The following is a 54,162-nucleotide window of genomic DNA, read 5'->3' on the forward strand; positions in this document are numbered from 1 at the left end:
GAGCGTTGCATGAGCCTTCACGAGATCGAGCACCATATCAGGATTTCTCCGGTTCAGTGCCGAAGAAAACCTGATCCTCTTTGCAAATGGAACAACAACCCAGGCAGGTGATATCTGTCTCCATATCTCCTGGCAAACGCGGGCCTCATCCCTGATATCTATCCTCTCCGGCCTGAGTCCTTCAGCCTCAGAAAGAGTTCTCTCAAGAACCGCTGCATCCTGCTCTTCGGAATCATCAATCCAGCAGGTCAGCATCCTGTTCCAGACTTGATCGTCTCCGGTCCCATCAACCTTGGCAATCCACCAGACACACCTTTCAGGGATAATGCAGGTCTCACCTACCCGGTCCTTGCTCACAGTTCGGTATGTAAAAGGACGACGAAACGAGGTTGTCACACCTTTAAGAATCTCCTGCATCTGGTCAGATAACGCAACATCATCAAGAGCAATCACACTTCCCGGCTGCATGCCTTTGATGTAAAAGAGGGCCTTCTCACTCATCCGGCCTTCAAGCCTGAACTCCGGGGGTACCTGGTTCATCATCGTCTCAAAGGCATGGGACTTCCCTTTGCCGGATTCACCGGTCACCGAGACATGCAGACCCCGGGCATTGACAACCTTCCGGGAAGCAAGTGACATCACCAGGCATTCGGCAACCACCGGATCTCCGATATGATCCAGGGCAAAGGTCTCAAGCATGTACGCAAGGGGATCGCCACTTCGAAGGATTGCTGATGCGGTTTTTGAGATCTCATCAGATACTTCGTGGAAATCATCCTGTGGCATAGAACCAGCTGAAGAATCTGACTTATTGTTGTTCTTCTTTTCTCCATTCAGGCAGCGGGATGACGCATGACCTTCAAACATTGACCTAAGTTCAGGCCACCGCTGTGTTCCTCCTTTGCACGACGAATGATGACATCCGGCAAAGATGGCACCGTTTGAGAACTGGATTGCATATGCCCCGTCTGTATGTTCTGATGAGAACGGGCATTGATCAAAAACAAAGAGCGTTCCTCCGGCGTAGGGCTTCTGGCGGTACCCGAGAGAATACTGGTCAAGCCATGATGCAAGGTCAAGAGGATTTTTTTTACTCCGTGACTTGACTGACTGGATGACATCAGCCTCTTTTGGAAACATCCCGGCAAAAGAGGTCAACAATCCAAAAGGCAGGATCTCCTGCTCATCAGGAACAGAGATTACCGCTGCTTTCCGGTGTGGCCGTGCAGCAATATTATCCCCTTTCCTGCTTGTTGTTCCATACAGTTTCCAGATCCTGGCAGCGTTGTATACCGAGGTGTCAACGGTTGAAAATTCATCTGAAAAGAGGATATCCAGAGTCTCAAGGATACCTCTGATCAGATCCCGTGACTGTTCATCGTTTGGAAGATCAACCAGGTATAACAGGTGTGCACCATTGCCTGAGTCTGCCATGACCGGCTCAGGCCATCCGAGATCAGTAAGATATGCTGAAATTCGTGCTGCTTTCTCTATCGCTGAGTCATGCTCTGAATCTGACGAGGATACTCCGGAGGGTCGAACCGGGTCGATATCTATCGGAAGCCATCTCCGGGAGAGAATATCACTGTCTCCTGCAGACTTCTCGTCTCTGCCGAGCCGGGTTTCGATCCTGTTGGCCCGGCGTGCCAGGAGGTCAGGGTTCACCGGGTTAAGGGTAACATATGCCCCTGCATACTCACCCCGGTTGTCAAACGAGACTGCATCAGCACTGAGCCGGTCAAAGTTGTTGTAATACCCGGATGCTGTTCCCCGCTTTCCAATCAGTCTTACCTCGACTGTCTGACCGGGCTCAAAGAGAACAGAACAGGCTGAACGTGTCGGGTGATTCATAAAAACCCTCCTCTGATAAGCAAGGCTCCACCAGGGAGAATCTGATATCTCTGCCACTCTTTTGAGGCAAAGACCCAAATCTGCATAGTCCCGGGCAGGGTCCTCTCTTTGACTAGAGATGCAAGCAGGCTGACATCGCGTGCAAACCGGGATATTCCACCGCTGCGGGTTCTTCTGACTGCAATAAAGAGGGTCTTTTCTTTGTTCCAGGCTACAAGATCAAACAGACGTGATGAGCCTGCAACCCTGATAACCACGTAACCATTTTTATCAAGTTCTGCTGCTGCATCAAAGAGAATAGTCCGGGCAGTGAGACTAGTTCCTGCCATCGTGGCCACCCCCTGATCTGAATGAGAGATGTATAGAGCCCACTGAAGGAGCGTGGATACCGGACCCGGAGATCCATCTGCCGGGAATGGAACTGCAATCCAGGAGTAAGACCCAGAATGACAGAAAGGTACAAAGGCTCTTAAGATTATACAGATAGTTTATCCCCGCCGATCTTCCCGGTCCGCCAAGATAGAGAAGGGTTGTGCGGGGTTCTCTTTTCATTTGATTCATAGTATCACATCAAATCGTTTTGTGCCATTCATCCTCCCCAGCTTGGTGCCTTGTGGCTGGTATTTCCCATCAGAAAACAGGTTTGTCCATCCAGATGGTACCGCCTGCTTCAATGCTGAAATTCTATAATGGAATTGGTGATTCGCCAGACCTGTCCAGGTTTTCTGGAGTGGTCAGGATGAATATGCCACATGGTGATTCAGTACCATGGTATCTAAAGATTAGGTAAATGGGGCGAAAGTGATCAGGGGGATCTGGATTATCTCTGTATCGTGCCCAAATCACGAAACAGTGAGTAAATGTGCGAGCATTTACTTTCGCACAATCCCCCTGATCTCATCATTTTTAGGTTTTTTTAGAGTCTGACCAGATCATGGATGGTCATGTTCCCTGATACAAACCCTTCTGATCCTGTTGTATCATTTCCTTGAATTTCAGATCCGAGGATCATCAGCCCGGTCCCGTTCACCAGGGTCTCGCCAGAGAGCCCTGACCCTGATACCCTGCTCATGGTATATACTCCATGCTCAAGGATACCGGATGTAAAGAGATCAGCACGACTATCTCCGGTGACTGAATCCCTGGTCAGAAAGACACAGACCGGTGTAAGAGGAGAAACAGAATTCCCGGTTGTATAATCAGAGAAGAGGGCCTGGCCGGCCCCCGTTACTGAAATCCCGACTCCGGATTCTTCTCCGGTTATAATCCGTGAAAGTTCTGAGACCCCGACTGTTATGACCCGGGAGGCAAACGATCCGTTTGCATCTTCACCAGATCCAGAGAGCAGGATGGTTCCGTCTGTGCTGATCGTTGTTCCCAGGTACTCTGCTCCGGTGAGAGAGGCCAGGATCACAAAAAGTGATCCAAGAACCAGTGCACAACGCCGCATGATTCCCCCCGGGTTTATGCCAGGAGAGCAACGGTATCTGCCCAGGTTTCTATCCCGGAAACGATGCTGTCTGCTTCGTATCCGGATACCACAACACTGTCACGTCTGAACGTGACCGTGAAGGTCTCGCCGTTTGTGTTGTGACATTTGAGAGCACAACTGAAGGAGTCTTCAGAGCTGTCATGGGATGGTGTTCCCCCCATTGCAGTGTTTATTGCCGATGCAGCCACGATGGTGGTTACATTGGTGCTGAAAGCCGCAGAAGTCGGAGCCCTGACCGATATCTGCCCGACAGTCTTTGCCTCTGCATTCTCATACACGATCTTTCCAGAGTAGTGTTCAGATCCTCTGACAACCCCTGCGACAGTCTCATTGTTTGAGGTGTAGGATGTGCATCCCCAGGGGTTGTTCTCGATGACATCCTGGACAAGTGCCAGGAAGTTTGCTACGGTGTCGATAGGTGAACTGAGTTTTCGCTCAGCTGACTTGGTGACACTCTTGGTTGTAAAGTCTGCCATTGTTCGATTCCCTAGCCGCATTTCACGGCTATGTATAATGTTGACTCGGGTAGAAAAGTAATTTTAAAGGGGGGTGAAACGATAGGAGAATTATTGTCGGATAAAGAATTCGGATGAATTGAAGAATTTTTTTTGTGCACCTAATCTCTTATACTGGCAGCCTGGAACCATACCGGAGCCTGTTGTTCAGGGTTCTTCGCTGGTGATTTCGGTTTTATTGTTGTATTGATAGGGAACAATACTGATATTAAATAATGGGGTAAACATCGAAAGTAACGAATAATCCCAAAAAAGTCCAACTATTGAGTCCAGAATCAATAGGATTGTATGTAAGTTCTGATTATCACATATCGATGGAATGTTCATCAGATAGGATATCAATAATTACCGATTTTAATGCTGGTATCTCTGATACAACAACATTCCATACAGCTTCCAGATCTACACCCATATATCTATGAATTAATATGTCTCTAAATCCTGCAATATTGCGCCATGGAATCTCAGGATGCTCTGCCTTTACCTGGTTGGACACTTGTTTAACTGCTTCGCCTATGGTCTCGAAATTTCGTATAACCGCATCCTGTATCATTTGAGATGCCATAAATTCATCCCGGCCACCCTGAGTATACGATTCAATTTTTCCGATGAAGTCAAGCATTTGGAGAAGATACACCCTGTTATCTTTCACAAGGGGATAGCCTCCTGAATAATCTGGTCTCTGATATAGGTATTCAGACCATTTTCCGTCACTACATCAACATTACGTTCGAGTAGATCCTGGAGATCCTGAATGAGGGCAATATGATCAATCAGGCTTCTGCCAGGTTCAAATTCTACAAGAAGATCGAGATCACTTTCAGGTGTATCCTCACCTCTGATGACAGATCCAAAAATTCGTATTTTTCGTGCCCCATGTATTGCTGCGACCTTTTGGATTGCTTCCTTTCTCCGGATTACATCATCATACATGCTCATATAAATCTCGTACCTGAAATGTTCTAGTTATTCTCTGGCACTGTTATTTGAAGAGGATATTATGATGATACTTCCCTGTGGAGGGTTCAAACCGGATTAAACGATATCACAAGAAGTATCATAAATTGGATCTTCTTACCATTACTTTGAGTGCCCAATATGAGAGTCTTTCCTATGTGAGAAAGATATACTCATGAGTGGGGAAGAGATCCCATTCACGCCCTCATCCCGGATACGTACCCGAACCGTTTCTGCAGGTTTCTAATCTCACCGGATGCCTCTGTTCTATCCCTCCATGAGTTCGTTGCAGCGGTCCTATTCCAGGTATCATCTGACAGGTTGGTATCCCGGGCTTCCATGATACTTCTAGCAAACTCGGTTCTGACCGTCCCCTGTGCAGGTACATTCTTGTCAGCCGTAACCGCTATCCGGTAGTTCAGGGCTGCCGGGGTGCTGAATCCCCCTGCTGATCTGATCTCTCCCTTGGTAGAGATCTTTGCCTGGTTGATGTTGATGAGATCACTTTTTGCCTGGACTATATTGCAGAATGCAGGCAGTTGTATCTCGTTCTGATCTGAAAAGACACATCGTATGGATGGCGACCCACTGGACCAATTGCCCATATTGTTCATCATCAGGCTCTCTGCTCCGAGGAGGTGGGAACCGTCATGGCTTTTGTAGGTTAGGATCTTCTCGCTGTCAATGTTGTATGCCGATCTACCCAGGGAGTTTGAGTCAAACTCGAAGTTTTTCACTTCTATAACATTTCCACCGTTTCCCATGAGTGAGTCGCTGTACCGGACAAGTGAGATCAGATCCGAGCTGTTGAGGATGTTGTTCTCGATTGGAGTTCCGCTTGCTACAGTCCAGTCCATCTTCGTTGACTGGTCTGTGATCCCGGTTGCACTGAGTGTTGTTCCGATAGAGAATATCTGCGATTCAGGCATGCCTGAAGGGAGCCGGTCTGCAGATACTCCTCCGATAAGCAGGAGCACGAGGAAAAGACAGATCCACTTCATGGCGATCTCACCGTGACCGTTCCATCAGCTCCGATGGTTACCGTGAACTGCACTGGATCTCCAGCAGGTATGCGGATATCCTGCCCGGTGGTCGGATCTCTGGTGATCTGCATCGGTTTGAAGATGTAGACGTAGGTTCCGGCCAGTGATGGAACATTGAGAAGATAGGTGAGTTGGTAGGTTCCGTCCTTGAATACGAGCGGCTGTTCTCCTATCGACTGAGCCAGGGCGTTTGCCGGGACCAGTACGATCCGGGCCTGGGATGAGAGCTGGATCGTTCCTTTGTTCTCAAGAAGAAGGAACAGGGTTCCTGGGCTCCCTGATGCTGTACTGCCTGAAAATGTTGCTGATGTGATGACAAGGTAGATACCGGGGTGGTCAGGGGTTGAATCGCTCTGATCCATGAAATATGAGTCTGACTCATCGTTTGTGGTGGTCGGGGTCGCCGTGGGTATTACCGTAGGTGAAAGCGTCGGGGCCGTAGTCGGTAGTGTCCCGATCAGGGGATTCTCGTCATATACCCCTGATGTCACTTCGTATGGAGTCAGCGAGTACCCGGTCTCGTTCGGGGTTTGCTGGTCTGACCAGCCGTCACCGGTTGGGTTGCTCCAGTAGTTACCGGCATGGTATGAGCCGCCGACGATGTTTGATCCAAGCCTAGGTTCGGAGTTGTTCCAGTGGTACTGGCCCGCTGAAGAGGCCGTTGCACAGACGTTCAGGTCATTGCCGAAGTAGTTGTTGAAGATGTACCCGTCTCCGCCGTTGTCAGAGATGTTGAGCCCTGCTTCGGTGTTCTGGTTTATCCGGTTCCCGGTCAGGTTCAGGCCAGTCGCTGAGTTTGAGATCCCGATGCCGTACCTGTTCCCGGAGACACGGTTGCCGGTGATGGTGGCGTCGTTTCCGGTAGTGTTGATGCCAAACCCGCCGGTGAGTGTCAGGGTTTTTATGGCTAGATTGTAATCTGTTGCGGTTGCAGATCCGGTTATCGTATTATTGGAGGCGGTGTTGTTGGAGACAGTATCATAGAGGCCAGATGAGAAGATACCGGTACCACCTGTAGAACTGGACGAGGAGGAGTGGAAGGCGAAGGAATAGGTGGAGGCGGAGTCAGAATACGAAGATGAAAAAGCACAATTATTGTTATTATGGTTATTCTCAATCGTAACGTTGTTCCCTTGTGAATAGATGCCATAACCACCAATAGACGTGGACTTTGATGTGATATTACTTGAAACTCCACTGGAATATGAAGATGTACTTACATAATTATTATTTACCTGATTGCCTGAAATGGTTACATTACTGCCAAGGGAGTAAATTCCATAACCTCCAGACGCCATGGCAGTGGATGTGATATTTTCATAAGATGTGGATCGTAAGGAGGAGGATGCATACGCTGAGTTATTATTCGCCGTGTTATTCGCGATAAACGAATTTTTTCCAATCGAAAAGAGTCCGTATCCTCCAGTTACATTCACATGGGAGGCGACAACCGATGAACTGCCGGACGTGCTATTGATCCCGGTCACCGCGTTGAAGCTCGCGTTGTTCCCCTGGATCGTCGAATAATCACCGGTCGAATAGATCCCGTATCCACCGGTGACCTCCCCATCCCCGGTGGCATTATTGAAACACGCGATGTTATCACTGATATTCGCGTAACCACCGGACGACCTGATCCCGTACACGTTCCTACTTGCGGTGTTCTCGGTGATCGAGGATCTCTGACCGCTTGAGGCGATGCCGCTGTCTGAATTGAACGAAGCGTTGTTACCGGTGATGGTGGCGTCGTTTCCAGTGGAGTTGATGCCAAAGCCGCCGATGAGGGAGGTAGTGGTGGCATTTTTTATGGCGTTCGCAAATGCACTGGCTGAAACAGTTGCGGTGTTGGCATTGGCGATGTTGTTCGTGATGGTGGCATCGGTGCCTGTGGCATTTATGCCGTAACCACCGGTGGCAGAGGCAGAATTTGAATTGGTAGAGACAGATAAATGGCCAAAGGCAGAGGCATTAAGGATAGCAGTCACATAGTTAGAACTCGCATTGTTGTTCGTCATAGTAACATTGGTCCCCGTCGCTTCTATTCCGAAGCCACCTGTCGCAGATGCGGAATTGAGATCAGAATTGCCAATGTAAGAACCAGAGATAGATCCAGAGGAATTGAGAATAGCAGTCGCTGAGTTTAAATTCGCATTGTTGTTTGTTATGGTCGCATTGCTACCAGTTACTTCTATTCCGTAACCACCTGTCACAGATGCAGAATTGGAATTAGATCTGGTAATGTCATCGATGATGGTGGTAGAGACAGAGGAATTGAGAATAGCAGTCGCTGAGTTTAAATTCGCATTGTTGTTGGTTATGGTCGCATTACTACTGGTCACTTCTATTCCGTAACCACCTGTCGCAGTTGCTGAATTGAAATCAGAATAGCCATTAGAACTGTCATGGGTATAGGCATTGAGAGAAGCAGTAGCTGAGTTTAAGTTCGCATTGTTGTTTGTTATCGTCGCATTGCTACCGGTTACTTCTATTCCGTAGCCACCTGTCGCAGTTGCAGAATTGGAATAAACAGAACTACTGCCAGAGGCAGAGACATTAAGGATAGCCATTGCCGAATTGTTATATGCAATATTATCCCTGATTATCACATCACTCCCGGTTGAGTAGATCCCGTACCCACCCGTGGCGTTGACCTTAATATTCACAATATTTGTGGCAGTCACCTCACGTGACGCATTCACCGAGTTGAAACTCGCGTTGTTCCCTGCAATCGTCGCGTAATCGCCAGATGACCAGATCCCATACCCGCCGGTAACCTCCCCATCCCCGGTTGCATTATTGAAACACGCTATGTTATCGGTGATATTCGCGAAAGCACCCGATGCCCAGATCCCGTACACATTACTGCTCGCATTATTCCCAAATATCGTCGCAGACGTGTTATTGGAGTAGATCCCGTAATCGTTCCAGTACACTGTGTTGTTCTCTATCTCAGCATCCTCTGCATACGCTGAGATCCCGTGCTCAAACCCGGTGATACCGGCAAAGTTCTCAACCGTCGCACCTTTTGCCGTTGAGTCTATCAGCACACCCGATGTCCCCGTGTTGTCTGTTCCGGTGAACGAGATGGTATGACTGTTCCCGTCCAGGGTGACATCTGATGCCTGGATCTCGATGGCAAAACTATTCGTTGTGGATATGTCTTCTTCAAGATAATACTCGGCATTTTCGCCAAATATCGTGTACGAAACATTCCCAGACCCGAAATCATTGTATGAATATCCGGTTTCAGGCTTCCCTCCCGTCGTGTTGAGCGCAACCCTGACTCCGGAACTGGTGCTCGTCACCGTCACAGTCCCGAGTGTTACAACACCTGAACCTGAACCTTCGCTTGCCGGAGAGGTTGAAGATAAACTTCTGCTCATTGAGAAGAGACGTGTAGGAGTGGTAGGGGTATCAGATGAGTCGTCAGAACTCTCAGACAGGTTGGTGCTGTTTGTCAGCGAAAGACCGTCAGATCCAGAAGAACCTCCGGTGGATTCTGTCGTGTTTGATGCTTCAGAGAGCGAAGCAAAGGCAGCGGTAAGAGTCGTCTCCTCTTCAGCAGAACCAGCTGAGCCCGAATCCTCTGAACCGGTCGTGTTAGGTGCCGATGTCGTTGCGTTTGATGAAGATGAACCTGAAGAAGAGGCTGATAGTGTGGAGTTGGGGGCAGAGTCGGATGAAGACGTGTCTGGTGGAGAGGATGTATCTGATGTCTGAGAGCCGGAGGGTGATGATGTGTTCGTCGTTGACGTTGGATTGGTAGTTATTGTGGTTGAGGGACTGCTCGATGAAGACATATCGGTAGTTGATGAACCGGTAGTAGTTGTGGTTGAGGGATTGCTCGATGAAGACGTATCGATTGTGGCTCCTGAAGTTGAAGAAATGTCTGTAGATGCTGAACTACCGGAGGTATCAGTTGAATTCTCGTCTGCAAAAATGACAGGTGTAGTCACTGCAAGGAGGATGACAAGTATGAGGAATAATCCAAAGACCTTCATCGCACAACACCCATCCCCTGAAGTTTCTTCAGGTACTGGGCAGCTTTAGTCTTACCCTGTGGATCGTTGCTTATCGCGGTCTTAAAGGCAGACTTTGCCTCTGCGTACCGGTTCTGTGCAATCCTGATCACCCCGAGATTGGTATAGGCCATGGCAGCACCGGACGGATCGGCCTCAATCGCATTCAGAAATGCCATCTCTGCCGCTGTAATATCATTCTTCATGAACTTGGCACCCCCAATGCCGGTGTACATATCCACAGCAACCTGGCCTTTTGCATCCCCTTCAGCAGCCTCAAATGCGGCAATCGCCTCGTCATATCTGCCGATTCCTGCAAGAAGCGTCCCTTTCTTGACGTTCGCCTCTGCAGTCAGTTCCTTATTGCCTGAAGCAGACACCCTGCCATAACTCGTCAGTGCTTCCTCCGGCCTGCCAAGTTTCTCCTGGGAAACCCCGAGGTTGATCCAGCCACGACCATACCCGGGATCGAGATCAACTGCCTTCTGATAACTCCCGGCTGCCAGATCAGGCTTGCCAAGTGCCATGTAACAGGTACCGATATTATTCAGCACCGGAGCCTGTGCAGGCCCTGTCGTCTCACCGAGTTCTTTCTCAAACGCAGCAAGTGCTCCGGCATAGTCCCCGGATGAGAACAGATCTGTACCGGCACCTTCTGCACGGGGAATCACAACCAACGCGGTTCCCACAACTACCAACAGGAAGACAAGCCATAGTATCCAGCGAGACCACCTCCTTTCCATACACCCGGTTCTCCGGGTGCAAAGGCATAAAGGTTGAGGGAAAAATATCAGAACGCAGATGAAAAATTCTGCATATTTTACATATTATTTTTAAATTATAAATTCTTAAAATTGATTAAATAGTGAAATGACTACATTGTGCAGGACATAAAAAAGGATGAGTAATTTAAAGATACATATGTAATAAAATATTGTGATACTTGACATCTTTCACAGAATTTCTGAATATCCTGCACAATGTAAAATTCAAAAACTGAGAAAATAAGATTCTTTGAATAACCGAAACACAAAATTATTAGATATCATGAGCACAATAGAGGAAACAGAATAAATGTGCAGGACATTACTGTGCACCTGCGCAGACGGTAAAAAATTCTAACCAAAACGTGCCGGATTTCAAAACCCGGCTAAAAATGCAGGACCCTGATTTATCACATACCTGCACCGGCATACAATAGCCTCGTAAATCAGGGGATTTGCTGATACGCGGCAGAAACTAAATCGGCTGACAAGAGTATGATCATCACACAACAGAACCGGGAGACTGTCCTCCAGACATTTCGTGAGTATCCTGCAGGACTCTCCATATCAGACCTCTCACGAAAATGTGGGGTCAATCGCAACAAGTGCTCTCAAATATGCAGCGATTATCACAAAAAGGACATACTCGGGCTGATTCAGAAGAGTTCATACAAGATATACTTCCTCAAACACCAGTCGGTCCTCAACCAGATCATAGAATCCATACATGGACCGGTACTGGTCGTCAACGAATCGTTTGCCGTCATTGGAACCAACAAAGAGTATAATACTACATTCAAGACCAACCCTGATGAGATCCTTGGCAGATCAGCAGAAGAGATGCTAAACCCCATCCTCCCTGATCTCATCCCGCTGATTAAAGAACAGGCACGACCTGGAATGGGCGGGAAAACAGCCACCTTCCCAGACGAGACCGGAGCACCCCGGTGCAGAACCCTCACCATTGCACTCAACGAAAGCCAGTTCTGTATCATCATCCTGAAGGCAGATACACCCATAGAGAACCAGGTCAATGACCTGACAAGGGCAGCAGAAAACAAACTCAAATCAGCGTCCCTGGCACTCATGGCAGAAAAGACCTGGCCTGATGCACTTGGAGAGATCGCAAAAATACTCCACGAAACCATACCTGATACCCTTATTGTTACCCTGCTCATAGATGAACCGGCCAGTTCATGCACCATCCATACCGTCTCCACTCCTGAAAACACAGAGCAGCAGGAGATCCCTGACAAAACCCCCATCCAGCTCAGCGGGATAGAACTTCTCCAGTACAAGACCACTAAACCGGTCACCTACTACACCGGAACCCAGGAATCCCTGCAAAACACCCCTCTCCCGGAAGCAATCAAGACATTATGCATGGAGAAGGGAATCTCCTCGATATCACTAATCGGAATCAATTCTGACAGTAGCCTGACCAGCGTCCTCGGTATCGGGACCGGGGATAGCAGTATATCGACAGATTATGTACGGCTCCTCTCTGCAGTATCCGGGTATCTCACCCTGCTCTGCACAGTCTGTGAGACCACTTCAAAAACACAGAAGATACAGGCAGAGTATCAGAAGCATTATAGCGAGATATATGCCCTGCTCACCGAAAAAAACCAGGAGAATGTTGGTCTCATCACAGAATCAGAACACCTCAGGGCAATCCTCGGATCTGTCCTTGATCTCATGAAGATCTTTCTCATTGTGGTCACCAGGCAGGGGACCCTCGTAGCAGTAAACAAGACTGCATGTACAGCATACCAGATACCCCAGCAGAAGCTTACAGACAAGGCACCATTATCAGCAATACTCCCGCCTGATCTCGCAGCATCGCTTATGGCCCTCGTTCCTGACGAGACCGGGCATTTTCAAAAATCGTCTCATGACCGGTACATAGAAGAGCAGCAGACCGGCCAGATCCACTGGTACCTTTTCTCTTCGCCCAGCACACAACAGACAACCTCGTACCTCTTTATCGGCGAGCAGCAACCTGCAAAACTGATAAAATCCCTCAAATCACTGCAGACCTGAATAACCAGCATTGATCAGGTCTTGCGTATATTTTCACCAGACCGGGATGGAGCAGTACTCATATTCTGTGTAGCCATCTCAACAATCTCTTCAAGAGTGTGACGATTCTCCTGGCCCAAACCACCATTCTCACTTCGTGCGATCTGAGAGACCTGGTTCCACAGGTACACATCATTTGCAACAATCCGGTTCAGAACCTCGTTGTCAAGACGCATCTGCCCCATGGCAGCACTGGTTTTTGAAATGTCCCGGATACACATCTCAACCAGAACCTGATCGTCATACACAAGCCTGCTCAGCCGTACCTCTGTCTCAACCGGGACACCATCAGCAATAAAATCCCAGGGAAAGTCAATCAGGGTTCCGGCCGCTGCCTGTGAGATCTGGTATTTGAGTTTATCAGGAACATCAGACTGACGACCCTGCACCGGGGCAGACAGCAGGCATGGGTCAAGACCGGTGATCTCAGATCTTTTCTTCCCAAAAAACTCCAGTGCCACCGGATTACAATCACTGATGGTCCCGTTTGCAATAATCAGGATCGCATCACGGTGCGAGTTGAAAAACTCCCGGTATAAGAGTTCATGTCGTTTCCGCTCCTTTTCAATCAAAAGTCTGGAATTTGCTTCTGATACCTGCTTTTCAAGGAGTATATTATGGGTGATATCTGTTATCATGAGCAGGTATACCTCTTCTGCACCGATATTCCCATGATCATGCTGGACAGATATCCGGTACCACCGGGTCTCATCATCGGTCGAGACCGATAGGGGAGATGCACTCTGGAGAAGATCCGGGCTCGTGAGCATGCCGGTAAACCCTTCAGGAAAGGCTGGAATTTCAGAAGGCTCCTTTCCAAAGACCTCAGCCAGACTTGTATGAAGGATCTTCTCTGCTGTCTGGTTCATATCAATAATCTGACACCGGTTATTGAGCACGACAAGCCCGGACTCAACAACCCCAAAAAATCGCTCACGAAATACAGGAGAGAATGTGAGCAGATCAAAATAGAGCATCCCGAACCCGAATATGAGTCCGCAGATTCCGAAATGTATACCTACCGGATTAAACCAGGGAAACAACCTGCTGTCAAAGAACGTGACAAGCAGAACAACCAGGCAGGATGTTCCGACAAGGATCAGGATCTGGTACTTGAACTGATCAGAAACATTCCTGTACTTCTGAATCAGAATGGCGATTCCTGCCAGATACAGAATGCAGCATTTTACCAGTGCTGACATCCCGAATATCCACAAAAAAGAATCTAGCAAGGGAATACCAGAACTATAGGAGTAATGCCTGATCATCTGGAACACGATATTTCCGATGATCGTATATCCAAGAAGGAAAGCAATGATCGGCCTCGTCAGATACTTTGACTTTCCTGCATAAAGCAGACAGAAGAAGAACCAGATGGTCGTGACAAGGTGACCACAGAAGTTGGTCAGGAGATTTAACACCGGAGATACTGGATATGGTCCGAATTCGGGATAGATCTCTCCTATATTTTCAAGGCCCAGGAGCAGGCAGATGATTGAGAGCAGAAAGAGGATCATCCAGAAGTAATACTGCCCAAGGATGGTTTTTCTCCGGTATACCTGAAGTGAGAGGTACAAAAGAATGACACTGCATTCAAGAGTAAATAATACCAGGAATGCAGTGACGGTCATATGATATACGGTACCTGGGTATTAGGGTTTGAATGTTACGAAAATATGGCGGATATCTCTGGTATGTATCACAGTAACACAAGAAACCGATACAGGGTTTAAAAATGAAAGAAAAGTGAAATACAAGTATGATCCCTGTTGTTCGTGATCAAAAAATCAAACCCATGATAGTAAGACACCAATGAGGACTGGTTTAGTCTTTATCTCATAAAACCATCAATATGGTGTTTGTTTCATACATTATAAAAATTAGGGCTAAAAATCGACTGATGATTAAAGGTTTTGCCTGATATTTTCTACGATCTTCTTGATATTTAACCAAAGAATTAGTTTTTCTTTAGCGTCGTCTTCAATCTGGTGTTGCCTGATAACCCCGATCATAACATCCCCTATTGTATGATCTGTTGTCTGTTCTCCACGTTCAATTTCGTCACTTCCATAGGTGCTGACAGAGAAGACATCCTGAACAAGAACACCGATCTTCTTCCCCATAACCATCTGATCCAGAACGATGATTCTTGGGTTCTTTGCAGCTTCTTCGTTTGTAGTAATGTGAAGGATCTCTTTAAGATCAATGATTGTTGTAATGGCACCCCGAAGATCTATTATCCCCTTAATATATGGTGGAGATTCAGGAATCGGAGTGATATCTTCTCCTGCAATCACTTCCCTGATGTCAAAGAGATCAAATGCAAATATCTCCTTGCCTATCTTAAACTCCACGACCTGAACTGAATTGCCTGATTTTCCACGTGCCAGGATCTTTCTGACAACACTGCCCGTTCCCCGGCGTTTACGCCTGTTTTTACGGCTTTTTTCTGATGCTGTTGTTGCTGTCTCCATCATCTGCTCCTTTTGTCCTGACCCGCATCAGACGATGAACTTGTTCATCTCATTAGAGATTCTCTGAATTGCCAATGCCCCGTCATTAACAACTTTATTAACCTGACTGACTGCACCTGAAACTTCTTCAGTAGACGCTGCAGATCCTGCTGCTTCATCTGATGTTTTTTCAATCAGAGTTCCCAGTTCATGAACACTCGCCGTGATCTCCTGGGTAGCAGCTGCCTGCTCTTCTGTCCCTCCGGCAATATCACTCATCTGCTGATTTATATCATCTATCTCAGAGGCGATCTGGTTGAATAGGACAAGGGTTTCAGAAACTGCCTCATTGCCAGTATATACCTCCTGTGTTGACTTCTTCATCGCTTCAGTAACTTCAGTAATTCTTTTCTGGAGGTTTCCTATGATCTCGGCAATATCTTCAGTTGAGTCCTGGGAATCCTGGGCAAGATCCTTTACTTCATCAGCTACGACTGCAAATCCGAGTCCGGCTTCTCCTGCCCGGGCTGCTTCTATTGCAGCGTTGAGGGCCAGCAGACTTGTCTGATCAGCTATCCGTGAGATAAGGAATACGATCTTTCCGATTTCCTCCATCTGTTCGCTGATATCGTTGACCATTGCTTCAGTTGTTGATACTGACTTCATGATCTCTGACATATTCTTGTCAGCCTGGTTTGCGAGCGTCTTTCCGCGGGCAGAAAGTTCAACAGTCTTCATGGCAGTCGTCGATGCCATCTCTGATTTAGAAGCGATGGTAGCAACTATTTTTGATAACTCATCCAGTGCCACCAGACTTTGTTTTACTCCATCACGACTCTGGTTTGAGTATGAACTCACATTTACTGCACCATCGGCAACAACACTTACACTGCCTGCAATCTCCTCCATACTTGCGGCAGTCTCTTCCATCCCTGATGTTAACGCTTCAATTTCAGTTTTAACTCCTCGTATTGCCAGAGAACACTGGATACCAACCTGGTTCATTGCATCTTTAAAGGTCAGAAATTCTCCTTTGACTTGTATCGAGTCATCGAACCTGGGTGTAAAATTAGATGAGGCATACGAGTCGGCAAGTTTCATGGCTTCGTGCAGGGGCTTTACAATTGCATCAATAAGTTCATTGATTCTTGAGATCATCCCAAGGAAATCGCCCCTGTAATCACCGGTATTAATCCGTCTGGAGAGGTTTCCATTCCCTGCTTCATCGGCAATATTCTGGATGTCATTACTGACTCCGTTGATGACTACTGTCATATCGTCAAAAGTTTTTGAAACCCGGGCTAATTCATCATCCCCATCCATCTGTATCCGGTATTCCAGGTTACCCTTCCCGATCTCTCCCATACCCTTGAATAGGAGGGTAAGTTGCTGATTCAGTCTTGAACTGACGAGATAGAAGATCAGGCAAATCAGGATAACAGTAATCACTAAGATGAGGATAGAAAGATTCCTGATAATTGAGTACAGATCCTGGGATTCTGCATATTCAGCTTTTGCGTCCTTCTCGTTTATTTCTATGAGGCTGTCAAGGACTGTATTCACTTCATCCATTAACTGCTTCGTTTCAGTATCCAGCAAATTTGTTGCATCTTCATGCTTTCCCTCCGATGCAAGAGCCATCACCTCTTTTGCAGAAGTTTTATATTCTTTCCAGTTTGAGTCAAATTTGTTTATGATTGACAGATCTTCTGATGACAGGTCCGTTTTTCTGAACTGGTCAACCTGTTCCATCATCTTCTTTTCATGATCTGTGAGTTTTTCAGATATTACAGCCATCTTTGCCTTATCTGTCTGACACACATAATCTACGACAGAATAGGAGTATTCCATGAAAAAAATGTCTGCTTTACTGGTCTGCATGAGTGGTTCAAGTTGGTCTGAAAACATTTTATGAACCATTTCATTCATAGCATATGTCCCATAAATGCCAGCACTACCAAGGACGAGTGCAAATAAGATTGTAATAACAATCTGGATCTTAAGTTTGTTCACCAGTGACTGCTTTTGAAAAGATATCATTTTTCCCCCGATTCTCTCTTATGGCACTCTTAACCTAGATCTTCCTGATCTATGATTGCTCAGCATGATGTCGAACTATCAAGACTCGATGATGTATTATCAATCGCGTGCAGAATTTGTAAATTTGAATTCTGGCTTCGACATGCATCTTTCCTGAAGATGGCCGTCAAACAACTCCTCCGACATTATCCTATATATGTGCGCCGATTTGATATTGCCATTAATCTCTCTTAATATCAAAATCAGAGTAAAATGTTGACTTTAAATCTAACCGGTTGAGATAATGAACTGGCAGTACAATTTATGAATTTCTATCATGGCTTATTCCGATATCTCCGAGGATATCATGCAACCCCCCAAAAAAATAATTACTTCATCCATTTTTATATAATCAAAATGTTGCGCGTTTAACCCCCTAAATCTATGCCTATTTCAGATATATTTATTAAATCAGATTGTAATTTTGGATGGATATTGAATTTCTAAATCTTTTCATTGATAGATGGTGATACGAAGGTGAACTTTTCATATATAATCCTGGGAGATAAGCCCTTTTTGGAATTATAAGTCCCTATCACCTGTGGTTTCTTTCTGCGGGATTCGGTATATCATGTACTGGCAATCATTCCTATCAAATTCCATGGTACGCTCATGCAGAAATAAGACTCCTGATCTAACTCCAATATGGTTCTGATTCTTGTGGGCCCCTTTGGGAGTAATTCATTTCACCTGCAACTCTCTGGTATTACTGAGTTTCTGAAAAGATCTTTGGCATACTGATAGACCTGGGATTCCCGTCATCCTGTTATTGTATCCCCTTGCAACATTCCGTTCTCGGCTAAAAAAAAGAATGCGGAGTTTTTTTAATAATCCGCCGGAATATGTGAACGGTTCCTTACATCTTGGAGTTATCTGCCTTGGATACTGCCTGCTCTGAACGTACTGTCTGCGGATCCGGCTCAGAACCCTGTAGTTGAAGAACCTGTATGGATACACTACTCTCCTGGCAGTAGGAATCTACCCTTTGGCTGACCCGGTCAACCATTCTGGTAGTCGTGAGGATAAGTGAATCCTTGCCTCGTAATGCACGTAATATGCATTTATCAATCACTCCATACGTGAATTCCAGTGTCAGGTGTTCTGTTGCAGCACGTTGCTTAGCCCTTGTACCCATCGCACCAATAGCAATGATCTCCCTGGATTCCAGCCATGTTCTTATGGATACATCATCAGATCTGTCAACATTGCATACCGTTATGGTTCCGAGTTTTTTGCACTGCTGTGAATCAGTGGCAACTTTCTGGATACTGTGAATGATATCAAGAATGCTTCGTGGTTTTTTGCCTGGTTCAATGAAGCCTCTTCGCTCTAGTTCCTGTGAGAGTTCAAGAATCATGGGCATTGAGAGATGAGCCTTCCTGACATTTTTCTGATTCCCAAATGCTATCTCTGGCACATCCTCCTGGAGAATCCTTCCATCAAGCATAAGAATTGCCCGATCTGCCCAGGGATATGCCAGTTCTACATCATGAGTAGAGATAACAACGGTTTTTCCCTCCTGGTTTAACTCATCCAGAAGTTCCATGAGATCCTCAGAGCCTGCAGGATCGAGGTCACTTGTGGGTTCATCAAAGACCAGAACATCTGGGTCCATTGCAAGAATGCCTGCTATGGCTACCCGTTTCTTCTCACCACCTGACAAATGGTGAGGCGGACGCCGCTCAAACCCCTCAAGTCCTACGTGCTGGAGAGCATGAGTTACTTTCTCCCTAATCTTCTCCTCATCATAGCCCAGGTTTGCCGGACCAAAGGCTACATCCTGGTACACAGTCGGGGCAATAATCTGCCGGTCTGAATTCTGAAGCACATACCCGACTTTTTTGCGTATCATCCGAAGTGATGCAGAATCATACTGTATTGGTTCATTGCCTACCAGCATCACACCGGAAACGGGTCTGACCATTCCGTTGAACATCTGGAGAAGTGTTGACTTCCCTGCTCCATTCGGACCAACGAGTGCAATCTTCTCACCTTTGCGGACGTGAAAACTGATCCCTTTTATTACTTCAGACCCTCCGGGATACCGGTATCTGACATCGCGAGCTTCGAGTATTATATTCATGGAAACACCGTTGTGGTCAGGGTCAATGCAAGTATCCCGCAAAGGCCTGAAAGGTACACCACTACCAGAAGAAATGATGGAATTTTTACCGGTTCAGTCTGATCAAGAGAAGGAAAGACCCCGGAATAACACCGGCAGTCCATTGCATGAATGAGGTCTTCTCCTGCAGTCCAGCTTGATATAAACAGCATTCCACTGAGCATGGCAAATGAATGAATTGCCTCTTTTGGCCTGCTGTACCCAAGCCGCATCACCTGTGCCTGCCAGATCTCTACAGCCTGATCATAGATGATGAAGATAAACCGGTACATGATCATCATCATATCCACGAGTTCAATTGGTATCCTGGCTTTTTTCATTCCGTTAAAGAGGTCAGTCATCGGTGTTGTGAGTGTGATAAAAAAGAGTGATATTGAACATCCAAATACCCGGCAGAGAATTATGATACTCTCTCTGATAGCACCGGTTGTGATTGAGAGGTTCAGCCACCATACCTGTGTCTGCCATACGGCTGTGCCACCTCCGAGCATAAACAGGAGAACTACTATGCTCATTCCCACAAAAGCAGCCGGGCCAAGCAGCAGTTTACCATAAAAGAGCGGAGATAACTTCCCGGGACCGAGAAGCAGGAGACTGAGGGCAACTCCTGAGAACAGAGGAACAACCGGAGAAGGCGATATGAGACAGAGGATAAGTGATCCGAGTGCTAAAAGAAGTTTTGTACCTGGATTGATATGCCTGAACGCACTTTTCTGGGCTATAGAATCCAGGTTTGCTTCTATCATTACAATCAGTTGAGTGGGGATTTTTTTCTCTGACCAAGCCAGTATCCAAAGATAATTCCCAGAATTAATGCTCCAAAGGCACACTGAAGTGCGAAGAGGGTTGCCTCAATCTCTCCTGATGGTGGCTCATACTGGGGGATCAATGGTTTAAATGATTCAACTGATTGACCGGTGAGTTCTGAGATCTTCTCTGATCCAACATCATCTGACCCGCTGAACTCATGATCCCCCCCGGAACTTACTGAAACGAATATTGCAATAAATCCAAGGATGGCTAGGACAGTAATTATCTCCAGTTTATAATTAGATATCATGGTCATGCCTCTGTTTTTGAGGTTGAATATTCCTGTGCCCCTGCACGTGAAATTTGCTCTTCTGAGAACACATTCAGCTTGAGAAGGATCTCAGGTTTTAGTGCTACAATGTATTTGAATACAAGTGCCAGGACACATCCTTCAACGATTGAAAGTGGGATCTGGGTAACTGCAAAGATACTAAAGAATGCTCCAAATGAAGCTGCAACTCCGCCGACTGCGGCAGGATATGCAAGTGCAAGTTCTAGTGAAGTAATAATATACGTCACCATATCAGCAACAGCAGAGACGAGAAAGACCGTGACATAGATGTTGACCGACGTGTCTTTGAGGATTTTGTAGAGGGCATATCCGACAACCGGGCCACCGATAGCCATTGAGACCATGTTGGCACCCATTGTTGAGAGCCCTCCATGTGCAAGGAAAAGTGCCTGGAACAGGAGAACAATTGCACCGATGACTGAAGTGATAAAGACACCAAAGCACATGGTAGAAAGTCCGGTTCCGGTCGGATGTGAACAACTTCCTGTTACTGAAGGAAGTTTCAGGGCAGATAATATGAAAATAAATGCCCCGCAGACACCGAGAAGAGGCAGATTATCCCGGTCTTTTTTGATCATTGAACGCAGCTGAATTACTCCCAGTACAAGGAATGGAATGGCAATAATCCACCATACCAGACACCATTGCCAGGGTAGGAAACCTTCCATAATATGCATGATACAAACTCCAGATAAAATTTTCAGAACTTTACATCAAATTATTTGTCTCAATACTATTTATTTTGATCAAAAACAATTTTTGCGTTATAGATATTTTTTAATCACAAATGGATTAGGTTATTCTTTAAATTTGATTATATGGGAAAATGTATGGTTGGTTGAAACCGGTTTATGAGTAGTGTAAGGATGTGACTGCTCCAGACATCGCTGGATTTTTCATGCCAGATCTGTGGGCAGCTCCGCTCCGTATTCTTATAGCCAACATCCGGACATTCTGTTAGAACTGGATTTTGAGCGTTATATTGGATTCTTTTTCTAAGAATTACGTCTCTATAGATCTTATGGAGCGCTATTGATACTGGCAATGCCCGGCGTGTACCTGTAAGCATCATCACGAGTATGCCTCACAATTGTGCGTTCAATATTCTCGTCTGATTGATCCTGATAATTCAATTCTTCATAATACGAAATAAAAAATAGTTATTACTTATTTCTATCATCTACATCCTATTCATCAATCCATTTAAAATTGGGCTTTGAGTTTCTGCTGTACTTCTTACATCTAAATCTTTATACAATTCTCTAATATTATTAATTCTTGAATTCTTTGAAGAAAAAGATGAGAGCAGTACGAAAAACAAAATAGCAAGAATTAAAAATTCGTATGAAATAATGTAATATTGCTGGTTGGTATACTAAGTATGGATAATGAAGAAATCAAGGCAGCTATCACTGAAAGTTGGGATAGCACCTCTGGAATGTATGATTCATGTCCTGGGCACCAAATCGGAACCAAATCCGAAGAAGAAGCCTGGATGAATGAGTTACGACATGAAATCCCAAAGCCCCCATTAAAAGTACTTGATGTTGGTTGTGGAACCGGGGCGATGGGTCTTTTGTATGCCAGGATGGGATATGACGTCAGTGGAGTTGATTTGTCAGAAGCAATGATGAACCAGGCCCGTATGAAGGCCATAAGAGACAATCTTGCAATTGATCTGAAAAAGGGAGATGCAGAGAATCTTCCGTATCCTGATGAATCGTTTGATCTGATCGTTAATCGTCATCTGCTCTGGACACTTCCCCATCCCGAAGTGGCATTGTACGAATGGAGCAGGGTTTTAAAGAAAGGTGGCACTCTGCTCATCATCGATGGTGTGTGGGATGACAAACGGTTTTCCACTCAATGTAAACGCTGTTTGAGTGAGTTTTTGACATCCATTTTTGAAAATAGTGATTCACATCGTCGAACGTATAACAAAAACCTGAGGAAGGCTCTCCCTCATAATGGGGGCGTATCACAGGATACAATGCGAAGATACCTGGAAAATACTGGTTTTTCTGAAGTAACATTCCGGGATCTGATGTACATTCGCGATCTTCAGCGGGAACGAATGCCCTGGTATCGCAAAATTACGGCTGGTAAAAGTTACTACATCCTTCAGACTAAAAAATGAAAATTTGGTAAAACACATGAATTTTAAGAGTATTTTCTCAGGTTTTTTACTTATCCTGTTAATTGTTGGCGTTTTAATGAGTGGATGCACAAGCACTGATAAAAACAGTTCAAGCAATGTCTCTGTTCAGAATACCTCAAGTTCCAGTACCGACAGGTTGCTGAAATTTGGAGAACTCTGGCTCATCACAGGATATGATCCGGCAAATAACGGAGTATTCATCACTGAAAAGGCAATTGTAACCGAAAGCCTGGTAGGTGCCACTCAGGACTTCCAGTTGGTTCCCTTGCTTGCGACATCATGGAACCAGACTTCACCGACAACCTGGCGGTTTACAATCAGAGATGGAGTCAAATTCCATAATGGAAAACCGATGACGGCTCATGAGGTTAAGTTCTCGCTCGACCGGGCTGCAAACATCAGTGCACAGAACAGGCAGTTTATGGATTTCAAGTCCTGCAAGGTGATAGATGATCATACCGTTGAGATAGAGACCAATAAGCCAAATCCGATCCTGCCACATGCCCTGCATTATCCTAATATGGCAATCATCCATCCTGACTCCTTGAATGCACAGGGTAATTTTATTAAGCCTATTGGAACCGGCCCCATGGTCTTTGACTCGTTTGATCAACAGACACGGACCTTTACTGTCAAAAAGAATCCAGACTACTGGAAAGGGCCTGTAAACTTATCTGGCATGGTTATTACCGGAATTCCAGATTCAAATGCCCGTGCACTCTCTATTGAAAAGGGTGAGGTTGATTTCACGGTTGATGTTCCGATGAATGAAGTCAAACGGCTTGATGAACTCCCGGGAATCAATGTAAAGACCTACCTGACACCGAGAGTATATCGGATGGCTATAAACTTTAACAGGACTCCTTTCCAGGATAAACGTGTCCGTCAGGCAATCTCACTTGCAATTAACAGAACAGATATCGTCAACAATGTGCTCTATGGAGTAGGAGCTCCTGCAAAAGGAATCTTTATCCCACAGATGGAATGGTCAAACAAGAACCTTGATGTGCTTCCCTATGATCCGGAAAAAGCAAAATCTCTCCTCAAAGAGGCTGGATATGAGGATATCAACGGGGATGGTATTGTAGAAAAGGATGGAAAACCGTTCACCATTGATATTGTATCAGCACAGGAACGCCCGGGTCTTCCACCAATGGCTGAAACAATCGGGGCATCACTGAGAAAGATCGGAATTGATACTAAAGTCGAGGTTATGGCAAGTGCAGCATCAACTGATCGCCAGAATGCGATGAACTTTGATCTTATCATGGTTCCTGCAAATATCGCGATGATCCCTGATCCATCCTATGTCATTGAGACCTGGTACCGTTCAGATGGGTATTCGAACAGCGGAAAATATTCGAATTCAACCCTGGATGCCCTCATCGATGATGCCAAGCAGACCATTGACAAAAAAGAGCGGTATGCTAAGTTCAATGCACTTGAAGCGATGGTATATGACGAGATGATTTGCATTCCGATTGCAGATTACGGTGTCACAATTGCTCAAAAGGACTCAGTAAAAGGATATGTGTTTGATCCTACTGCTCACGACCTCAGAATGGATGCGAACATGACTGTCGGGTAAGGGAGCAGGAATTGAGATTTAATACTATTTCTCTTCCTTTTTTCCGGTGATTCTTATGCATCATTATATCGCAAAAAGGCTGTTTTTTCTGGTGCTGACTATTTTTGCAGCATCGATTCTTGCATTTCTCCTCCTTCATGCTGTTCCGGGTGGATCTGCTGAGACAATTGCAAAGCATACCCTGGTAGGCCTTGAAGATGACGTATCAGAGCAGATGATAAAGGACGTTTCTGCAAAGTATAACCTATTTGACCCTCTTTGGAAACAGTATGGAGACTGGCTGGGTGGAGTTGTACTAAAAGGAGATTTTGGAACATCGTTTGTCTATTTTGACACACCAGTTGCAAGCCTGTTATCACTTGCAATAGTACCGACCATGATCCTGGCGGGAACCAGCATGGCTCTGGTTATCTGTCTTGGAATTCCCCTAGGGATTTATTCTGCAATCCATGAGGGGAAAATAAGTGATATCATCATACGGGTCGCAACTGTTTTAAGTATCTCATTTCCGTCATTCTGGGTTGCACTTATTCTGATTCTTATCTTTTCCCTGACACTCGGCTGGTTCCCGGTGACCGGGTATGGGACTATTCAAAATCTCATTCTCCCTGCAGTGGCTCTCGCACTTCATCCTACTGCTGTGATCATCAGGATTGTCAGAACAAGTATGCTTGAGACATTGGGACAGGAGTATATCACGTATACTATTGCCAAAGGTCTCTCATTCAGGCAGATCATCTGGAATCATGCAGTAAAAAACGCACTCATCCCGGTTATTACCCTGCTGGGTCTGTACTTTGGTCATCTCCTTGCAGGGACAGTGATTATTGAGAATATTTTTGCATGGCCTGGTATTGGCAAATTACTTGTAGATGCCGTATTTTCTCATGATATTCCGGTTGTTACATCCTGTATCGTTGTCATTGTGACCATTTTTCTTTCTGTAAATCTGGGAGTTGATCTCCTATACCATGTAGTAGATCCGAGGATTCGTTATGAGTGAACAAGCCGTTGTAGTGCCAAAGGTGAAAAAATGTCCGTCTGTGCATAAAGGAATTGATACACATCAGCGACTAGTTCGGAAAATTTTCAAACGGCCTGCATTTTTAATTTCACTTGGATGTATTCTCATTCTAGTTGCCATCGCTATATGTGCATCGTTTATCGCCCCATATGATCCAAATGAAACTGATCTTCCAAATAAAAATCTGGGAATTTCTTCAACTCATGTATGGGGAACAGATTACCTGGGCAGGGATCTCTTTAGCAGAACTATCTGGGGAACCCGGACATCCCTGATTATTGCATTTACAACCGTAGGATGTGCGTTTGTTGCCGGTGTTGTAATCGGATGTATGGCGGCATTCTATGGTGGAATTGTAGATGAGACTCTTTCTCGCTGTATTGACTTATTCCTTGCTTTTCCCGGCATTATTTTCTCACTTGCCCTGTTAGGTCTTATTGGTCCGGGAATTCCGAACATAGTGCTCGCACTTACGCTCTCTCAATGGGCAGTATTTGCCAGACTTATGAGGGGCGATGTCCTCTCGATTACAAACCTCGAATATATCCAGAGTGCCAAAACCGGCGGTTTATCTAACAGTCGTATTATTCTTCGTCATCTGATTCCAAATGCAATTATGCCGGTTCTGATTCTTGCGACTCTTGAGGTTGGTTCAGTAATATTATCAACAGCAGGTCTCAGTTTCCTGGGTCTTGGCATTCCTCCGGAGATTCCTGAATGGGGATCGATGATCGGAGCAGGGAAAGAGTTTCTCCGAACTGCCCCGCTGAATGTTATTGTTCCTGGACTTGCAATCACCGCAGTTGTTATGGTGTTCAATGTCTTTGGTGAGGGACTGAGGGACATTCTTGATGTTCATGAAGAGCAGGTACTCCCCTCATGACCCTGCTTGACGTTCAGGACCTCAATGTCAGGTTTTCAACTGGAGAAGGAATTATTCATGCTTCACGGGATGTATCATTTTCACTTGATACCGGTGAAGTGCTCGGCCTGGTCGGCGAAACCGGTTCAGGTAAATCAATAATTGGTCAGGCAGTTATTCGCCTTCTTCCGTCCACTGCAGAGATTACCGGGGATATATCATTTGATGGAAAAAACCTCAATACGTTATCAGAGGCTGCGATGCATTCCCTGCGTGGGAGTTCGATATCGCTTATTCCACAAAATCCTTCAGGGGCTCTCGATCCGGTAGCACGAAATGGCGACCAGATATCAGAAATTGTAACTGGTAGATTCAAAAAAAGATCTGATATTGTAAACCGGGTTCATGTCCTCTTATCATCAGTGGGTCTTGTTCCTTCAGTCAGAATAGCAGATGAATTTCCTCATCAGCTTTCCGGAGGCATGAGGCAGCGATTGACAACAAGCATTGCAATTACAGAGAATCCCCGGCTTATCATAGCAGATGAACCTACAAAAGGACTCGATTTTCGAGCTCGGGAGATGACTGCCACTGTTCTCGCTGACATTCAGAAGCAGAATCAGTCTTCACTACTCCTGATAACTCATGATCTTGATCTGGCAGAGCAGTTATGTGCACGAATAGCCGTTGTGTATGCAGGGGAAATTGTTGAGATTAGTCCGGTATCGCGGATTTTTGCAGAACCAAGGCATCCGTATACCAGAGCTCTTATTCAGGCTATTCCAAAAAATGGACTCATCCCAATTCCAGGTCAGAGTCCAAGCTTGTTAGATCTTCCGGAAGGGTGCTCGTTTGCGGATAGATGTGAGTATTGTGCTGACATATGCAGGTTAACGCACCCTGAATTTGTATATGGAACAATGAATGGAGGTGTGCGATGTCACCACCCGTTCTCGAGTTAAAGAACATTGCAAAATCGTATGGTCATGGGGATGTTTTTGCTGACATCTCATTTTCCGTTTCAGAAGCAGAATCAATAGGTCTTTTTGGTGAGAGTGGCTGCGGAAAGACGACCCTTGGTAGATGTATCATGCAGCTTGAGAGACAGAGTGCCGGGACAATTCTTCTTGATTCGTTGGATCCTACCCGTTTGTCATCAAGAAAACGGAGAGAATCAAGGCAGTCATACCAGATGATCTTTCAGCATCCAGAAGTCTCACTCAATCCTAAAATGACTCTGGCACAAAGCGTTACAGAACTTCTGATGGTCCATAAAAAAATCTGTTTTGATGAAGCGATGGATACCATACAGCCACTCATTAACCGGGTAGGACTTCGCAATGAACATCTGGCCCGGTATCCCCATCAGCTTTCAGGAGGTGAAGTTCAACGAGCAGTTCTTGCCCGGATTTTCTCTCTCCAACCTAAATTAATAATTGCTGATGAACCGACCTCGATGCTTGATGTCTCGGTTCAGGCTCAGGTTTTACGCCTCATGAAAGAACTTCAAAATGAGACCGGAGTTGCGTATGTTTTCATTTCTCATGATCCTGACGTTATCTCTGCAATGTGTGATCGGATATTCTGGCTTTCAAAAAGGACCTGGAGATTATACGATAAATCAACGTTTATTTCTCAGGTAAAGGAGGATTATACGTCGTCAAAAAATGTATAGCAGGAGATTTCTGCAACTGAGAATCAGGCATTGATAACCTGATTCTTCTCCTCTTAAGTTATTTTTCATGTGATGGAATATCACACTGAAATCGGTTTTTCTTCCGGGTATTTGATAAATACTGCGAGTATCGGACATAGTATCGTTGGAATAATTAGCAAAAACATTGCATGTGGTAGAGATCCCATAAGGTCAGCAGCCCATCCGATGATAGCGGCACCAATACCGCCCATACCCATACATAATCCTAATGTCAGACCTGATGCAAATCCCACACTTCCGGGCAGTAACTCCTGAACCATAGTTACTGAAGTAACATAACAGAAACTGGCAAAGAATGCATACATGAATATTCCGACATACATGGCCCATCCCTGAGTGAGAAATATCATTCCGAAGAATGGGATTGCACAAACAAACCCAAGTATCAGCATTCTCTTTCGTCCGAAGCGATCTGAAAGCATACCGCCTGCGACCTGTCCTCCAACCCCTGTGAGAAGCATAATGGTAACAATCAGCGATGTTGTGACCGTGTCCATTCCATAATGGCCCAGAATCAGGAGTGTTGGAAGATAGGTGATAATCCCGATGTATGCCCATGCCCGGAGAGAGCAGAGAACGACTACAAGACCTGCTGAAGCCCACCAGAATTGTTTTCGCTCTACTATTGGTTTAGATTCAGATTTACTGCTTATACTTTCAGTTATTGCCGGAGATCTTTTTTCAATACCATAAATCCACGCGGCTCCAATAATTCCGGGAATTGCAAACCAGGTAATGCTGGAAAGCCCGAAATATGTGATAAGAATTCCGGCAATAAAGGGGGATATCGAATAACTTAGGCTCCCACTCGTAGTAAAAATTGAATTATAGAATCCGCGTTTATGCGGCGGACTAAGCCGATACACACTGTCCATTGCAGCAGGATGGAATAATGCAGTGCCAATGGCTGCTCCTGACACCAGTGCAAGCATGATGTAATAATTGCTGGTAAGTACAGCCAGTGAGATGCCAAGGCACGAGAATAGGACACAAACCGGGATACTCACACTGCGTTTTGTTCTGTCACTATACAGGCCTGATACCGGTTGAATTATCGAGGATGTTACATTAAAAACCGTGACGATGATCCCTGCCATAAGATATGAAAGGTTTAAATTTGTGATAAGAGCCGGGAGAATGATGGGGAGTATGGGAGAATACAGGTCAACGAGAAAGTGACCCCCAATGGCTGCACGCAATCTTGTATTTGTCGTAGTATCCATGTAAATGCTCGTGACGTTTGATAACAGGATGAATCAGGAGTTGATGACTGGTGTTGTGTCTTATTATTGAAATGGGTATTGTATATCCACTCGTGAATGTCGTCAGATGCTGGAAACCAGGGAGATACTGACACGTTAGTTTTGAGTTAATGCAGAATAACTTTTTTAGATGTTCAACTTTTTGCAATTTGAATCGCTATGTATCATATGCCAATGTCCAAGATATTGCCCCTCGTCTTATGTTCACTATCCAAATTATTCAATTTCATATAGAAAATTACAATTTTGATAATCGTATTCTAAATTGCATATGAATATTATTTTTGTATTATTAGAAAGATATTGATTACTATGAAGTGGCATGACCATTGTCAATATATGGAAATTCCCCGCGATTATTCAATACATGATCTGGCCCGGTTTCACGGACATCTTGGGCCCTTTATTGTGTTAGGATACCGGATGGGAAGATATGCCCTGAATGCATTAAATGCAGACCCATTTGAGCTCAAGGCACAAGTCTTCTGTAATGGAATTACTCCCCAGTCCTGTATGGCAGATGGAATTCAACTCGGAAGTGGTTGTACACTTGGGAAAGGAAATATCGAGATAATCAAGTCCGAAAGTTTGTTTGGTACGTTTTGTAAAGATGAGAAGAAGATAAAAATCACGCCGCATCCTTTGAAAACCTTGGATCAGAATGATCCTGACTATGAACTGGCCATTGAACGATATGCCCAATCCCTCTATGACCTGAAGGATGAGGAATTATTCAAGGTTGATGGCCTGTGAGTTGTGGCAAACCTGACTGCCTTATTCACCTGGAAAACGTCTGGACAACCTATGAAGGAGCAGAATGCCCGGTCATCAGGGATATCTCATTTGATATCAGGGCCGGGGAATTCGTGGTAATCGGAGGTCCAAACGGGGCAGGCAAGACAACTCTTCTTGAAGCTATCACCGGGCTTCTCCCTATTGTCCGGGGATCTGTTACTGTCTGCGGAATGGGAGTTTTAAACGAAGCAACCAGGGCTCGATGCAGTATCGGGTATGTTATTCAGAACTTTGATTTTCATCCGTTTACTCCGTATACTGTGGAGGAAGTTGTCAGAATGGGAAGGTATGGGAAAATCGGATGGTTCAGGAGAGAGACTGAAGAAGATGTTGAGGCAGCCAGGGATGCAATGCGAACCCTGCGAATTGACCACTTGAAAGATGAACTCATCGGAAAACTTTCTGGAGGTCAACAACAGAAAGTCCTCATCGCCCACAATCTGGCAAAAAAGCCATCTGTGCTTCTCCTCGATGAACCATACAGTAACCTGGATATCAGGACCCGGGATGAGGTTTCAGACATTCTCTGCCGGATCTGCGATTCTGGTGTACCGGTCATGATGGTCTCTCATGCATTTGACAGCCTTCCTGATCGTGACATCAGGGTGATTGTTATGCAGACCGGAAGATTAGTTCTGAATACTGTTTCAAAACCGGATAACGTGGCCAACCTGATTCGTTCGGTTCCGGTGGCCGGGTGATGCTTGAGTTTCTATTCCCGAATAATGTGCTCTGTCATGCAATTGAGGCGATGTTCTTTGCCTCAGTCGGCTGTGCTATCCTGAGCGTTCTGATAACCCAGATGAACATCTCCTCGATTGGGTTTACAATGTCTCATGCTGCATTTGCCGGAGGAGCAGCAGGAGTTTTCTTTGGGCTTCCCATGATGCTTTCGGCCATTGTGATGAGTATTCTAACAGCAACAGTCATGGGACCTCTCAGTTACCGGACCCGAATGCATACTGACACTACCCTTGGTGTTCTGTTTGGGACAATGATGGCCCTTGCTATATTCTTTATCTCGATGATGCAATCATCCGGGCGGGGATTTGATGCCAGTGCCCTGCTGTACGGCAACGTTATCTCCCTGTATAGAGAGGAGATTTACGGGCTGTGCGTTATCACACTGGGAATCGTTCTAATAATTTCTATCTTCAACAAAGAGATTGCTGCTATTACATTTCACCGGAAGATGGCTGAAATCAGCGGGATACATGTGCAACCAGTGTATTATCTCTGTCTATTTCTGATTGCCATCATGGTTGCACTCTGTCTTCCCATCGTTGGTGGTCTGCTTCTTTATGTCTGGCTTGTGACTCCTGCAGCGATTGCATACCAGTATTGTGGAACAATAAGGCAGATGTTTCTGGCAGCTCCCATTGTTGCTGCCATCATCAGTGTTATTGGTGCATACACCGGGGTTATGTACTCACTCCCGGTTGGACCGCTGACTGCTGTATTTTTTTCAATCATCTTTGTGGCTGCAGTGGCACTTTCACCAAAAAGAAAAGTAAATAGTCAAACATATTAACACACAATACAAAACAGTAATACTATGAAGCAGTTCATTTTAGTATGTACTGTTCTTGCACTTCTTTTTGGAGTGCCGGCAGTGTCTGCTCTTGATGTGGTGGCAACGACAAGTGTTCTCTGGGATCCAGTCAGTCAAATAGGAGGTAATGATGTACATGTCGTGTACATCGCAGATCCTACTGTATGCCCTCACCTGCAGGGAGATATTTTACCAAATTTGATCCAGAAACATGCAGATGATCTCAAATCACCAGATCTTTTCCTTGCACATAACAGTTCGATGGACACGGCAACCATGGCAGCTATTGAAAAGTTCAGGGATTCGAACGGGTATGGAAAGACGAAGTGGACTCTTCTCAAACCTGATACCGAGTGGAATACCCCTGAATCGGCAGATGCTCTTGCCGACACCGTACTTGGCTGGCTCAAGGAAGCAGATCCAAAAAATGTAACGACCTATTCAGAAAACGCAGTTAAGTATAAGGAATCCATTTCAGCAGCAGGAAATCTGACTCCGGAAGAGAAGGATGTTCTTTCAAAGAAGAATGCCATTGTGATGGCATGGCAGAAGACTCCGGTGGAAAAGTGGCTCGGAGTAAAGGTCTATGATATCTTTGCACCCGAGTTTGCATATGGTGGAAACAAGACTCCGGCAAAAGTAGTTGATTCAATCCAGAAAAACAAGGACAAAATCTACGCCCTCGATCTCGTCTCCGGTGGCGGAAAGATGTATGTTATTGAGAACATGCAGTCTGGAGAGATGGCAAAAGGGATTGAAGAAGCACTTACAGATATCGCAGTAAATGCTGATCGGGTTACTTTCACTAACTTCCCCAAGTCAGTTGACGGGGTAAATTCCATTCCTGATGTTCTTACGTATAACAAGAACCTCCTCCTGGCGTAATTAAAAAAGGGATATTCTTCTTTTTTGTTTTTTCAGTTCCAACCCAATTGGCATACACGGCTCATGAGAGAGATCTGATCACTGGTGAAATCCGGGTTATCGAATCCGGATCTAATACTGCCTTCTATATATATCATATTGGAGATGGTTTCATCTCCCTTGCAGGTAAAAAAGGTATACTTATTTTGTCGTTCGATCCCGGTTACGAAGTTCCTTTGGCGTGCAGTTCCATTCTGCAATATCATCCATATGCTTGGAATCGACCCATCCTGATTTCACCTCTTCCCGGTAATCAAACTGCTTGACATAAGGTTTGATATCAATGACCGGAGTCCCATCCAGAACATCAACCCCACCCACTTTGAGTATATTTCCATCAACCCCAAGCAGCTCCATGATTGAAAGGCCTATAGGATTAGGTCGATTAAAATGCCGGATTGCAAAGATTCCCCGTTCTTTCTCTCCGTCAAGGAATGGTTTTTGTATGAGGTTTTTGGCGGTTGCCCTGTCAAAATAATATAGCACGTAGATATGAGAGAATGATTCAATGTCTTTCAGACCATCGGCATTTTCTTCAAACACCTCAACATAACCGACAGACGGATTAAAAATTCCCTGAATCGGGGTATTATCATGTTCAGTGTGTTCAGAATGGATAACTCCGATTGGATGAAAGGTGATATCTGCATTTCTCCATTTGTTTGCGTGTTCTCGTGATAAATTCATAATTTTGTCTCCTTATTGTGTCTGGAAAAAGATTCTAAATAGTTTGTGTGATTTTTGTATCCATCAGATCATTCCTGTCATTATCTCTTCGCTGGTTTGTTCCCCGGTTGGAATGACATGAAGTGCTGACTCTTTAAAGGTAACAAATACCTCATCTCCGGGCATAAGTGAGAGTTCCTCAGAACTTGTCCTGGTTACTATGGCGATCATCCGAATCCCGGTATCGAGTACAACCCGGATAAACGGACCGGAAGGAATCAGTTCAGTTACGGTTGCCTGAAGGGTATGCCTGGCACTGGACTTGAAAGGTTGAATTGAGATGATAATATCTTCAGACCTGAGGACAGCAACTACCGGACCTCTGTGCTGCGCTGAAATTCTGATCTGAAGATCACCAAGGTTCAGGATTGAACCTGTCCCGTCCGGTATTGCTTCACCCCGGAAAATATTCTCGGTTCCACAGATCTGGGCAACATACGGAGTGCAGGGATGAGCAAAGACATCCTCCGGTTTTCCTGTCTGCACGATTGTACCATCCTGCATGATGGCTACCTTTTCAGCGAGAGCATACACATCCTCGAAATGGTGTGTGATGTGGATGATTGGGATTTTCAGGTGCTCATGTATCTTTCTGATCTCCTGCCTTAACCGTTCCCGTGTCATGGAGTCAAGAGCTGAAAGGGGTTCATCAAGGAGAAGCAGTCGGGGTTTTTGGATAAGGGCACGGGCAAGGGCTATTCGCTGAGCCTCTCCTCCTGAAAGGGTATCTGGGTTTCGATCCATAAGATGACCGATACCAAGGATACTTATCAGATCTGAAATTTTCGCCTCAGTGTCTACATTATACGCCCTTCGAATCTTTACGCTGAAAAGAATGTTCTCTTTTACAGTCAGATGGGGAAAGAGCATCAGATCCTGGTACATCATGGCAATGTTCCGATCTTTGGGTTGATCGTGTGTGATGTCATTTCCCTCAAAGAGTATTCTTCCACTGGCAGGTTTGTGAATTCCTGCAATCATCTCAAGAAGGATTGTTTTACCTGCTCCTGACGGGCCGATTATCACCCAATATTCCGGATTCTCAATATGCAGAAAGAGAGATTTGAGCTGGAAATCCCCGAGGGTAAGTGATACATTTTCAATGCGGAGCATTATATCCGGTCACTCCCTTCTGATAATCGTTCAAAGAAGAACATTGTTACTGCAGCTATTCCAAGGAGAATGCATGCCGTGGTGATGGCGATATCCAGATCTCCGGTAGCCATATTCAGGTACAGGGCAATTGGAAGTGTTTCAGAGTGCATCCGTGTTGCACCGGCAAGCATTAGAACAGCACCAAATTCTCCCATCGCTTTTGACCAGGTTATTACAAGTCCTGAAATCAGACCTGCCCGGGCCAATGGAAGAGTTACATGCCAGAAGGCCTGAAAATCAGAACATCCGAGCGTTCTTGCAATATGCTCATACCTGGGTGATATCATGGCAAATGACGATCTCATGACCCGAATCAGGTACGGGAGATTGACAAACCATTGTGCCACGATGATACCGAGCTGGGTATACACAACTGTAATCCCGAGGTCTTCAAGCCCTGTACCTATTGGAGTTCTGGCAAAAAAGAGAAGAAGTGCAACTCCGGCAACCAGTGGAGGGAGGGAGAGAGGAAGCATGAGTAGCATTATGAGGGGACGCTGACCGGAAAATCCTCCTCTGCTTAAGACATATCCGGATGGAATTGCAACAAGTGCACACAGTACAGTAGATACGACCGAAGTAATGAGAGAGAGCTGAATTGCATATCTGATCTCGGGTGATGTGAATGTCTGAATGATGCTATCCGCATTGATGAAAGTGAAGAGCCCACCAAGTACAAGAAGAGTAACTCCCCCTGAAAAAAAGGCGAGAATTGTTGTGACTGGGTAAAATATTTTATTCATCCGGATTTCCTGTCGTTCCTGGTGCCTATTTCTCACTTATTCAATCCAGGGATGATAAAAGAGAAGTGAAAAAGGAATTTGTATCATCAATCCGAAAAATTGGTTATCCCTTTCGATCTCAGGGCTGAACGTCTTTATATTGCTCGTCTCCGTATGCCGGGAATTTATACTTCTTGAAAGAATCTTTCCCTGCGTCTGATGCTACATAATCTACAAATTTCTGAGCTTTTTCAGGCTGTTTGGAGAATGTTGTGGCCCCTTCTGCTACAACGAGGACATAATCATTGACATTTTCAACTGGAATAGTGTCCATAGTCTTGTCGCTTATCTGATCCAGTGTAAGAAGTGATACATCAATAGATCCTGCATTCATAGCAGAGACGAGTTCGTTGATGGTTGAGGTTCTCACGACAACATTCTTTTCCACAGCGTCAGCAATTCCAAGGTCCTTGAAAAGTTTATCTCCAGTAGTTCCGATCGCTGTTGCTTTTATATCTCCAAGCCCAATCTTGAGACCTGGCTTTGCAAAGTCTTCAACTGAGGTGATGTTCTTAGGATTTCCTTTCTGCACTGCGACGATTGGCACATGGTATGCAATATACTGTGGTTCGCCTACGAGTCCTTTATCTTCTGCTGTTTTATACGCATCAGATCCACCTGCAATTAAAACATCTCCTTTATGGGTGATATCCATCTGACTCAAAAGAGCTCCTGATCCCTGGAAATTGTATACTACCGTGATTCCGGTCTCATTAGTAAATGTTGATCCGATCTCCTGAACCGGTTTTTTGAGACCTGCTCCCGCATAGATGAGAAGTGCTTCAGGATTCTTTGCCATCAGGTCATCAATTGAAACATTTCCACTCTGATTTGCTGATGAAGTTGCATTATCTGCTGCTAATGTCCCCGGTATGAGCAATCCTGTGATAAGGAGGCTCATACATAATAGTAAAATTGATCTCATTACCTTATCTCTCATTATTACCGTATCATAGTTACAACTTCAACATTAAAAAAGGGTGTGATTCACAGTGAGATTTCCCCAAAATTTTTTCTATGGTCTTTATGTCACGATCTTTTATCTGATATTTGTCAATATATGAACAAAAATAATTAATTTATATTTTAAATGAAACCTTAAGATTGAAGGGCAAGTGTATGTATCTTCATCTTCTTCTGAAATGAGAGTGTACGGCTCTGATATCTCGTCCGAAATAATTCAGACATAAGGGAGAAATTGTAGGATTATTAATGAGTGAACGGGTAATTCCGGTATCGGGTGATTTCAGTGAATTACCCTTTTGGAGAGATTTTTGATTTTGATTGTAAGCAGAGGTTCCTGGTTCTTTTGGAAGGATCTGCTTTTTTGATTCAAAGAAGTATACCCGGTATTATGGCCGGAAGGTATTACATTGTGGGGGATTTTAAAATTCTATCTCGAAAAGCAGATTATTGAATGTGTTAAAAAAAGAAGATGATTTAGAATCTGGAATGAGAGCCATTCCTGTTTCCATGTCGACTGAAAGAGTCTCATCTGCATTCCCTTCTATTGGGATCGCAAAGTATTGCATCATCAATGATGTGACAGGTTTCCGGATAGATCAGAAAAATTCGAAAAACTTATGCTGACTCGTGATTATGATACTCTTATAAGCATGGGTTTAGTTTGCCAGATGATTCTATCTAATGTGAGACCCGATCTCTGCAAAATTTTCATGTTATGATAATTATTCTGGTGTAATGTAATCTCTAACATACATGTAGGTCAGGTAATCTGATGGAGTTATCATGAGTAGAATATCTGTAATTTTTATTCTGGCACTTGCTTTGGCAATATCTGCAATGAGCGTATATGGTGATGAACCAGGATTTACCTCACATCAACAATTCGTGACCCAAAATGTAGGTTCTAACCCTGTTGATTTTTCGGGTGCTCCTACGTCCGGAAGAGCGCCGCTCATGGTCATGTTCTCAGATCTTTCAAAAGGAAATCCATCGGGATGGGTGTGGGATTTTGGTGACGGTTATTCATCTGGTGGTGAAGACCCGGTTCATACCTATGCAAATGGTGGGGTATACACAGTACGGTTAACTGTACAATATCCTGATGGGAGTAGTAAGACCCAGGTGAAAGAGAAATATATTCAGGTTAATCCGCTCCCACTTGAAGCAAACTTCAGTGCAGCTCCGCAATCAGGTAAGGCTCCCCTTACCGTGCAGTTCTCGGATCTCTCAACCGGGGGAATGGTCTGGTTCTGGGACTTTGGAGATGGTTCACCAGCAAGTTCGATTCCCGATCCTTCGCATACTTTCACCGGACCAGGCTCCTACTCTGTCACGCTCAAAATAAGTAATGAACAGGGAGAGAGTAAAAGTCACAAAATGGATATTCAGGTTTTATTATCAGAACCGCTATCTGCAGAATTTGTTGGAACACCGAGATCAGGTGCAGCTCCCCTCAGTGTTCAGTTTTCAGATAAGTCCAGTGGCGAGATCAGTTCCTGGATATGGGATTTCGGTGACGGTACCAGAGATTCTATTGAAAGCCCCACTCATACATACATCCACGAAGGCACATATCCTGTAACATTGACAATACGAGACAATCATGGGAACACGGATACTGAAGAGAAATTGCAATATGTATCTGTTCGTAATGAATCTCCCCTAATCGATTCAATCCCAATATCGGCAGGCTGGAATTTTGTTTCAGTTCCTAAAAATCTTGCACCTGGTAAGGATACTGCCCAGATATTTGAGCATATTGATGTTGCCGGGCATAGTGCATTGCAGTATGAACCATCCCAAGGGTGGGTTCCTCTTCTTCGGACAACTCAAATCAAACCGTTTATGGCATTCTGGATATATTCGGCAAAAACTGATTCGGTTCCACTCTCCTATGATTCAACCTCACAAAAGATACAGCCCCGGATGCTCTCGCAGGGATGGAATGCAGTTGGATTTTCTGAAATCAGTTCAGTTGAAGCACGAAAGGCACTCTCATCCATACGTGATGAATGGCAGGACTGTCTCGGGTTCAATGCTACACTGCAGCGGTATGATGGCATGATTGTAAAAGGGGTTAATGATGAAACAGCTGTACATCCATTTGAGGGATACTGGGTATATATGTCAAAACCCGGGACCATTTCAGAAATTAAAACCTAATCCCACCTTTTATTGATAAGAGATTAGTTCCCGAATTACAGAAAAACGAACCCTCATTTTTAGGTTGAACTCGATGCGATTAATTCTCGTCATCAGGTCTCAGCTCATATACTCAAATCTGAACGAATAGTCCACAGAGAAAACAGATCACCAGATCTCCGTGATTCTTCTTCAACGTAATTATCAGAATTATTCAATGCTGGTGAATCAGGCAAAAAAGAAAAGAAAGATTGTTCCCGGTTTAACGGGCTGGCATAAGGAGAGATCTCTCTCCGGCCGGAACGAACTCGCGGATTGCACCCTTTGCAAACTCCTTGCGTGGCTCGCTGAAGTCGAAGACCAGGGATGGGTCTGCGAAGGTGATCTTGATCAGTGGGGAGAGACAGAATCCGTCGCCACGTCCGTAGTGTGAGGAAGCGACGATTGCTGCGTATTCTCCCTGGTGACCCACGTTCATTGCGTAGTTCGGGTAGTTTGGTCCACGGAATTCGCCGATACAGCCTTCGTCTGGCCGGACGGAGAGTGAGTTGGTGGAACCGCACTGGTCCTGAAGGTCGTATCCGAAGAAGCCGAGACGTGACCAGCCTTCCTTGTGCAGGAGCATGGACAGGTACCAGCCGTTCAGACCAGCGTTGGAGTTTGCAGTTGCGATAGAGGTAGAGATACCTGATGCTGCTGCAAGCACTGCTGCACGCTGTGAACCACCGAAGTGGTCTTCCATTGCGGTTGGGAACTGTTCGTACTGTTCCATACCGTTGAGGGTAACCTCGGTTGCAATGTCGTTGACGATCTCCTGGGTTGGCTTGACCTTGTTGTCTGTGCTTGGGGTCTTGTAGTCAACCTTGTACTTGTCCTTGATGTAGTCCATACCGTAGTAGCAGTACTCATCGAGGATGTTGTCGGTGTATGCTGCGGTTGCATACTGGGTGAATCCGACACCACCGGACATGTACGATCCGAGCCAGATCTGATCAAAGAGCATTGCTCCTGCACCGACGACCTCAAGGGTTGATTTGCAGGGGTCGTTTGGATACTTCCGGTTTGCCTGGATCATATCACCGAAGTGACCGAAGAGGATACCACCGGGCTCGTTTGGACCACGTGCACGACGTGCTGGCAGGTGGCTACCCATCTGGATAACACCGGCGTGCTTTGCGGCGTAGGAGAGGTCAGCGACTGCTGCTTCACCGGCGCACATGCGGTATGCAGTGATGAAGGACATACCGATCTGCATTGCAGACCAGCGGCTGGTGGTTCCACCATCACAAGTACGGGAGACGATGGTTGGGATGTGGATTGCCTGCCAGAGTGACTTGCCGACTGCTGCCTTGAGTTCCTCTGCCTGCTTTGCCGGGAAGAGTTTGTCGACATCAAGGACGAACTGCTTCTCGAGCTGGTCTGCAAGTTCGGAGTCTCCGGTGAAGACCTTACAGTAACAGTCGTCTACGACTGATGGGTGGGTCTCGACCATGTGTTCCTGAACCACTGCTGCGCCTGGCATTGCGTGGTTGAGGATGTGGAGGTACTCATTGATGGTTTCAGGGGTGATTTCCTTGCCGAGACGCTTCTGCAGGGTGTTGTGGGCGAGGTCCATTGAGACGATGATAGTCCGGCGGATATCATCCCACATCTGCTGCATTGCTGGGTTGTTGACGAAGTGCAGGTCGTCACCCTCTACGAAGGTTCCGGTTCCGGAGACTTCGTAGGTCATGAGCTGACGCTGACCCATTGGCAGACCACCGAGGTGGCAGCGGTTGGGGTCGTACATGGAGATACCACGGCGGAGTTCAACCTTCTTTGAGGCTGCCATGAACTCGCGTTTTCTCGGGGACTGGTTTACACCGTCAAAGTTGTAGAAGCTGGTCTTGGTGTCCTGGACATCTCCCTCAAATTTCTCTTTCAGAGCCTTGAGGAAAAGTTTCTGTGCTCTCTCAATTTTTGCCATGTATGATGCCTCCTTACTCAACCGGCATGAAGCCGTATTTGGTCCTCAGGGAGTGAATGCGCTGAACGTATTCGACGTATTCTGGGTCGTCACGGAATGCGGTACCGACGAGTGAGTGGAACATGGTCGTGTTTGCCTTGAGCCATGCTTCGTCCATTGGCTTGCCGACTGGGACTTTCTTGTCGAGTGGAACACCAATCTGGTCCTTGACGTACTTGACAACTCCTCCATCGAGCACACACCGCTGCAGCATATCGAACATCATACCATCTTCTGCAAGACGGAGTGAGTGACCGTGCACAGTTGCTCCACGAATACCGACACGTGCCGGGTCGAAGAGGTTGGTGTTGATCAGGTCGGATGCGATCTTTTCGAGGTCACGCTCACGTGATTCGACGATCTGACGGCCAGACAGGGTTCCTGGGTCGATACCACGGTAGCGGTACATCTCGACGTAGGTTCTCTGGTATGGCTGGGATGGTGCATTGAACATAGAGTCAGCGAACTGGATGTACCGAACACGGTCTCCAGCCTTTGCTCCCTCGGTTGGGCTGACAATCTTACGGATTGGACAGTCTGGCTCTCCCTGCTCTGCAAGTGGTGGGTGAGCGGTTGGGTATGCCTGACCGGGTGCACGGTGTCCCATGATCAGGACAATCTCCTCATCCGTGACGTCACGGATCTTCTCAAGCTTTACGCCGGGGTTCATCTGCTTGCGCCGGTTTTCGGCGACAATAGAATTACCTGGACCATACTGTGGTGTATATGCCATTGTTTTATCTCTCCAAATCAGATGATTTCATCAATCTCATAACTGCATGAATGACGTCTGCAATCTTCTCGCGTGACGGGGTCTGTCCTCTTGTAATACCACTTACGATCTCCATAACCGTTCCTTTCGTCTGGATATGGTGTTCTGGTGGCATCACGTACGCCGTTTTAATTCCTTCACGTGCGAAGTCCTCATAATCGATGGGAGCCTGACAGACCACTACGGCCGGAATGTCGCAATCTCTCAGAATAGATCTTACTTTTGCGACCACGTGTGATCTGACGTTTCCATGGTGCAGGACCGCTACTTTATGGCGGTTAATCTGGGAAACCTCCTTCTCGTTCAGACCAAAATATGCACCGAGTACATGACCGGCACTCTTCGGAGCATCAGGGGGAATGCCGCTTCCGGCATTGAGGATCATCGTACTGATGCTGTATTCAACCCCCTGTGCCCGGAGAGCTGATGTTATATCACATACTGGTTTGGTGACGTGTCTTCTGCCGGGAGACATCCCGACGATGATCACATCGGGATACCGACACTCTGATATTGTTCCCCTCTGGGCAAGAGCTCCTCCTTTGCCCATGCCGGCGCTCTCCCGGCAGTCTACTATCTGAGTGACACGTCCTATCGGCATTATTTGGTTCCTTGAATAAGGGTGGGTCCGGTCTTATTCTTCGGGTCAACGATCCCGATCATCATTTCATCTGCCCCGGGACCGTATTTTGCATAATCGGTCTGAGTCGGCGTGGATCTCATGAACTTTCCTTCCTTAAGTCCGTAGGTAAAGTTCACAAAGACCTCCCTGCACGCCTCGTCGATCCGGGGGACGATATCCCGGGTCTCAAGTTCAAGAAGGATGGTTCCGACCTGCACCCGCAGGTCGACATCGGTTCCTCCCACAACGATTCGGACACGACCGGAATGGGGGTTTGGAAGACCCCTTGCGGGGCCATAGGGGACGAGCTGAGGAATACTGGGTCCGTTTATTACAATCCGGCGGATACCCTCTATTGCCACCAGCTTGTTGAGGATCTTCTCAACCGTTTCAGGTTTTAAAAGGCGTTCGGTGACAATCCGACACTGCGGGAATTCTGCCTCGCTCATTATGCAATCCTGTATGTGAATTACACTCCGTTAGCTACGTGCTGGATTGGGGTGTTGAACTCTGGAATCTTACCGAAGGTCTCTCCGTAGATCTTGGAGGTTGCCTCTGGTGAGAACATCTGGGTTCCTGCATCAAGTGCACAGGCTGCCACGATACATGGCATACCTACACCGGCTGCGTGCCTGGTAACGACGTGGTTTCCGTTGAAGGTTCCCGGGCCACCGCCACCATAGATTGAGTGGCTGAAGAACGAGAATCCTACTGCTACTCCCATTGTACGGCCGTAGTCACAGCCTGGCAGACCAGTCTCGTGCTCGAGAAGGTCGTTGAAGTACAGGAGGGTGGAAGATACTGCCTGTGCGAACCGGCCTGCACCACAGTTTACCATGGTTGCAGCGAGGGTTCCTGCTGCGGTGTATGCATTCCAGAGTCTTGGATCCTTGGTCTCGTAGAATGTGTATCCAGAGGGTCCCTTCTTTCCTGCGGTGATAACCTTGTCTTCGAGTGCCTTCTCAACGAGGGACTGAACGACGGTTCCGACGGTACCGGTTGCGCCGTTCTTCTTGACGAGGTCATATACCAGGTTGTTTGCATTCAATCCCTGGTATGCCAGGAGGAGAAGTTGTGCACGCTCGAATGGGCCGATTGCGGCTCCCATCTCGAACTCTCCAGCGTGCTCAAACACTGCTGAGAGTGCTGCACCCTGCATTGCGTTCTTGCTGGTCATCATCACGGCGTGGTTTGCCGGGATGTTACGGAGTGCGTATCCGAGACCTTCGTTGTTCTGGGGAATGGAAAGGATAGATGCACAGTTGCTGCCGACCATGTCCATGGTCTGTGGGTAGGTACCCCAGAAGGCTGCCTTGACCATGGAACCGTCGAACATGTTTACATTAAACTGGTCGATGGTTGCGTAGGTTGCTGCTGCTGCGACTGAAGTGATTGCTGCATCGTAGGTTGCTGCGGCCTGGATACGAGCACTTGGGACAGTGACGAGCAGGAGTTTGCCGCCATTGAACTCACGGATCTCGGTATCGTCGCCTTCTTCAACCTGGATCATCTTGAAGATTTTCTCCTTGATTGCACCGGCGTTTCCGGAGATATCAAGGTTCATCTCACGACCCTTAATGAAGTTACCCTTACCAATTGCTCCGGTCTTCAGTGCTGCCTCTGCTCCTGCGAGGTTGACTGCGACTGTCCGCTTGGTCAGGTCAATCATCTTTTTCATGCCAGGGTTCACGAGCGGGCTGATCTTTTCAAGAGCTACACCGCTTTTCAGCAGTTTACCCTGATCATCATAGAGATCAATAGTGTCGGAAAATTTTGCCATATGGTTCCTCCGATGTTCCTTTCAAACCTGTACGATTCGTTCACTGAATACTGCGTAAGGCGAATCACTGTGTGGCTGAAATCACTCGTACATGTCCCCAAAGGGACTGAAGATAAGTGGGAATCTGTTAATATAACTGTTTCGGTTTGATTTTAGAATAAACTTTTTATGCAAATGCCCATTTTTGCGGTTTATTTGAGATATTAATAAATATAAATTTGGGGTTTATGGTGATCATTGTTATGTAAAAAATGATTAAGGAAATTTTGTATTACGTTTCATTCAATACGTCCGATCTCATTTGGCGCCCTGATGATTTGAAAATTATGGTCTGATATTACTTGGATATATCATCATGATGTTTATAATGGTATCTTGCGGATAAATTAGGTGCCATGGTCTTAACGTTTTGAATGATAATAATGAGAAAGAAGTAGGGATGTCCCGAATTTGTCATAAAAAGGACGATTGGGAATTATTCATTAGGGAGGGAGGCGAATGAAAAGGTATCTGGTAACTGGTGGAGCTGGTTTTATCGGCTCTCATCTCTCTCGTGCTTTGCTGGCTCGAGGTGACAGTGTTGTAATCTTCGATTCATTGGATTCTGGAAATCTGGCGAATATTACAGACTTACAAAAAAATCCACATCTTGAGTTTATTGAAGATACTATTCTGAATAAAACCCGGTTGTTATCAATATGTTCTCATATTGATGGGATTTTTCATTTAGCTGCTCTGGTTTCTGTTCAGAGGTCAATTGATGATCCAGAATTAAACCATTCTATTAATGTGGATGGGATGTTTAATGTTCTCGAATCTGCCAGAAAGGAAAAGGTTCCAAAAATTGTATTTGCTTCATCCGCTGCACTTTATGGAAATGCCTATGTTCCACCACATAAGGAATCATTTCCTCCTATCCCCCTTTCACCGTATGCAGTGGGGAAAAATCTATCCGAAATGTATTCATCCGTATATTCATCCCTGTATGGTATAGGATGTGTGTGTCTTCGCTTTTTTAATGTATATGGCCCTTACCAGGATCCGTCATCCCCGTATTCTGGGGTCATCTCCAAGTTTCTTGAGGCTGTCACTCAAGAAAAAAATATTATTATCTTTGGAGATGGGGAACAAACCCGGGATTTTGTTTATGTTATCGATGTTGTTCAGGCTCTTCTTCTTTCAATGGATAAAGATGTAAATGGTGTATTTAATGTGGGAACAGGTTTTACATCCTCCATTAATCAGTTAGCCTGTAATATAATTCAACTGAGCAACCGGAAAGTGGAGGTTATTCATATGGAAGCCAGAGGAGGAGAGGTTCGTCATTCGTGCGCAGATATAACTCAGGCACAGGAAAAATTAGGATATTATCCGGGATATTCACTTGAACGTGGTCTATTTGAGACGTATCAATGGTGGAAAGGGACTTAATCCCTCATCCACCATCGGCTCGGGAATTGCTTACTGAGTATTTCATATCCTTCGCCAATTGGTTGAACTCCAGCCGCTTTAAGATCTGCATCAACCATAATTTTTACGAGTTCTGAGAACTTGATCTTGGCTTTCCACCCAAGTTTCTTCTCAGCCCGTGATGGATCAGCAAGTAATGCTTCAACTTCAGTTGGTCTGAAATATTTTTTGTCTATTTTTACGTGTTTCTCGACATCAAGTCCAGCATATGAGAATGCTGCATTTACAAATTCCTGAACGGTATGTGTCTCGCCGGTTCCGATTACGTAATCATCAGGCTTATCCTGTTGAAGAATACGCCACATACACTCGACGTATTCAGGAGTAAATCCCCAGTCTCTTTTTGCTTCAAGGTTACCTAGGTAGAGATATTTCTCTTTTCCTGCAAGAATTGCAGCAATACCCCTTGTAATCTTCCTGGTTACAAATATCTCTCCGCGACGGGGTGATTCATGATTAAATAGAATCCCATTGCAGGCGAACATGTTGTACCCGTCACGATAGTTCCTTGTCATCCAGTAGGCATAGAGTTTTGCACAGGCGTATGGGCTGCGTGGCCAAAAGCAGGAATCCTCATTTTGCGGGGGATCTGTATGGCCAAACATCTCACTTGATGATGCCTGATAAAATTTCACATCAGGGTTACTTCTTCTGATAGCTTCGAGTATACGGGTCGTTCCAAGTGCAGTAACATTTCCGGTATATTCAGGGGTATCAAAACTTACGCGGACGTGACTCTGGGCACCGAGGTGGTATATCTCATCTGGCTTTATATTATAGAGTACATGGGATATCATTTCAGAATCTGAAAGATCTCCGTAATGAAAGAAGATCCGTGCATCCGGCTCGTGGGCATCAACATAGATATGGTCTATTCGCTGTGTGTTGAAAGTTGATGCACGGCGAACCAGTCCATGGACCTCATATCCTTTTGAAAGCAGTAATTCTGCAAGATATGAGCCGTCCTGACCGGTGATCCCGGTGATGAAGGCGGTTTTATGAGACATTGTTCCTATCTAGTTGGGGTTGCAACAAAAAAAGGAATGTGATCATTTGTTCAGAGACTGAATATACCACTTGATGGTTTCCCTAAGGCCAGTTTCGAAAGGAGTCCCGGATTCGAATCCAAACCACTGTTTAGCTTTAGACGTATCCAGGCATCTTCTGGGCTGACCATCCGGTTTGGTGGTGTCCCAGGTTACTTTTCCTGTGAAGCCAGTCTCTAGATTTTTGGTTATTATCAATATTTTGATGGAAATGGAGATCTTTCGGCACATTATCTCTTCATAGGGATATGAACGCTAAAACCAGTAGAATAGTTACCTTTATTATTTGTATTTATAGTATTGCGTTATATGCATCTTTAGTTGCATTTGCACATCGCTCCCAAGTGAACTCCTTTGAGCGGGTAAGATTATACATAATATGCTCATCCTGAATTGATTCATCTGTAAAAATGGTTTGAATTTTTACCGCAAGGTCTTCAAAATTATCAGGTTCAACCATAATTCCTTCAGATCCCACAATTTCTGGAAGCGATGATTTGTTTGATACAATTACTGGCGTTCCACATTTCATTGCTTCAAGAGGGGGAAGACCAAAGCCTTCATAATTTGAGGGAAAAACAAACACACTAGCTGCGCTATAGAGGATGGGGAGGTCTTCATAGGGTACAAATTGAAGGTAATGGACATTTTCATTCAATTTCAAGGAATCTACTAAGGAAAAAACTTCCTGATATTTCCAAGATTTTTTTCCGGCGATGACCAGATCTATATCAGAATTCTTTTGTCTAATTTTGTGATAAGCCTTAATTATTGTAGAAATATTTTTTTTGGGTTCGATTGCCCCGACAAAAAGAATAAAGGGATTAATTAAGTTGTATTTTTTACGTAGAGATCGAATCTCTGATTGGGTTGAGGGATGGAAATGGTCTGATACTCCAAGATGGGTAACATGAATTTTATCAGGATCAACATGGTATTTTCCGACAATATCTTTTTTTGTGTACTCCGATATTGAGAGTATTAGAGATGCTTTCCGCAGGATATTAGGTAGATAAATTCTTGATTGCATAGCGTAAAAAGGTGTAACGTATGAAGGATATAGTATGGGAATCAAGTCATATATCGTTATTGCGTACTTTTTAGATATTGAAGGCGAAATGGGGTATTGTCCAATATTATGAAGGATATCGACCTTTTTCAAGGATCGTTTTGCTAATGTTAGACTTTTGCTCCAAGAATAATACCAATATGGTCCAGGTATTATATTATGATCCACAATTCGACATCCATCGATTGGATCACCATCAGGGTGTTTTATAATTTCAATATCAAAGTCTGGTTTAAGTCTTTCAATAATCTGGAATGAGTAAGTACCCATACCCGTAGAATTTTTTTTTAGGTTACCTGTGGTAATACCAATGGTGTTCATAAAATTTTATTTCCCATACTCAATAACTGAGTTATACACTTCCAGGGTTTTGGAAGCAGTTTTTTTCCAAGAGAATTTTTTTGCTCGATCTAAACTATATAACGAATATTGATGATGGAATTCTGGATCTGATAAAAGTTTCAATATTAACTCTGAAAGTTGTTCATAATCATTTGGATTAATCATAAGGCCTTCCTTTCCCATGATTTCAGGGAGGGAGGAGACATTTGATGTAATAACAGGTGTACCGCATTTCATTGCCTCTAACGGGGGCAAACCAAAACCTTCATAACGTGAGGGAAAAACAAAAACCTCAGCGGATGAATATAGAGCTGGGAGATCTTCATACGGAACAAAATTCAGGATATGTATCTTTTTTGATAAATTAAGGGATTCGATTAGTTTAAATACAGTTTCGAATTTCCATGCTTTCTTTCCTGCAATAACCAAATCAAAATAGGGGTTAGATTTTTGGCATATATAATATGCTTTGATAAGTAATTCGATATTTTTTTTGGGTTCAATTGCTCCAACAAAGAGAATAAATGGATGGTTTAAGTTATATTTTTGTTTTATCCTTTTCTTCTCCTCTGGAGATGATGGATTGAAATGATTCGATACTCCAGAATAGATGACTTCAATTTTTTGGTCTGGTATTTTATAGATTTTAAGAATATCATCTTTTGTATGATTTGAAACAGTTATGATTTTCGAGGCTCTTTTAAGCATATATGGATAATATAATTTTGCTTGAATTGAAAAAATTGACCCCACATATTGAGGATAAAGTATTGGAATTAAATCGTGAATTGTTACAATATAATTATGTCCTATGTTGGGTGACACAGGATATTGGGCAGGATTATGAATAATATCTAATTTTTTTAAGCTTTGCTTTTTTAATGAAAGTGCCTGACTCCATAATATGTGGGAAAAAGACCGGCGGGGTATGGAAGATAAAATTGAAGAACATCCTAATACATCATCACCAAATGGATGTTTGATAAGAGTAAGATCGGTATTTTTTTTAAGGTCTTCTATTAACTGGAATACGTAAGTTCCGATTCCAGATTTATTTTGTTTTAGATCTCCAGTTATTAAGCCTATTTTAATCATAATAAAAATAAAAGGAAAATTCTCATAGTTTTCAAAAAGACATTTAGTTTGTAAATATTATAGAAGGTTAAATCAATGATTCATAGTTATTAGTATCCCTCATAATATCAAACCGATCTGCAATTTGTTATTCCTAATTATATTATTTATTAATTGATTTCATATATTAGGATTCAGATTTTTATAATAAATAATCATTTAATCCTTCCTGGTAAAACTCTAAATAATTTTTCACCATTACATCAATACTATAGTTGAGTAATACACGCTCTCTAGCACAGTGTCCCATTTTGGCTAGTAATTCTTTTTCAACCAGAACATTTTGAATCGAATTAGCCATATGTAAGGGATCATTGTTTTGAATAAGTATCCCTGTGATCCGATCTTCAATTAACTCAGGAATAGCTCCATTTCCCGTAGTAATTACGGGTAACCCACATGACATAGCTTCAAGTATGCTCATCCCAAAGGTCTCATCCTTTGAAGTGTGTATGTATAGATCTGCTGCTTGGTAATACTTGTTTACCATTATTTCTTCTTTTTGATAAGGGACTTCTTGAATAACAATAGAATTAACTACTTCAGTTCGATTCATACCACCAAGGATTAAAAAAATTATTTGGCCTTGAATTTGATCTCGTGAGAGATACTTTAAAGACTGTCTTAAAAAGTCCCAATTAAACTTTTTATTATCAAAACCTCCCTTAGATGTCATTATCAGTATTTTAGCAGAAAGTGGGAGTCCTAATTTTTCTCGAATTTTTTCTTTGTTACCTGGGGAGAAAACCGTTGTGTTGATTCCATGAGGGATGACACGTGATTTGATAATTGCTGGGCTGAGTATTGAATTATTAATATTGTCTAATACCCATTTACTTGGAGTAATAAGATAAATGCGGGATTTTTTAAAAATATCTTTCTTTTTTTCCCAGTTACTATGAAAAGAATTTGGAAAAAGCGTTTTGATTTTTGATCGGATAGGGCAATCATCACACCCATGTTGCCATTTCATACAAGAAAAAAAACTAGCACAATATCCAGTAATTAACCAATAATCATGGATCGTTAAAAAAATTGGAAGTTTGCTAGATAATTGAGGAATCGCTTTGATATCAAAATAATCCTCATGAAGATTGTGAAGATGAAGGATTTGTGTATCTTTTTTAAAATCATCAATTATGGTATATGATGATGGGTAGGGAATATTTTCATATCCAGCTAATGTTTTGAAAAAATAGGGGGTTTGAGTAATAAAACATTGAAATAATGATAAATGCCTTGGATTATACAAAATAGGATATTGACTTTTTAAAAGAAAGTCTTCGATAGTGAGCCATACCTTCTCTCTGACAGACCCCTGTTTTGGAGAAGGTATTTGAAAAACGAGTTCATTTTCGGTTTTTTTTCGCCCTACCAACAGAGATACGTCGTTTCCTCTTTTATTTAATTCATCAAGTAATGTTACTACTATTTTTTCCGCTCCACCACCTAAATCAGAATTATTTATAAGCAATATTTTCATTATTTACCGTTTCCTTATCTTTCCTAAATTAAATAAAAATATATATGTGGTGTTACATATGTTTATTTTGTTGAATATACTATCAATTGGGGATGTATTCACAAAATTTTAAGACGTATTTACTTTCGACAGAAAACCCAAATATCGGGATTGGAGGTAAAAATACACATCTCCTTTTGTTAGAACGTGGATTTCAACATATAGGACTTCAATATTTAACTATATATCCATCTGAAGTTTTGTTCTCTAATGATTCACCGATAAAGCAATTTAAACGCATGATTAAATATAAAGATAGGGCCGCCCTATTATCACCAATATTTAGACATATTTATGCTTTGTATGATTCAATAACTCCGGAAATACAAAAGATATCTACCCCTCCAACGGTTATCTTTCATTGTCATGATGTGTTAACACTTTCTATGGTTAACCGATATTTTCCAATGCAGCAGTGTGTAAAAATCTTAACTGTTCATGGATATTATACTCAAGAGATAATTGATGACTCTTTATTAGAAAAATCAATTGCTATAAAAAAATATTATAATTCTTGCATGAACATTGAAAAAGATGCAGTATATGCATCAGATCATATTATTGCAGTTGATTCAAGGATTAAAGATTATTTAATAAACAAATTCTCGTATAAACCCTCCAACATCTCAATATTTCAAAATGCCACAGATACTGATACTTTTTGTCCTGTGACATATGATCTAAAAAAGAAACTACGTTACAAATATGCGCACAAAAATGATGATATTATAATATTTGTTCCACGTCGTTTGGTTCCCAAAAATGGCGTTGAATACGCAATAAAAGCTATTCAGATGATAAAACAACCATATGTAAAATTGGTTATTGCTGGAGATGGGTTATTAAGGAAAGAATTGGAAGGCATCTCTAATGGCGATGATCGTATAATATTCCTTGGAGAAGTGCCTCACAACCAAATTGTAGACTATTATCAATTATCAGATATTATCCTTGTTCCTTCCATCACTTCAAATGATATTCAGGAAGCGACTTCTCTTTCTATGCTTGAAGGAATGGCATGTGGAAAGACCGTAATCTGCTCTGATATTGGAGGGATGCAGGAAGTATTAAAGAATAGTAAGGCGGGATTCTTAGTTCCAGAAAAAAATCCAGAAAGTATCGCAAATATCATCCAAGATATCATATTAAATCCAGAATTAGAAAAGTATGGAAAAATTGCACGATCCTATGTAATGGAACACCATTCCTATATTTCATATGCAAAACGTCTAGAAGACTTGTATCATTCCACTATGAAAACGAAGGGATTATTATGAAAAATCCGCGAGTTTCAATTTTGATGCCAACACATAACGATGAAGAAACAATTGTAGAATCCATAAATTCAGTAATATATCAAGATTATCAAAATTGGGAACTAATTATAATTAATGATCATTCTGAAGAAACTGATGCTATCATTTCACAGTTCAAAGATAACCGAATAAAATATCTACATAATTCGGGTGATATTGGGCAGTTAAATGCAATAAATTATGGAGTACCCTATATATCTGGCGAATTGGTTACATTTCTACATTCAGATGATCGTTTTAATTCATCCTCCTCTCTGATAGAATGTGTACAGCATTTTCAAGATATTACTCTTGATGGGATTTATTCAAACCTTCGTATAATAAATGAAGAAGGATATTTTACTGGTTTCCTAAGGACAGTACCAAGTGTGAGTAAAAATTTATTAAATGGTATCTTTTTATTACGTGGATCCAATATTGTATCTGATGTTTTTTTTGTAACAAAAGATGTATTTTTGAGTGTTGTATTAAATAATTATTTATTTTGGAATATGCCATACTGGTTTTATGAAAAAACAGATGACAAAAAAAAGATAGGTGTTAACACAGAAAAAATTGTAGATAAATCTACGAATAGTCTTAAGGTTCTAAATTTAAAAAAAGTAAAACCTTGGTATGATTATAGAGTTTATAAGAATAATTATATCAAATCTGAAGTAGGAAAGTTTGAAACATTTAATGGGATGCTGAGAACAACATTAGTCTTAAGCTGCTTTATTGATGAATTTCCTTTTTCGAGGCTTCCCCGAATTACAGAATATTTAATAAAAAAATATGGCTTTTCTATTTCACGAAAACGTAAGTATTCGGGTTCATATTTTGATTTAGTATGCTCAGTATATCGTGGAATATATGGAGAGGGATGCGTTAGTATGAATACATATTTAAAAGCAATTTTAGATTATTATCAAAATTATCCATCATCTAACGAAATAAAAATTCCAACTGAATTGATTAGGAATTGTAATAATTGGTATAAAGGGTGTGATGCAAGAAAGTTTTATCTTGATGTTATCAGTGAAGGAAAATTGGATCCCTTATATATATATATTTTTAAACATGCAAATGAGGGGTTTAATATAATAAATATTAACAGAAAGGAGGATCAGTCTAGAATGATTGATCTGTTGAAATTTTTAAATATTATGGCACGTGTTGAAGTAATAGATTTTCAATAACTGGTTTACCTCCCCCCAAAAAAAACATGGAATGATTAGAATATGAAGATTGGTATTATCCTTGGAACAAGACCCGAAATAATAAAAATGTCTCCAATAATTCGTTATTGTGAGAAATTGTCTATTCCATTTTTTATTCTGCATACTGGGCAGCATTACAGTTATGAAATGGACTCTCTTTTCTTCAAACAATTAATGCTCCCAAATCCCACATTTAATCTTAATATTGGTTCGGGATCTCATGCTGTGCAGACTGCCAAAATTCTAATTGGTGTTGAAGAAATCATTTCCCGTGAACATCCGAGCATAGTTTTGGTTCAAGGTGACACAAACACTGTTCTGGGAGGTGCCCTAGCAGCAGTGAAACTACACATCCCCATTGGACATATTGAAGCTGGTCTGAGAAGTAACGATAGAACGATGCCAGAAGAAATAAATCGAATTGTTACAGATCATTTGTCTAATTATCTGTTTACTCCAACGATTTGTGCACAGAACAACCTCATTAGCGAGGGTATCCAAAAGGATAAAATTTTTTCCGTGGGGAATACGATAGTAGATTCCGTTAATTATAATCTATCGATTGCTAACTCACAATATTCTCAAATGAATATTTATTCATTAAGTCCGAAGCAGTACGTTCTTGTTACCCTCCATCGAGCAGAAAATGTTGATTCAGTTAGCCGATTAAAAAAGATTTTCCAAGGATTGACTTCAATAATTAACGATTATAATTACCCTGTGATATTGCCTGTTCACCCACGTACCAAAAGAATGATTGAGCAAGAAAAAATTTCTTTTGGTAATATTCTCCTTATTAATCCTGTGGGCTACCTAGAGTTCCTCAACCTTGAATTTAATGCAAAAATTATACTTACCGATTCAGGAGGGGTTCAAGAAGAGGCCTGTATTCTAGGAGTTCCTTGTGTAACAATACGTGAAAACACGGAGCGTCCAGAGACTATTGAGGTTGGATCTAATATTCTGGCAGGAACAGAACCAGATTCAATAATTAGATGCTTTTGTGCGATGCTCGAAAAAAAATATGAATGGTCTAATCCATATGGAGATGGGAAAGCTGGTGAAAGAATTGTTGAATGCTTAAAAACTAAATTGTTGTGATTTTGATCTCAATACAAAACGACATAATTAATTTTCATAATGATCTTTATTAGTCATAAGGTATACTCCATTTTCAAATGCCCCAGTGATGGAGTCGAATAAGGAGAAATGATTACTTATTTTCCCCCATATCTTGACCGTGAGTATTTTTATTTCCCACATGGATAGAATATGTCAAAGAATTCCAGATGTTCAAGTGAAATTAACCTACTTTCCTACCTGCCGCCCGAAATTCGGGTTGTAAGGTGTTTGAGCCATATGACCCAACTTTGCCACTAATCAAAATAAATGTGTTATTAGTGATGTTTGAATCCTCCAAAATATGAAGCATATCTCAACGAAATTCATCAAAAATAGCGCTATCGAATTTGACAGTTACGATTTATTCGTGGATGAGGAATACAAAAAAAGTTCATTTACTCCAATTTTGATGCCATCATCACGGTAATTTTGGATCATAAGTAGGTGGTTACATTAAGTTTTGATGGAAAAATCTTCAACTGTCAAATACAGTTTCCTGATGAAATTCAGGGAAAATTTGATGGTAATAGTGGATGAGCTCATTGAGTCTCAAAGTCAAAGTGGCAATGTTAGGAGTGTGACAAGAGGTTGGTATTCAGATTGCGTAATGCTATTCTATCCGTTCGGAATA

Annotated in this window: 48 protein-coding genes and 1 pseudogene; 18 read left to right on the forward strand and 31 right to left on the reverse strand. The window is 43.7% G+C overall.

The window, feature by feature from the left end:
* The 9 genes and pseudogenes from DK846_RS16910 to DK846_RS16950 form a co-directional block, all read right to left on the reverse strand.
* Positions 1-1,851 (reverse strand): annotated as a pseudogene (locus DK846_RS16910) (hypothetical protein); the annotation flags it as partial.
* A complete protein-coding gene (locus DK846_RS16915; RefSeq protein WP_109970183.1) occupies positions 1,848-2,180 on the reverse strand; it encodes a hypothetical protein in 333 nt (110 codons plus the stop codon). The gene DK846_RS16915 and the pseudogene DK846_RS16910, both read right to left, overlap by 4 nt.
* Positions 2,167-2,412, reverse strand: coding sequence for a hypothetical protein (locus tag DK846_RS16920; protein WP_146201267.1), 246 nt, complete (start codon positions 2,410-2,412; stop codon positions 2,167-2,169). Before DK846_RS16920 ends, DK846_RS16915 begins: the two co-directional genes overlap by 14 nt.
* Before the next feature lie 355 nt (positions 2,413-2,767).
* Positions 2,768-3,301: a hypothetical protein gene (locus tag DK846_RS16925; protein WP_109970185.1), complete on the reverse strand. Its 534-nt coding sequence runs from the start codon at positions 3,299-3,301 to the stop codon at positions 2,768-2,770.
* A gap of 14 nt (positions 3,302-3,315) precedes the next feature.
* Positions 3,316-3,819 (reverse strand): hypothetical protein, encoded by a 504-nt coding sequence (locus DK846_RS16930; protein ID WP_109970186.1) that lies wholly within the window; start codon positions 3,817-3,819, stop codon positions 3,316-3,318.
* A 343-nt stretch (positions 3,820-4,162) separates the two neighbouring features.
* Positions 4,163-4,510 (reverse strand): HepT-like ribonuclease domain-containing protein, encoded by a 348-nt coding sequence (locus tag DK846_RS16935; protein WP_109970187.1) that lies wholly within the window; start codon positions 4,508-4,510, stop codon positions 4,163-4,165.
* Positions 4,507-4,797 (reverse strand): nucleotidyltransferase family protein, encoded by a 291-nt coding sequence (locus tag DK846_RS16940; RefSeq protein WP_109970188.1) that lies wholly within the window; start codon positions 4,795-4,797, stop codon positions 4,507-4,509. The genes DK846_RS16935 and DK846_RS16940 overlap by 4 nt, the downstream gene beginning before the upstream one ends.
* A gap of 215 nt (positions 4,798-5,012) precedes the next feature.
* Positions 5,013-5,816 (reverse strand): hypothetical protein, encoded by an 804-nt coding sequence (locus tag DK846_RS16945; protein ID WP_109970189.1) that lies wholly within the window; start codon positions 5,814-5,816, stop codon positions 5,013-5,015.
* Positions 5,813-9,169, reverse strand: a complete 3,357-nt coding sequence (locus DK846_RS16950; RefSeq protein WP_181391849.1) for a beta strand repeat-containing protein — start codon at positions 9,167-9,169, stop codon at positions 5,813-5,815. The genes DK846_RS16945 and DK846_RS16950 overlap by 4 nt, the downstream gene beginning before the upstream one ends.
* On the opposite strand from DK846_RS16950, the gene DK846_RS17810 reads away from it, so the two are divergent.
* Together DK846_RS17810 and DK846_RS17815 are read left to right on the forward strand one after the other, a co-directional pair.
* Positions 9,153-9,578 (forward strand): hypothetical protein, encoded by a 426-nt coding sequence (locus tag DK846_RS17810; RefSeq protein ID WP_181391850.1) that lies wholly within the window; start codon positions 9,153-9,155, stop codon positions 9,576-9,578. The two genes, DK846_RS16950 and DK846_RS17810, sit on opposite strands and share 17 nt — an antisense overlap.
* An 18-nt stretch (positions 9,579-9,596) precedes the next feature.
* On the forward strand, positions 9,597-9,908 hold the full coding sequence (locus DK846_RS17815; protein WP_181391851.1) for a hypothetical protein: 312 nt from the start codon (positions 9,597-9,599) through the stop codon (positions 9,906-9,908).
* Here the strand turns inward: DK846_RS17815 and DK846_RS16955 are convergent.
* Positions 9,856-10,620, reverse strand: a complete 765-nt coding sequence (locus DK846_RS16955; protein WP_109970191.1) for a tetratricopeptide repeat protein — start codon at positions 10,618-10,620, stop codon at positions 9,856-9,858. The two genes, DK846_RS17815 and DK846_RS16955, sit on opposite strands and share 53 nt — an antisense overlap.
* A 516-nt stretch (positions 10,621-11,136) precedes the next feature.
* Between DK846_RS16955 and DK846_RS16960 the strand changes: the two genes are divergently transcribed.
* Complete coding sequence (locus DK846_RS16960; RefSeq protein ID WP_109970192.1) at positions 11,137-12,684, forward strand: hypothetical protein; 1,548 nt, start codon at positions 11,137-11,139, stop codon at positions 12,682-12,684.
* Between the two features lie 14 nt (positions 12,685-12,698).
* Here the strand turns inward: DK846_RS16960 and DK846_RS16965 are convergent, their stop codons facing one another.
* The 7 genes from DK846_RS16965 to DK846_RS16995 form a co-directional block, all read right to left on the reverse strand.
* The gene (locus DK846_RS16965) at positions 12,699-14,354 is read right to left on the reverse strand and encodes a PAS domain-containing protein (RefSeq protein WP_109970193.1); all 1,656 of its coding nucleotides are present in this window, start codon (positions 14,352-14,354) and stop codon (positions 12,699-12,701) included.
* Positions 14,355-14,627: 273 nt separating this feature from the next.
* Positions 14,628-15,200: a chemotaxis protein CheW gene (locus tag DK846_RS16970; RefSeq protein ID WP_109970194.1), complete on the reverse strand. Its 573-nt coding sequence runs from the start codon at positions 15,198-15,200 to the stop codon at positions 14,628-14,630.
* 24 nt (positions 15,201-15,224) lie between these two features.
* A complete protein-coding gene (locus DK846_RS16975; RefSeq protein WP_109970195.1) occupies positions 15,225-17,216 on the reverse strand; it encodes a HAMP domain-containing methyl-accepting chemotaxis protein in 1,992 nt (663 codons plus the stop codon).
* Between the two features lie 895 nt (positions 17,217-18,111).
* Positions 18,112-19,338, reverse strand: a complete 1,227-nt coding sequence (locus DK846_RS16980) for an energy-coupling factor ABC transporter ATP-binding protein (RefSeq protein ID WP_109970196.1) — start codon at positions 19,336-19,338, stop codon at positions 18,112-18,114.
* Positions 19,335-20,123, reverse strand: coding sequence for a cobalt ECF transporter T component CbiQ (cbiQ, locus tag DK846_RS16985; RefSeq protein WP_109970197.1), 789 nt, complete (start codon positions 20,121-20,123; stop codon positions 19,335-19,337). Before cbiQ ends, DK846_RS16980 begins: the two co-directional genes overlap by 4 nt.
* A gap of 5 nt (positions 20,124-20,128) precedes the next feature.
* Positions 20,129-20,437, reverse strand: a complete 309-nt coding sequence (locus tag DK846_RS16990; protein ID WP_109970228.1) for an energy-coupling factor ABC transporter substrate-binding protein — start codon at positions 20,435-20,437, stop codon at positions 20,129-20,131.
* Positions 20,438-20,439: 2 nt separating this feature from the next.
* A complete protein-coding gene (locus DK846_RS16995) occupies positions 20,440-21,156 on the reverse strand; it encodes an energy-coupling factor ABC transporter permease (RefSeq protein WP_109970198.1) in 717 nt (238 codons plus the stop codon).
* Between the two features lie 704 nt (positions 21,157-21,860).
* Between DK846_RS16995 and DK846_RS17000 the strand changes: the two genes are divergently transcribed.
* The 6 genes from DK846_RS17000 (at position 21,861) to DK846_RS17025 (ending at position 27,786) form a co-directional block, all read left to right on the forward strand.
* On the forward strand, positions 21,861-22,616 hold the full coding sequence (locus DK846_RS17000) for a class I SAM-dependent methyltransferase (protein ID WP_109970199.1): 756 nt from the start codon (positions 21,861-21,863) through the stop codon (positions 22,614-22,616).
* A 76-nt stretch (positions 22,617-22,692) separates the two neighbouring features.
* Positions 22,693-24,225: an ABC transporter substrate-binding protein gene (locus tag DK846_RS17005; RefSeq protein ID WP_245926600.1), complete on the forward strand. Its 1,533-nt coding sequence runs from the start codon at positions 22,693-22,695 to the stop codon at positions 24,223-24,225.
* Positions 24,226-24,280: 55 nt separating this feature from the next.
* Positions 24,281-25,228: an ABC transporter permease gene (locus DK846_RS17010; RefSeq protein WP_109970201.1), complete on the forward strand. Its 948-nt coding sequence runs from the start codon at positions 24,281-24,283 to the stop codon at positions 25,226-25,228.
* Positions 25,221-26,132: an ABC transporter permease gene (locus DK846_RS17015; RefSeq protein WP_109970202.1), complete on the forward strand. Its 912-nt coding sequence runs from the start codon at positions 25,221-25,223 to the stop codon at positions 26,130-26,132. Before DK846_RS17010 ends, DK846_RS17015 begins: the two co-directional genes overlap by 8 nt.
* Complete coding sequence (locus DK846_RS17020) at positions 26,129-27,073, forward strand: ABC transporter ATP-binding protein (protein WP_109970203.1); 945 nt, start codon at positions 26,129-26,131, stop codon at positions 27,071-27,073. Before DK846_RS17015 ends, DK846_RS17020 begins: the two co-directional genes overlap by 4 nt.
* A complete protein-coding gene (locus tag DK846_RS17025; RefSeq protein WP_109970204.1) occupies positions 27,049-27,786 on the forward strand; it encodes an ABC transporter ATP-binding protein in 738 nt (245 codons plus the stop codon). Before DK846_RS17020 ends, DK846_RS17025 begins: the two co-directional genes overlap by 25 nt.
* Before the next feature lie 80 nt (positions 27,787-27,866).
* On the opposite strand, the gene DK846_RS17030 is transcribed toward DK846_RS17025, so the two are convergent.
* Positions 27,867-29,051 carry an MFS transporter gene (locus tag DK846_RS17030; RefSeq protein WP_109970205.1) on the reverse strand — a complete coding sequence of 395 codons (1,185 nt, stop codon included), beginning with the start codon at positions 29,049-29,051 and terminating at the stop codon, positions 27,867-27,869.
* Positions 29,052-29,429: 378 nt separating this feature from the next.
* Between DK846_RS17030 and DK846_RS17035 the strand changes: the two genes are divergently transcribed.
* Genes DK846_RS17035 through DK846_RS17050 form a run of 4 tightly spaced genes read left to right on the forward strand, consistent with a single transcriptional unit; the run spans position 29,430 to position 32,322 of the window.
* Positions 29,430-29,843 carry a formylmethanofuran dehydrogenase subunit E family protein gene (locus DK846_RS17035; RefSeq protein WP_245926601.1) on the forward strand — a complete coding sequence of 138 codons (414 nt, stop codon included), beginning with the start codon at positions 29,430-29,432 and terminating at the stop codon, positions 29,841-29,843.
* Positions 29,840-30,586, forward strand: a complete 747-nt coding sequence (locus DK846_RS17040) for a metal ABC transporter ATP-binding protein (protein WP_109970207.1) — start codon at positions 29,840-29,842, stop codon at positions 30,584-30,586. The genes DK846_RS17035 and DK846_RS17040 overlap by 4 nt, the downstream gene beginning before the upstream one ends.
* A complete protein-coding gene (locus DK846_RS17045) occupies positions 30,586-31,416 on the forward strand; it encodes a metal ABC transporter permease (protein WP_109970208.1) in 831 nt (276 codons plus the stop codon). Before DK846_RS17040 ends, DK846_RS17045 begins: the two co-directional genes overlap by 1 nt.
* A 24-nt stretch (positions 31,417-31,440) precedes the next feature.
* Complete coding sequence (locus DK846_RS17050) at positions 31,441-32,322, forward strand: metal ABC transporter substrate-binding protein (RefSeq protein WP_109970209.1); 882 nt, start codon at positions 31,441-31,443, stop codon at positions 32,320-32,322.
* Positions 32,323-32,502: 180 nt separating this feature from the next.
* Here DK846_RS17050 and tsaA read toward each other — a convergent pair whose 3' ends face one another.
* The 4 genes from tsaA to modA form a co-directional block, all read right to left on the reverse strand.
* Positions 32,503-33,048 (reverse strand): tRNA (N6-threonylcarbamoyladenosine(37)-N6)-methyltransferase TrmO, encoded by a 546-nt coding sequence (gene tsaA / locus DK846_RS17055; RefSeq protein ID WP_109970210.1) that lies wholly within the window; start codon positions 33,046-33,048, stop codon positions 32,503-32,505.
* 63 nt (positions 33,049-33,111) lie between these two features.
* Positions 33,112-34,200, reverse strand: a complete 1,089-nt coding sequence (locus tag DK846_RS17060) for an ABC transporter ATP-binding protein (protein ID WP_109970211.1) — start codon at positions 34,198-34,200, stop codon at positions 33,112-33,114.
* Positions 34,200-34,985 carry an ABC transporter permease gene (locus DK846_RS17065; protein WP_109970212.1) on the reverse strand — a complete coding sequence of 262 codons (786 nt, stop codon included), beginning with the start codon at positions 34,983-34,985 and terminating at the stop codon, positions 34,200-34,202. Before DK846_RS17065 ends, DK846_RS17060 begins: the two co-directional genes overlap by 1 nt.
* Positions 34,986-35,103: 118 nt before the next feature.
* Positions 35,104-35,949, reverse strand: coding sequence for a molybdate ABC transporter substrate-binding protein (gene modA / locus DK846_RS17070; RefSeq protein WP_245926602.1), 846 nt, complete (start codon positions 35,947-35,949; stop codon positions 35,104-35,106).
* An 824-nt stretch (positions 35,950-36,773) separates the two neighbouring features.
* On the opposite strand from modA, the gene DK846_RS17075 reads away from it, so the two are divergent.
* Positions 36,774-38,153 (forward strand): PKD domain-containing protein, encoded by a 1,380-nt coding sequence (locus DK846_RS17075; protein ID WP_109970214.1) that lies wholly within the window; start codon positions 36,774-36,776, stop codon positions 38,151-38,153.
* A gap of 241 nt (positions 38,154-38,394) precedes the next feature.
* Here DK846_RS17075 and mcrA read toward each other — a convergent pair whose 3' ends face one another.
* From mcrA to mcrB, 5 genes are read right to left on the reverse strand one after another with little or no spacing between them, the layout of a single operon-like run.
* On the reverse strand, positions 38,395-40,098 hold the full coding sequence (gene mcrA / locus DK846_RS17080; RefSeq protein WP_109970229.1) for a coenzyme-B sulfoethylthiotransferase subunit alpha: 1,704 nt from the start codon (positions 40,096-40,098) through the stop codon (positions 38,395-38,397).
* Between the two features lie 13 nt (positions 40,099-40,111).
* Complete coding sequence (gene mcrG, locus DK846_RS17085; protein WP_109970215.1) at positions 40,112-40,870, reverse strand: coenzyme-B sulfoethylthiotransferase subunit gamma; 759 nt, start codon at positions 40,868-40,870, stop codon at positions 40,112-40,114.
* 4 nt (positions 40,871-40,874) lie between these two features.
* On the reverse strand, positions 40,875-41,510 hold the full coding sequence (gene mcrC, locus DK846_RS17090; protein WP_109970216.1) for a methyl-coenzyme M reductase I operon protein C: 636 nt from the start codon (positions 41,508-41,510) through the stop codon (positions 40,875-40,877).
* The gene (gene mcrD / locus DK846_RS17095) at positions 41,510-41,980 is read right to left on the reverse strand and encodes a methyl-coenzyme M reductase operon protein D (protein WP_109970217.1); all 471 of its coding nucleotides are present in this window, start codon (positions 41,978-41,980) and stop codon (positions 41,510-41,512) included. Before mcrD ends, mcrC begins: the two co-directional genes overlap by 1 nt.
* Before the next feature lie 20 nt (positions 41,981-42,000).
* Positions 42,001-43,311: a coenzyme-B sulfoethylthiotransferase subunit beta gene (gene mcrB / locus DK846_RS17100; protein ID WP_109970218.1), complete on the reverse strand. Its 1,311-nt coding sequence runs from the start codon at positions 43,309-43,311 to the stop codon at positions 42,001-42,003.
* A 498-nt stretch (positions 43,312-43,809) separates the two neighbouring features.
* Here mcrB and DK846_RS17105 point away from each other — a divergent pair, with 498 nt between their 5' ends.
* Entirely contained in the window at positions 43,810-44,742 is a 933-nt protein-coding gene (locus DK846_RS17105; RefSeq protein WP_109970219.1) for a GDP-mannose 4,6-dehydratase, read from the forward strand.
* Here DK846_RS17105 and gmd read toward each other — a convergent pair.
* From gmd to DK846_RS17130, 4 genes are all read right to left on the reverse strand, one after another.
* Positions 44,739-45,788: a GDP-mannose 4,6-dehydratase gene (gene gmd, locus DK846_RS17110; protein ID WP_109970220.1), complete on the reverse strand. Its 1,050-nt coding sequence runs from the start codon at positions 45,786-45,788 to the stop codon at positions 44,739-44,741. The genes DK846_RS17105 and gmd overlap by 4 nt on opposite strands.
* A 331-nt stretch (positions 45,789-46,119) precedes the next feature.
* Positions 46,120-47,217 (reverse strand): glycosyltransferase family 4 protein, encoded by a 1,098-nt coding sequence (locus DK846_RS17120; protein WP_109970222.1) that lies wholly within the window; start codon positions 47,215-47,217, stop codon positions 46,120-46,122.
* Positions 47,218-47,223: 6 nt separating this feature from the next.
* Positions 47,224-48,333 carry a glycosyltransferase family 4 protein gene (locus tag DK846_RS17125; RefSeq protein WP_109970223.1) on the reverse strand — a complete coding sequence of 370 codons (1,110 nt, stop codon included), beginning with the start codon at positions 48,331-48,333 and terminating at the stop codon, positions 47,224-47,226.
* 181 nt (positions 48,334-48,514) lie between these two features.
* Entirely contained in the window at positions 48,515-49,855 is a 1,341-nt protein-coding gene (locus DK846_RS17130) for a glycosyltransferase (protein ID WP_109970224.1), read from the reverse strand.
* Between the two features lie 92 nt (positions 49,856-49,947).
* Here DK846_RS17130 and DK846_RS17135 point away from each other — a divergent pair, with 92 nt between their 5' ends.
* From DK846_RS17135 to wecB, 3 genes are read left to right on the forward strand one after another with little or no spacing between them, the layout of a single operon-like run.
* Positions 49,948-51,171, forward strand: a complete 1,224-nt coding sequence (locus DK846_RS17135) for a glycosyltransferase family 4 protein (RefSeq protein WP_109970225.1) — start codon at positions 49,948-49,950, stop codon at positions 51,169-51,171.
* Positions 51,168-52,388, forward strand: coding sequence for a glycosyltransferase family 2 protein (locus DK846_RS17140; protein ID WP_109970226.1), 1,221 nt, complete (start codon positions 51,168-51,170; stop codon positions 52,386-52,388). The genes DK846_RS17135 and DK846_RS17140 overlap by 4 nt, the downstream gene beginning before the upstream one ends.
* A 42-nt stretch (positions 52,389-52,430) precedes the next feature.
* Positions 52,431-53,510, forward strand: a complete 1,080-nt coding sequence (gene wecB / locus DK846_RS17145) for a non-hydrolyzing UDP-N-acetylglucosamine 2-epimerase (RefSeq protein WP_109970227.1) — start codon at positions 52,431-52,433, stop codon at positions 53,508-53,510.
* Positions 53,511-54,162 lie beyond the last annotated feature (652 nt).

Source organism: Methanospirillum lacunae, assembly GCF_003173355.1.
Lineage (GTDB): Archaea > Halobacteriota > Methanomicrobia > Methanomicrobiales > Methanospirillaceae > Methanospirillum > Methanospirillum lacunae.

Excerpts from the sequence above, each read along its gene's own strand:
- DK846_RS16915 (WP_109970183.1), bottom strand. The coding sequence starts at position 2,180 with ATGGCAGGAACTAGTCTCACTGCCCGGACTATTCTCTTTGATGCAGCA.
- DK846_RS16920 (WP_146201267.1), bottom strand. The coding sequence starts at position 2,412 with ATGAATCAAATGAAAAGAGAACCCCGCACAACCCTTCTCTATCTTGGC.
- DK846_RS16925 (WP_109970185.1), bottom strand. The coding sequence starts at position 3,301 with ATGCGGCGTTGTGCACTGGTTCTTGGATCACTTTTTGTGATCCTGGCC.
- DK846_RS16930 (WP_109970186.1), bottom strand. The coding sequence starts at position 3,819 with ATGGCAGACTTTACAACCAAGAGTGTCACCAAGTCAGCTGAGCGAAAA.
- DK846_RS16940 (WP_109970188.1), bottom strand. The coding sequence starts at position 4,797 with ATGAGCATGTATGATGATGTAATCCGGAGAAAGGAAGCAATCCAAAAG.
- DK846_RS16945 (WP_109970189.1), bottom strand. The coding sequence starts at position 5,816 with ATGAAGTGGATCTGTCTTTTCCTCGTGCTCCTGCTTATCGGAGGAGTA.
- DK846_RS16955 (WP_109970191.1), bottom strand. The coding sequence starts at position 10,620 with ATGGAAAGGAGGTGGTCTCGCTGGATACTATGGCTTGTCTTCCTGTTG.
- DK846_RS16960 (WP_109970192.1), top strand. The coding sequence starts at position 11,137 with ATGATCATCACACAACAGAACCGGGAGACTGTCCTCCAGACATTTCGT.
- DK846_RS16965 (WP_109970193.1), bottom strand. The coding sequence starts at position 14,354 with ATGACCGTCACTGCATTCCTGGTATTATTTACTCTTGAATGCAGTGTC.
- DK846_RS16970 (WP_109970194.1), bottom strand. The coding sequence starts at position 15,200 with ATGATGGAGACAGCAACAACAGCATCAGAAAAAAGCCGTAAAAACAGG.
- DK846_RS16975 (WP_109970195.1), bottom strand. The coding sequence starts at position 17,216 with ATGATATCTTTTCAAAAGCAGTCACTGGTGAACAAACTTAAGATCCAG.
- DK846_RS16980 (WP_109970196.1), bottom strand. The coding sequence starts at position 19,338 with ATGAATATAATACTCGAAGCTCGCGATGTCAGATACCGGTATCCCGGA.
- cbiQ (WP_109970197.1), bottom strand. The coding sequence starts at position 20,123 with ATGATAGAAGCAAACCTGGATTCTATAGCCCAGAAAAGTGCGTTCAGG.
- DK846_RS16990 (WP_109970228.1), bottom strand. The coding sequence starts at position 20,437 with ATGATATCTAATTATAAACTGGAGATAATTACTGTCCTAGCCATCCTT.
- DK846_RS16995 (WP_109970198.1), bottom strand. The coding sequence starts at position 21,156 with ATGCATATTATGGAAGGTTTCCTACCCTGGCAATGGTGTCTGGTATGG.
- DK846_RS17000 (WP_109970199.1), top strand. The coding sequence starts at position 21,861 with ATGGATAATGAAGAAATCAAGGCAGCTATCACTGAAAGTTGGGATAGC.
- DK846_RS17005 (WP_245926600.1), top strand. The coding sequence starts at position 22,693 with ATGAGTGGATGCACAAGCACTGATAAAAACAGTTCAAGCAATGTCTCT.
- DK846_RS17010 (WP_109970201.1), top strand. The coding sequence starts at position 24,281 with ATGCATCATTATATCGCAAAAAGGCTGTTTTTTCTGGTGCTGACTATT.
- DK846_RS17015 (WP_109970202.1), top strand. The coding sequence starts at position 25,221 with ATGAGTGAACAAGCCGTTGTAGTGCCAAAGGTGAAAAAATGTCCGTCT.
- DK846_RS17020 (WP_109970203.1), top strand. The coding sequence starts at position 26,129 with ATGACCCTGCTTGACGTTCAGGACCTCAATGTCAGGTTTTCAACTGGA.
- DK846_RS17025 (WP_109970204.1), top strand. The coding sequence starts at position 27,049 with ATGTCACCACCCGTTCTCGAGTTAAAGAACATTGCAAAATCGTATGGT.
- DK846_RS17030 (WP_109970205.1), bottom strand. The coding sequence starts at position 29,051 with ATGGATACTACGACAAATACAAGATTGCGTGCAGCCATTGGGGGTCAC.
- DK846_RS17035 (WP_245926601.1), top strand. The coding sequence starts at position 29,430 with ATGGAAATTCCCCGCGATTATTCAATACATGATCTGGCCCGGTTTCAC.
- DK846_RS17045 (WP_109970208.1), top strand. The coding sequence starts at position 30,586 with ATGCTTGAGTTTCTATTCCCGAATAATGTGCTCTGTCATGCAATTGAG.
- DK846_RS17050 (WP_109970209.1), top strand. The coding sequence starts at position 31,441 with ATGAAGCAGTTCATTTTAGTATGTACTGTTCTTGCACTTCTTTTTGGA.
- tsaA (WP_109970210.1), bottom strand. The coding sequence starts at position 33,048 with ATGAATTTATCACGAGAACACGCAAACAAATGGAGAAATGCAGATATC.
- DK846_RS17060 (WP_109970211.1), bottom strand. The coding sequence starts at position 34,200 with ATGCTCCGCATTGAAAATGTATCACTTACCCTCGGGGATTTCCAGCTC.
- DK846_RS17065 (WP_109970212.1), bottom strand. The coding sequence starts at position 34,985 with ATGAATAAAATATTTTACCCAGTCACAACAATTCTCGCCTTTTTTTCA.
- modA (WP_245926602.1), bottom strand. The coding sequence starts at position 35,949 with ATGAGATCAATTTTACTATTATGTATGAGCCTCCTTATCACAGGATTG.
- DK846_RS17075 (WP_109970214.1), top strand. The coding sequence starts at position 36,774 with ATGAGTAGAATATCTGTAATTTTTATTCTGGCACTTGCTTTGGCAATA.
- mcrA (WP_109970229.1), bottom strand. The coding sequence starts at position 40,098 with ATGGCAAAAATTGAGAGAGCACAGAAACTTTTCCTCAAGGCTCTGAAA.
- mcrG (WP_109970215.1), bottom strand. The coding sequence starts at position 40,870 with ATGGCATATACACCACAGTATGGTCCAGGTAATTCTATTGTCGCCGAA.
- mcrC (WP_109970216.1), bottom strand. The coding sequence starts at position 41,510 with ATGCCGATAGGACGTGTCACTCAGATAGTAGACTGCCGGGAGAGCGCC.
- mcrD (WP_109970217.1), bottom strand. The coding sequence starts at position 41,980 with ATGAGCGAGGCAGAATTCCCGCAGTGTCGGATTGTCACCGAACGCCTT.
- mcrB (WP_109970218.1), bottom strand. The coding sequence starts at position 43,311 with ATGGCAAAATTTTCCGACACTATTGATCTCTATGATGATCAGGGTAAA.
- DK846_RS17105 (WP_109970219.1), top strand. The coding sequence starts at position 43,810 with ATGAAAAGGTATCTGGTAACTGGTGGAGCTGGTTTTATCGGCTCTCAT.
- gmd (WP_109970220.1), bottom strand. The coding sequence starts at position 45,788 with ATGTCTCATAAAACCGCCTTCATCACCGGGATCACCGGTCAGGACGGC.
- DK846_RS17120 (WP_109970222.1), bottom strand. The coding sequence starts at position 47,217 with ATGAACACCATTGGTATTACCACAGGTAACCTAAAAAAAAATTCTACG.
- DK846_RS17125 (WP_109970223.1), bottom strand. The coding sequence starts at position 48,333 with ATGATTAAAATAGGCTTAATAACTGGAGATCTAAAACAAAATAAATCT.
- DK846_RS17130 (WP_109970224.1), bottom strand. The coding sequence starts at position 49,855 with ATGAAAATATTGCTTATAAATAATTCTGATTTAGGTGGTGGAGCGGAA.
- DK846_RS17135 (WP_109970225.1), top strand. The coding sequence starts at position 49,948 with ATGTATTCACAAAATTTTAAGACGTATTTACTTTCGACAGAAAACCCA.
- DK846_RS17140 (WP_109970226.1), top strand. The coding sequence starts at position 51,168 with ATGAAAAATCCGCGAGTTTCAATTTTGATGCCAACACATAACGATGAA.
- wecB (WP_109970227.1), top strand. The coding sequence starts at position 52,431 with ATGAAGATTGGTATTATCCTTGGAACAAGACCCGAAATAATAAAAATG.